Consider the following 57,671-nt stretch of genomic DNA (forward strand, 5'->3'; position numbering starts at 1 on the left):
AGGTTCTGGTTAACAGCCTTCATGTCCAATTTACGAAGCTTGCTCACTACATCAGCGCCGTAAGTGATTCCAGTTGCTTCTTCAGGAGTCAATTTCAGCGTCGTGTTAACAGGAGAATCTACTTTAGCTTTAGCTGATTTCTCTTGTACCTCTTTGCTCAAATGCCAGTTGATGAAATCTTCCGCAACTTGTTTGCTTTTGCTTCCTTTAATTACATTGACCGTATTCATAATCGCGTAACCGCCCTCTTGCGGTGTAATGAATTTGGTATCCGGCACAGCTGCCTTCAAATCCTTAACATACATTTCCATAATCGGTCCTGCGGCAATTTCGCCTTGCGCGTACATGTTCACGAACTCGGAGGTTTGGCTGTAATACTTAACTACGCCTTTGTTCAATTCTTTGATCTTGGCAAAAGCTTGATCCGCATTAAATGTAGTGCTGCCAGCAACGACAGATGCTGCATCCAAAATCATAGGGCCACTTGTGGATGTAATGTTAGGCAGAGTCAGCTTCTTAGTAAGTTCAGGACTCCACAGGTCACTCCAGGATTTGATTTCTTTACCCGCGGCTTTAGGGCTATAGGCTATTCCCAATTGACCGATCGTATAAGCAGGACCATAATCTTCACCAAGCGGTGCTTTGGCTACATCATAAATATCCTTCAGGTTTGGAATACGGCTGCGGTCGATTTTATCAAACAGACCTGCTTCAATACCTTGCTGCGCATAATAATCGGATAAATAAATAAGATCTACGCTTGAGCTGCCTTGCTTCACTTTGTTAAGACGCTCCGCATTGTTGCCCGTCTCCAAAACGATTTGAACATTATGTTCCTTCTCGAAGGGTGCGTATACTTCTTTCTTGAAGAAATCATCGGAGAACCCCCAAGTGGAAATAACCAGCTTCGTTGGTTCGCCCTTCTGAGCCGGTGCCGGTGCAGCGCCGCCCGCTGTATTTCCCTGCTCTTTTGCAGGAGCTCCACAGCCCGTCAAAGCTAATCCTGCCACAGTTAAGGAAAGTAACCCTTGAAACATTCTCTTTTTCATAATCATCGTCCTCCCAATTTTGTATAAATGTATGATTTGAATCGTGAATCACTGTGATTTTTCATTAGTATCCTTCCCAAGTCCCACAATATACACGGAATACCATCTGATACCAACAAAACTTATCATTTCTTATATAACTAAAAAAACAAAGAAGTACCCCTGATAGAATAAAATCTTCTAACAAGAGCACTTCTCATTGTAAACAATGCAAAGAGACATCCGTTTATGTAACATGTGGTTTCCTCTTAAGATAGATCAAAAGAGAAACGCCGACTGGACTATTCGGTTTGTTTAAGAATGATGTTCGTAATGGCCCATTGTGTCGGTGGATCGTAATCCCTTAATACAGCTTCAATGGATAAGCCCATTTCCAGCTCCAGCTTCTCCCGGATTTTCTTTTTGTAAATGGAGGACATATAAAAATCAACCTCATGTTTCAGCGTCGGGGCTTCCCCCTCTAAAGCTGAAGAGCGCGGAGAACGGCGATGTTTGGCATGTATCGTAATGATGTTATGATCCAGTGATGCCTTCAGCAGCGTAGTGCCAAACCCGAATAGCTCCTTGGCAATCTCATTATATAGGTGACACAGCTTTTTCCTGTTTTCACTAGAATCTATTAGGGGCATGGGATCACCTTCTGGAGCATTTTTTGACCCATAATCATATAATCTATTTGTATATAATACATAGAATTCAACAATTTATCAAGCAATCGTTCGTCTTTATATATAAAAAAAGCTGATTTTCATACTGTTTTCATAAAAGAGAGTCTGTTTCCCGAATGGATTGATGGATCGAGGGTAATTTTGCTATGTTTGCTCAACTTCTCAACCTGTTATAATAGAAATTAATGGTACAAAAAAAGGACTCAAATCTGAAATAAGTGCATCCTACTTACCTGCTAAGCTCTTTACGAAGTCATTCGATTTCGGCTACTTAAACTGCTTAGTGCTTGACAAGGCCTTACGAACGGCAATGGCCATGGTAGCGCACAAGATTTTGGTCGAAGTCATTTCCTACGCCAAAAAACTGCATCTATACAGCCTTTTGTCTGTTATATCAGCAGTCTTCGTAAATTCATGCAAATGTGCAGTTCTTTTTTCATTCTTAGCTGAACCGTACCGTTTTACATAAAAATTGCTGTACTTTCGCAGTTCTTTCCTCAACAGCAAATTTTTGATCGAAAATAACTGCATGTTTGCAGGATATGGTACAAGCTGATGATCGGAGGCGGGTCAAGCACTGATTTTGAGGTTGAACTAAAAAAAAGCGAATAGCCTGTGTTTCAGGCTCTCGCTATTAGATAAGCTTATGCTTACGATGCTAGCTTTTCTTAAGAAAAGCTCTGCTTATTCTTACGATCTTAGCTTTTCTCAAGAAAAGCTCTTAGGAGGCTATTCATAAATGATTCTACATAAAGGTGAAACCTTGTTTCGTCAAGGAGAATCCGGTCCACTCTACCATCTGAGAAAAGGTCTGCTGAAAATTATCCGAATTCATGAGGACGGAAATGCTGTTCTCTTGAATATTATTGTACCCGGAGAAATCATCCCCCATCATTCCCTCATTAGTCCAAATCCATATAACGGGACAGCCATCGCGCTTATCACCTGTGAAGTTGAAATGCTTCCCGCTGCAGATTGGTATATCGAAAATGAACGTGATCCTGAGAAATGCCGGGCTATCGCTCTGCAGCTGCAAGAGAAGCTTCGCATGATGCAGCAGCGTATCGACCAGCTTACCGAGACCACTCCACTTGAGAGGCTTCGAAAGCTGCAGCTCTGGTTCCAAGCCTATATCGGTACGGGCAAGCTAACAGATGTGCTAACGCAGGATGAGATAGGTCAGTTCATCGGGCTTCGCCGCGAAACGGTTAACCGGCTGCTGCGAGCCCAATCCGCTTCATCAGGAGACCCTAATAGCTGCTAACGGATTGGGTTCGGTAAGCATACGCCGCCTTGGAGCTGCAAGTTGCGTCTTTTTACAAATTACTGGCGGGACCAAAAAACTCATAATGAATGTTCGTCTTGGTGACGCCCCATTCTATAAGTATTTCATTCACAGCCTTCATAAAGGGTGTCGGCCCGCAAAAATAAAAGCTAGACTCTTTATTGCCCACAACGCTTGTTAACCATGGGAAGTCGATCAAGCCTTCTTTATGAAATGCGTTCGCCTCTCTATCCCGCTCCGTTGGTCTCGCATAGCACCAATGGACGGATAATTGCGGGTGCTGGAGTGCAAGCTCCTCCACATGCTCGCGCATTGCGTGCATATCTCCATGCTGAGCTGCATGGATGAAGGTCAGGGGACGGCTCGGATCCGTTGCTGCCCATGTGTTCAGCATGCTGATCATCGGAGTTAATCCTACCCCTCCGCTTATTAATACAATCGGCTTCGAATCCTGCAGCTCCAAAGTAAAATCACCAGCTGGCGCAGAAATTGCAAGAACGTCTCCTTCTTTAATCTGCTCGTGCAAAAATACCGAAACTTTTCCCGCGGGGCGCCCTTGAAGCGCATCTTCCCTTTTAACCGAAATTCTATAATAAGATTTCCCCGATGCGTCTGAGAGGCTGTATTGGCGAATGTGAGTATGGGAATCTCCTGGGATTTGTATTTTCACACTAATATACTGACCCGGCTCAAAAGCAGCAATCGCCCCACCGTCCTGAGGAACCAAGTAAAAGGAAGTAATAACGTCGCTCTCCTTCACCTTACGCGCCACTCGGAATGACCTGAACTCAGCCCATCCTCCATTCTGCTCTTGAGATTGCTTATACATATCAGCCTCGACACTAATGAATGCATCGGCGATAACAGCGTACGCTTCACTCCAAGCTCGCAGAATTTCATCCGTAGCTGCATCACCCAGTACTTCTTGGATAGCTGCCAGCAAATGCTCCCCTACAATTGGATAATGCTCTGCTCGGACGCCGAGACTTCGGTGCTTATGAGCAATCTGTTTCACTACTGGCAATATAGCTTCCAATTTATCTATATGCAGTGCAGCCGCGTACACCGCGTTAGCTAATGCAGCCTGCTGCTTGCCTTGCTTTTGATTAGCATGATTGAATATATTCAACAGCTCAGGATGATGGGTGAATAAACGTTCATAAAACTTTTTGGTGATAGCCATTCCATGTACTTCTAGAACAGGTACCGTAGATTTTATGGTTAGTATTGTTTTTTCACTTAGCATTGGAATCACTCTCCTATATGTCACTTGCTATAACAGTAAGTATAAACGAGGGCACGACTCCCCCAAGTGATTACGATCACATCAAAAAGCAACGATTTGTGACTAGTCCGCCTAATATTGGTTGAAGCTGCTCCATTATCTGCTTTGGAATTATTGCAAACGTTGTTAGTCCTTCCCCTTGATGTCTTAGCGGATTCAGATGTTGATGATTAAGCGTTCCCGCAGGGTCCTGACAAGTTTATTCGCAAAAAAGCTGCCTCCGTGGTTCGGGATATAGAGGAAGTGATTGTTACGTTATTTCTAATAAAAGCACAAAAACGAAGAAATAGAGGAAACGTTAGTTCCTTTATCACTTCGTTTTTGTGGGTTTGCTGCCTGCATCTTCCTGATAAAGGAAGTTCGCCTTCCGCTATCGTCTCTATATCGATCAAGAATACTGAATAAAGGAACTTTAAGTTCCACTAAACTCATTTTAAGCTCATACCATGGCAACATCGGAGTTTCCTAGCCAAGGCTCAGCCCAGCCTTAAGCACCTTTTAAACAAGAAGAACTCGCCTCTTGTTTGGGGTGCAGCTTCAACCAATTCAACATATCATCCAAAGTGTGCACAGGCACGATCTGCAGTCCCGGCGCTCCCTTTCTTGCATCCTGTTCATTGGTATAGGGTACAAAAAACACATCGCTATCCGTCCTGCTGACGGTATAGGCTTTCTGCTCTAATCCTCCTACAGAACCGACCGACCCGTCCGGCTCTATGGTTCCAGTACCCGCTACCTTATTTCCATAAGTTATGCCGCATGGCGTAAGCTGATCGATCAAAGTAAGAGCAAGCAAAGCCCCATGCGATGGCCCTCCTTCATGAAGCAAAAAGCTACGATAATTAATGGTTGCTGGAATATCATATTGCAGTTTGTTGCTTACATTAACTCCAAAAGCAGCCCTGTTAGGGTCACTAGGATTTGCCTGCGTTTTTGTCTGCACAATCCAAGACTTATCGCCGCGTAATACTTGAACCTCCACTTGATCTCCAGGCTTAACCGATACCATGTACTCAGCCAGCTCCTGAGCGCTTGAAACCTTATGTTTATTGACCGCCTCAATCACATCACCGAGCTGAAGAATACCTTCAACAGGACTGTTTTTTGTAATAGCCATGATGATAACCCCATTCGAGGTGATCCCTTTACCTAACCCGAGCTTCTGAAATGCGATGGCACTTCCCGCAGCATTGGCATCCACCTTCATAATCCGTACTTGTTTATTATATTCTCCCAGTGATATCTGAAGTTTATTCACTTCAATCCCATAATGAGGCAGTAGCTTAGCATACACCCAGTCAATCGGGAAGGCTGGTCTTTCAAAAACGAGAACGCCTGTCATCGATCCATGTGAGCTTGCTCCTGCGGCCTGTGCATATCGGTTCATATTCACCGTCAATCCTGGATAGGTGACCATGTAACCAGTCGGGCAGCATAAAAAAAACAATAAACCTATCATTACAACGAACGTACTAAGGCTGCGCATGGGTATCCTACGATTTTTTCGTTCCATAAACAAAAGATCAACAAAAACCAATAACCAGGCTGCTCCCAAAGCACTCATCCAATATTCTAGCTGCTTCGGCTGAGTAAGAATATAAAACAGTGCTATTACACCTGCCGCAAACACGGCCGCACTTCTTAAGAAAGCCCAACCTGCACGAGAAGCGGAAGGCTTCCGAACTGTATTTAACAAGATTAGCAATGAGGCTAACATCCAGATTAATGGAATAAGTGCAACTACATAAACAGATAAATCCAGAGCATCAATCCAATAAAGCCCTGTACCGAATCGTAGAGGATCGGGCAGCCAGATTAATTCCCCGGCCACGATTAACACAAGAACCAAAGCCATTCCCGAGTAATAAAGTCTCTGCGAAAACCTCAATACGATTCCCCCATTTAATTCATCCTTTTACCGTGTAGTAACCAATCATGAGTCTTTCAAAGTATAAACTTTTTTGGGGATCGATGCTAATCAAAGTCCTCTATTAAACAAGTTATTGTTGTACAAAGTTATTGTTGTACAAAGTTATTGTTGCACAATTACATAATATGTTAAAATGAATTTTTCTATCTCAAACTAGGAGAGATTATATTGAGATTAAATAATAAGACAAAACGACAAATTGTATTCATTGCATTTTGTGCCCCAATTGTAATAAATATTCTGATACTAATGCCTTCATTTGGTTTGGCAGCGAGTGCAGACTGGTTAAGTTTTTTTGGAAACTATTCAGGTGGGATTATTGGCGGGATTGTAGCCTTTATCATTGCTAATGAACAAATAAAAAGTCAAAATGAGAAAACTGAAAGTTATGAAAAAGAAACAAATCGGTCATACATTGTAGCTGAAAAGGTCGAAGCTCCAATTCTTCTTCATAATACGGATAAGGGCCGTAATAAAAGGATTCTATCTACAAAAAAAGCGGACCTCATATATCAACAACTAGAGAACATATTAAGTGTGGATAATAATAGTGAATTAATAAAAAATACAACTATTCCGTTCATAAAAATTAGGCACTATGGAACCCCTGAAATAATCTTAGATTGCAAAATAGAATTTCTTTTGAAACCGAAAAATGATCCCAATGTGAATCGATTTAATTATAACTTTGGTGTTATCGATAAGAATACAACCCTATATATCCCCTTAATAAGAGGCGAGAACCTTGATAACATTGTAAAATTAGACGAACTACTCAAGTTTGAAATTACTTATACATCAATTAAAGGCGAAGACATGAAATATAAACTAGAGGATGATAAAGAAATATATGTGTACCTCGACAAAGAAGGAAAAGAACATAAGGTTTTTACTTTTAAAAATGAATCCGCAGCTAAATGGTATGACATTAACTTTACAGCGGAATAATAAGTAACAAAGGAAGTCTCTGCGGCACGCTACCCTAATAAGTATCTCGAAGTACGTCGATTAAAACTCACACAAACACAAAAAAAGCGAGTGCTCAGCAGCTCGCTTTTTCTGCTTATATAGTAGTAGACTTCACAACTCAATACCAGCTTGTAAAAACTGAAGATGTGCCATAAGCCAAAGGAATCGCAGCTCCTAGCATCAGAAGAGGTCCCCACCATGTGAAAAAAGAGATGCCCACACATAAGCTTATTAGCAAAAGAGCCGGCAGCACCAGAATAGGCATAGCTGCTTGGAGGGCTTGGTGCTTGGCCGTATCTTGTATATCAAACAGCTTAAGAAAGGGTGCGGATAATTCTTCCTTACAGAACTGCTTTCTCCAATAGGCTAGAAGGCAGGCCGCGACTATCCAGATGATAATTTTAAGCGGTCCTGGCAGGAAAAACAAACCGGTACTCATTACGAGTACAAACTGAATAGTAAGCCTCCACTGTGTACCATTACGGAAGAAGGACTTCGTTAAGAAATCAGATAGACCGCTGCTCGCCCCTGTTCCGCGGAACAAGCGTTGAGATCTTCCGAACAATAGAGGATGCTTGCGAGTTGGCTTGATCCTTCTCTTTACAACTCGAATTAACAGGATGGATACAATCCTCATCCGCGAATCGCTTTCCCGGGCGATATCCGCGAAGAAAGCTCCCTTTTGCCGAAACCGTAATTTGCTCAAGAACACGAACAGCACAAGTAAGAGCAGTACGCCTATCCAGCTATAAACAAACCTATCACTTAAGTGAGCGACAGGAGCTTGGTACAAGAAGAAAACACCCGCAAACATAACAATTCGTGCTAACCAAAGAACAATTCCGTACAAATTGAGGGCTAGCAATTGTCTAGCCATTCCCAAGTTTACTTTTAGCAGATAGGTAAAAATAAACAGGCACGCAACTTGCGCCGTACTAAAGCCGAAGGTTCGAACTAATAAAGGAAGGAACACAGCAAATAGCAGTAAAGTAGTAGCTCCTTGAAGAATAAGCGAGTATCTCCAGCCGAGAACCATCAAATGCTTAAACCAGCTTTCGTTCTGCCTAAGAAAAAGCTGATCCCCTTCCTCAACAAAGAATCGGATGGTCCCTGCCCAAGTAAATAGATAGAAGATTAATGTAACCAAAGAGAGGGGTATCCAGCTAAACCATGCAGGCTGAGCTTGCCACCATGAATAGTATTGATAGCCTACGACAAGTATCAAGGGTATTACAAAATATAAAGCTATAATCCAGTCGACTGCTATTCGCAGCGCACGATATTGATAATTCCAATCCGATAGAACTCTACGAATAAAAAGCCTCAAGCTGCTCGTCATTATGCCCCGCCCCCCATCATAGTAAGGAGTGGAAGCAATCGAATAGGGGCGCATCCGGCATTCCGCACTGCTTTTGAATATCCTGCAGCGTACCGTTAGCCACCAGCCTGCCACCCGAGAGAAGCACGAAAGAGGTACAAATGCGTTCAGCTGTATCCAACACGTGTGTACTCATCAGGATGCCCGCACCACGCTTTCGTTCCTCATCCAGCATACCCAAGAAATCCTTTATCGCCTTTGGATCCAGTCCTATAAAGGGCTCGTCCACTATATACACATCCGGCTTGTTAAGAAATCCAAGGATCAGCATAATTTTCTGCTGCATTCCTTTGGAGAATTTCCCCGGCAAATGATGCTTTTCATCCAAAAGCCTAAAACGGCGCAATAAATCATCCGCTCTATCTAGAAAAACGGTTCTATCCAGCTCATACACAGCAGCTGCAAACTCCATATGCTCCCATAGCGTCAGCTCGTCATAAAGAATCGGATGCTCAGGAATATACGCGTAGCTCCTCCGTTCACCAAGGAAGGAAATTTCACCTTTAAAATCCTTCAGCAAACCAAGAATACTTTTGATCGTTGTACTTTTGCCCGCACCATTAGGACCCAACAATCCCACAAGCTCGCCTTGCCGCACGTCGAAATGGATCTTTTTGATGACATCCGATTGTCCCTCGTATCCCGCTTGCTCAATATGTACTTTCAAAACTTCTAATCGTTCCTCTATCACTTATACTCACTTTTCCTTCCTGCATTGGCAATAACGCTAAGCGTCGATCGTGATAGTATGGAATAGAAATGCTCTCCTATCGAATTATAAAACACAATACCAAATAAATCATCTTTTGCTCATTCACAACAAAAAAGGACAGACAAATGATAACTCCATTTGACCTATCCCTTATATACAGTCACTATTTATTAAAATTGTATCCAAACTGCCGTCTTATCATCCGACACTTTAAAGCGTGGGTATTTCTGGCAATTAGAGTCCTCAACCTCTAAAGATATCAACCAATCCGCATACGAGGATAATGATTTCTCCATAACCGATTGGACCAGTCTTTCCAGCCCTCCCGAATCGGTGCTTCCGCGCTCTACTGGATGAAATAAGCCATCCGTCACCATAAGAATTGCCTTCAAGTTTATACGATTGAGAGTTCCGTACTCCACAAAGTCAGCTAGTTCCGGCTCACCGCTCAATACCGAATATCCATCCATGGTATTCATCCGGGATTTATTCTTTATAATAACGGGCTTTACCATTTCCCATAGCTGCTCGCGGTTAGTAATGCCGTTACGAATTCCATCCTCCCAGATTCGCTTGGATTCCTGATCAATATGCGCTACTTGATCCCGCGATATGACGCGAACGGTCTTATCTGCATAAACAGCTGCAATCATACAATCTCCGACTTGGGCAAAATCTATGCTACGCTCGTGGATACGAATCATCGCTAGTGCACTAGTCCACAAAGATATCTTGTCGGCAACGTTTACTCCCGCCTCCACCATTTTATCCCTTAATCGCGTATTAGCCTGAATGACTACTTGCTTCAACGTAGTACCATTAACTTCCTCCGCCCGCAAATCCTCCAGATAATGCTTTATGCATGAGGAAGCCAAGTACCCGCCTGTTTCCTGATTGGGCCCCCGGTAGGGATGTATAGAAGTGGCTCCATCCAATACTCCATAAATGCGCAAACCCTCATTCATGATCAGCGCATCTTCATTCCATTCTCCACTGCCTTTAATGGAGATCGTATCAATATTCATATGTTTAGTTCCTTTCTTACGGCTTTATGGAATAACCATTTTTTGCTCCCACTCCGTTAGGGGGCGGCCGGGCAATAATTCCAATTGCTCCAATACCTCATTCCTCTTTTTCCATCGGATACTATCCATCGGAGATGGGAACTTGGCCCTTAGCAATAAAGCGGCGTCTAGCAGCCTTTTTCTTTGAGGGTCTGTGTTGCCTTCCCTCAATTTTCCAATGGTTTCAATTCTTGAAGGAACAATACCCATATTTCTCCATATATTCATTTGAGTTTGATCTTCCATCATATAGCGAATGAAAGCCTGCTCAGCCTTTTCTTTCGTACTGTCTGACTTAAGGACAACCATCCCGTCAACTTTGGGTACTATCCCTTGCCCTGTCAACGGTGGAAAATCACTCATTCGAAACACAAATTTACCGCCAACATAACGTTCAACAATGGGAAGCTTGTCGGAAGAGGATACGAAAAATCCGACTCTCCCGTTAATAAACTTACTGGCAGCCATATGGTGATTAAGCGGTTCCATCACTTTTCTGCGATGAACCCAGTCTTCCCATAATGCTAAGGCCGGTCCTGCCGTTTCCCATTCCTTTTGATCAGCAGGGTTATAATATAAATTTTCGAAGTACCAGGGCAGCTCGGTATCTATGGCGAGTCCGTTTTTTTCTTCCGCTCCATTCCCCGAATCCTTGATCATACGCTCAGCAGCCTCTATTACCTCATCCCACCCGGCATAAACCCTCGGCTCCATCACTTCACGTTTAGACAAGTCTTCTTTGTAAAAAAGTACCGGCAGGCTCCCGCCTAGCGGGACAGCCCATTCGTGACCTTTATACTGAAACGGTGCGGAAAAGGCAGGCACTATAAGGCTGGAGTCTACCCAATTTTCCAAAGGAACGATCGCCTCGCTATCAGCCAGCTGTGTGATTCCATAAAAGCTGTGTACCTCAGCCAGCTGGGGTCCAGTATTCGCCGATACCGCAGCTACCAATTCATTCAATAGTTGTTCACTGGATCGAAAGGTTCGAATATCCATGCTGATTTGCGGATTTTTCCGCTGAAAGTCGGTAAGAAGCTGACTCCATTCTTTACTGTAAACCCAGATGGTGAGCGTAACGATTTCTATATCTTTGCGGGGGGATGCTTTGTCCTGTGGGTTATACCATAAAAAATAACCTGCCCCTGCGCATACGAAGGTTAATAAGACGGCTATTGCTAGTAGCCACTGCTGTTTCCTCACGATTTAACCTCCATGTTTCCAGCGTCTTACGCCTCATTGTAGCATGGTTCAAGCGCGGAAGCATGGATGGATTACAGCTGCAGCCCTTTTTTGCTTAGCTTGTTGGCAATTAAGAGTGAAATCAAAGTGCTCAGCGACAGCATAGATGCGAGTGCCGCACCAGTCCCATAGTTAGATGTAAATACTTCACTATAAATCGTAACGGAGATCGTTGCCGTTGCACCATAATACAGAACGACGGTGGAGCTTAGCTCATTGATCGTTGTAACCCAGCTAAGGATCGCCCCGGACAACACGCCAGGTGCCATTAAACGACCTGTTGTCTTGAAGAAAGTTTTCATTGGCGGAACGCCAAGACTTATCGAGGCCTCCTCCACGCTACGGTCAAGCTGATGCAGAATCGCCGTACTCGAACGAATAGTGTAGGGCAGCTTGCGCACGACATAAGCAATAACCAGAATAACCCACGTACCCGTTAATACAAACGGAGGATTGTTAAATGCAATAATAAGACTTATCCCAAGTACGGTTCCCGGCATGACGTAGGGTATCATGAGCAATCCATCCAGCATAGCCGTGACTTTCGATTTGCGTCTAACCAAAACATAGGCAATCAACATTCCCATGACAATCATAATAACTATCGAGATCAAGGAAAAGGTGTAAGTGTTAGCGATGGCTTTAGGCACACGGAATAAAATTTCTTTGTAGCTGCCCAGGCTGAACCCCGATTGAAAAACCGGCCCCTTTGTTTTGATAAATGAAGTTACAATGACTGTCGCCTGCGGGATCATGGACACACAAGCCACAAAAAGTGCGGCAGCGGTAAAGAAAAACTTCGGCAGTCGCTTAAGCTGTTTAATTTTCGGCGTTCGCATTCCGCTTGTATTGTAATTTTTTCTGGACACAAAATAACGCTGCAAAAACAAAATTGCGGTGGAGCAGACGATAAGAATGACACTAAGCGTGCTCGCCATGGCCGGGTTTCCGCCCATTTCACTAATAAACTGTTCGTAGGCAAGAATTGGCAGCACCTTAAAGCCTTGCCCAAGCAGCATCGGCGTGCCGAAGTCGGCAAATGCCGCCATAAACACCATCAACGCACCTGCGGAAAGTGTAGGGAAAATAAGCGGCAGTGTTACGGTCCGCAGCCTGTGAAAGCTCGAGCGTCCCAAGCTTTCAGCCGCTTCCTCAAGCGAGGTGTCAATGGTTTTCAAAGCACCTGTCACATATAAAAAGATATGCGGGTAAAACTGCAGCGTAAATACGAATACGATGCCCTTCCACCCATAAACGGAGGAGAAAGGGATTCCAAGGCTGTGTAAAAAGTTGGTCAGAAACCCGTTGTTCCCCAACATTAATATCCACGAATAAGCGCCGATAAACGGCGGGGACAGCAGGGACATAATTACCATGATCTGAATTAGTCCCTTGCATTTGATATCATAACGGGCATTCACATAGGCTAGCGGAACACCGATAAGTATGGCAAAAATGGTAGTAAAAAAGGATACCTTCAAGCTATTCCATAAGGCGCTATAAAAATACTTCAGCTTAATGAAATTGGCATAATTCTCAAGGGAGAACAAGCCTTTGTCATTGAAAAAACTGTTAAACAGCAGCGAAAACAAAGGGTATACAATGAAAGCAAACATAAAAACATACACAACAACCGTGACCCAGGTCCAGAAATCCCAGCCCTTTAACCGAAGCCTTAGACCTGATGCGAAACGTCCAGCATTCGGTGTCATACTAGAAGGATGCACGATACAGGACCTCCTTCCCGCTCTGGTCAAACATGGTTGTTTTGTCCAACTGGAGATTTACGAAGATGGTATCCTTCTCTTTCCTCAAGGAATGCGGCTCGATAGCGTGCTCTTGCACATCGATTAGCATACCTTCTGCTAAACGGATCAAGTAGCTCGCTTTTTCTCCAAGAAATGTAACGCTTTCAATTTGGCCTGCAAGCGTATTATCAGATTGGTTGGCTTGAAGCTTAATTCTCTCCGGACGAAGCGCGAATATCACTTTGCCTTGATAAGTCTTGTTAGTCCGTAAACGAAACTCTCCACCCAATAAGTGGACCGTGGCTTCTTCCCCGTTTGCCATACACTCCCCTTCCAAAAAGTTGGAGGTTCCGATAAAATTGGCAACAAACTGGTTCTGAGGATACGCATAAATATCTTGAGGTGAGGCAATTTGCTGGATTTGCCCTTCGCTCATTACCGCAATCCGATCTGATACAGCCAGAGCCTCTTCTTGATCATGTGTGACATAGATTGTGGTAATATTAAGCTCTTTTTGCAATCTGCGTATATCCGAACGCATCTTGATCCGCAGCTTGGCGTCCAGATTGGACAACGGTTCATCCATCAGCAGCAGGCCGGGACGGATGACTATGGCCCGAGCCAACGCAATTCGCTGCTGTTGGCCGCCACTCATATCGGAGGGGACGCGGTCCCGCAGATGCGTCAGCTCTACAAGCTCAAGCGCTTCCATCGCCCGCTGCTCCATTTCCTTCTTGGGAATGCCGCGTGCTTTTAGCCCGTAGCACACGTTTTCGTACACGGTCATGTGCGGGAAGATGGCGTAGTTTTGAAACACCATGCCAATATTTCGCTCGTGGGTAGGGACGTCGTTGATCTTCTGAGCTCCGAAGTATATACTTCCTTCCTCCTGCCGATAAAACCCGGCAATTGCACGAAGCAGCGTCGTTTTGCCGCATCCGCTCGGTCCCAGCAAGGTGAAAAATTCTCCCTCCTCTATCGTAAAATGAGCATCATTCACTGCCCGGTGACCGCCAAAATATTTGGTTACATGTTCAAAAACAATCTTTTGCATAATCGTTCCTCCAATACGTTGCTTGCTTGAAAAAAAGGGTGCCTTAGCTTGAAGAGGTTGTTCAAAAAGTCCCCTATTGGTCACGAAGTAACTCAGGAAGCATATTCGGCATCGAATCTTGCGTTCACCCTCGAAGTCCGGTGCTCATGTAGGCTTTGCCTACACACTCCGCTCCACCTTCTTCAGGTTCTCGCAACCTTCTCGGTGCTGAACAGCTGACTTTTTGAACTCGCACTTAAAGTAAGGCACCGCTTGGGTTTAGTCGTTCTTTATTCTTGACCGGTTACGATTTTACCAAAGCGCTTGATGATATCGTCTTTTTTGGTTGCTGCAAAATCGAAATCGTAATCAACTAGCTTGATATCTTTGGTTTGTGCCACTCCCTGTACGGTTTCAGCGTCCTTGCGAACAGAACGGCGTTTGAATTCTTTCTGAATTAGAGCTTGAACATCCTTGCCAACCAGGAAGTCGATGAATTGCTTAGCTTGATCCATGTTTTTAGCGCCTTTAATTACTGCTGCTCCATCCGGTACGGCAGAAGTGCCTTCCGAAGGGTAAATGATCCCAACCTTGGCACCGCCCTCAACATAGCGAAGCGCCGCTTCCTCCAAAGTCACGCCCAGAGCAAATTCCTTTTCCGCTACACCCTTATACACAAGACCCGACCCGGAAAGAATTTTACCATCCAAGTTAGTCACAAATTTCTTAACGAAGTCCCAGCCCTTGTCTTCCTTACCATAAGCGGTCAGTATAGTCACTAATTGCGTATAAGAGGATCCGGATTTGGCAGGGTCTGCAAAAGCGATTTTACCTTTCCATTTGGCATCCAGCAGATCATTCCAGCTCTTCGGTTCTTCGCCTTGCTTTACCAAATCCTTGTTGTACATAATAATCATTGGCAGTGCGGCAAACGGAGTCCACACATTATTCTTATCCACATACTGCGGGGACAAGTTATCGAATTCCTTAGTTTTATATGGCTCAAAATATTTCTTGTAGGCTTCCAGGGAATCCGCACCACCTGCCCAGAATACATCACCAAGCGGATTAGCCGCCTCGGCCTGAACACGTTTGAGCAAATCGCCGGTACCACCTGAAATCAATTGCACCTCTATGCCTGTACGGTCTTGAAATTCTTTAACTATCGGATTGTTCACTTCTGCGGCATTCGGTGAATACAGCGTCAGCTTGCCTCCCTTTTTAGGTGCTGGCTGTTGTTGGGAAGCATTAGGACTTGCCGGTGCCTCCGGCTTTTTGTCCGTAGCGGCCGGCTGCCCTCCACAGCCGACTAAAGATACCGATAGCAGAATAGCCGTTAGAATCGTTGAAACGGATTTTCTCATGTTTATACCCCTCTCTAATTGCGTTGTTTATTATACTCGTAATACTACAGCTCATTTGAAGCGCTTTCAATGTGACAGAATTTCATTTTTGTTAAAATTTTTGCACAAAAAAATCCGCTTTACAGCGGAAAAACCTCAATATCATATCGTTTTCGAAACTCCGATGGCGTTTCTCCAGTGTATTTCCGAAACACCTGACTGAAGTAACGGGAATCCTGATATCCTACTTGAATAGCAATTTGGTATATTTTAAGGCGGGGATTTAACAAAAGCTCCTTGGCGTGATTTACCCGAAGATCAGTCAAATAATCCAGGAAGCTTACACCTATCTGTTTCTTGAACAATCTGCTAAAATAGCTTTCGCTCATATTATAGCGATCCGCCATGCCTTGAAGGGTAATATCTTCGCCATATTTCTCCTTAATGTATTGCTCAACCTCCTTAAACCCGCTGTTTTCCTTGCTTTCCAATACACTCTTGTGAATTCGATTCCATTCCCCCGCCTCAGCAAGCACTTTCCGTTCCCCGACTAGCTGGTTCGTAATCCTGGTAAACACTTCGACAAGCTCTTCCGGATTCGTTGGCTTCAGCACAAAGTCCGCCGCCCCTAATTTGACCGCTTTCTGGGCATAGCTAAAATCATCAAATCCTGTTAAAAAAACAACCTTTAGATGCGGGTACAGCTTGACGGCCTGCTCGGCCAGTTCAATACCGTTCATTGCCGGCATCCGGATATCAGTTAACAAAATATCCGGAGCAAGGGATTGGAGCAGATCAAGCGCATTAAGACCATCGCTTGCTTCCCCGATAATTTGGCAATTCACTTCATGCCATGGGATCGTTTGCTTCAGTCCTTCCCGAACAAGCCATTCATCTTCCACTATGAAAAGGTTAAACAAGCCTCTCTCCTCCAGCCTGCGTCACGATGGGAATCTCAACAATTACTGTTGTTCCCTCACCGTAAACGCTCTCAATATCAAAACAGAAATCATGGCCAAAGTATAACTCCAGCCTCTTACGAAGATTTTCAAGGCCTATTCCCGTTTTCTCGCTTGAACTCGTCAAGAAGTGACCGTTTTTAATATGCTTTACCACATCAGGCACCATACCCACACCGTTGTCTCTAATTTCAAACCGAATTCTCGAGTTTGCTCTTGTGCCTTTGATTTGCAGCAGTCCTTTTCCGAGCTTCATTTCTAACCCATGGGTGACCGCATTTTCAACAATAGGCTGAAACAGCAGCTTCAACGTGTACAGCTGCTCAATCCCTTCTTCCATTTCGATCTCGGCATCGAATTTATCCCCATACCGCATTTTTAGAATAAACAGGAAATTACGAATCTGTTGAATGTCCTCACGAATTGGGATGAAAGGATTGCCTTTACGTATGCTAAATCGCAGCAGCTCCCCAAGCGAAATGGCTGTCTTGCTTATGTTATCCAGCTTATGAATCCGTGCCATCCAATTAATAGAGTCGAGTGCGTTATATAGAAAATGTGGATTAAACTGGGCTTGAATCGCTTTTATTTCAGCCTCCTGAACCATCAGCTGCTTCTTATACACCTCATCAATGAGCTGTTTGATTTGCTGCACCATCGCATTAAAGCTGAGCCCTAGCTGCCCAACCTCATCCCTATATTTTGAAGAGAATGCCACATTAAGATTACCGCTTTCAACCTCAAACATAAGCCATCTGAGTTTACGTAAAGGCCGGGTAATGTTCGAAGCCAATATATAGGCCAACCAGCAGGAAATGATGAATCCCAGGCTGATACCGAACAGCGTCAAATTTCGAATGCTCAAGCTGGCTTTGCTAAGTGAAGTAACCGGCACGATGCTGATCAGCTTAAATCCGGTTAATTCAGATGTATCATAAACAACCATTCCATCGGACCCATCGTCAAGAGTTAGCTTAAAGTACCCCTTTATCCCCTTCAATATTTGTTCTAAGTACGGAGCGTCCAGCTTGGTGCCGATCTGGTGCTTGTACGGTGTGCTTGAAATAACGTAACCGTTGCGATCCAGCAGCAGCACCTGTCCACCGTTCTCCAAATGGGCTTTGTTGTACTTGTCCGCTAACGCCGATTCCATAATATCGATGGCAGCATAACCGATCGGTTGATTGGTATCAATTTTCTTCAATAGCCTTCCGCTGCTTAACACAATCCCGAAGTCATCCATCTTCTTCATGTTGTAATGAGTATCCCAGACTACATTTCCTCCGCCGAGCCGCATTCTCCGGAACAGTCCCCAGTTGACATTGAATTCATCATATTGGGATGGCAGCAGATCACTTGTAAAATATCTGTCGCCGTTTTCTCCCATCAGATAAATGGAAATATCCCAGTTTTTAAAACCTAGCAGCGAATCCAGAATATCTTGCATTTTTTTCCGGTCTTGATGTTTTTCTGCAAGTGAACGGTTTTTATCTTTCGATAAGACTTCCTGGATTTCACGGTTGCTGTAGATGTACATGGTAAGCTGTTCGATATCCTTAACAAAATAATTCAAGCTATAGTTAACCTGCGATAAATTTTCCAATATCGTCTGACAGACTTGATTTAACACGACCTCGGACGACTTATAATATGAAAATGTGCCGAGCAGCGATAACGGAATAATAACCAGAGGGAGAAACAAACAAATAAACTTATTTTGCAAATTAATGCCGAAAAAAAATCGCTGTATACTGCGAAGCAAACCGTTCATGCTCGGTACCTCCCCCCTCATACCTCACACATTAAGCCCCGTTGTGAAAAACGTCAAGTGGGAGTATTTCCGGAAGAGCTCGAGAAAAAGAAAACCACAATACGAGGGTTAGTCGTATTGTGGTCCTTAGCTTTAAGGTGTCAGCACGTAAATCGGTGAAATCCAAGCAAACTGATTATTCGTTTGACGAATTTCCGCATGATAAACATCACATTCAGATGCTCCAGCATCAGTATCCGTCCACACCTCCCTAAAGCTGTACTCGTACTCAGGAACAGCGCGATGGAATAAAATCGCCTCCGAATTATGCGCCTTAAGATGAACGCTGCGGCTTCCCTGCAGCAGCTCGCCGATAGTTGCGGATAACTGCTTCCCGTTCAAATTTACTTCAATGATCGTCGAGGTATCGCCATTAATTTCAAGTATCAAAGCAGCTGTATGGGAATGCAGGGTTGTCGGATTTTTAAAGGTCGTGCAGGTCCATGAAACCTTCGTTTCCGTGTGCTCAAGCAGTTCATTATGCAGCTCATTAAGATTCGGGTTGTCCTTCATCTCGGGAGTTGGAGCTAGCACACTGCGTCCTCTAAAGCAGGGTTCAACCGATTCCATTATCCCGCCTTGAATGCTGGCTTCCCCTTCCCAAAAGTAGCCATCCTTGGAGTCACCCCAGCCCATCTCTACGCGTACCTTATATTTTCCGGCAGAAGGATTGGATCGCTTAATCAGTGATTCACCTGTAATCGTCTGCCATGGCTGAAAGTTTTTATAAACAACGATTTTATCAAGACGGTCACAGCCTTTCACATCTAAACGGACTTCCCGATCGCCCGCAGCTTGAATCTCGCTGCCCATATCCGCACCGTTGATTTGAAACCCGCATTGTATTTTATCACCGGTCACAGCGTAAGTACGGCGAGCTTTCATAGCTTCCCATATGGAATCCCGCGTTTTTTCTTTGGCCAGAACCGCCATGCGGCCGTCGCCATATGATCCTGGATACCCTGCATGGTGATCCGTAGAACCTACAAACCCGAAGCGGAGTCCTTTACGGATTCCAGCAAGCACTGTGCTCCGCGAATCCCTCGGACCCATATCATGCAAATACGGGTGTGTGCTGTCATCTGACATTCCGCAGCCGTGTTTAGAGAACACTTCAACAATTGGACTGATTGTGGAGTCGAACGTTTCCCAATTGCCTCCGCGGTATCCAGGCGTATAGCCGACATGATGGGGGACTGCGATAACTTCCCTCGGTTTAAGAGCATTCACTACCTCATAAGGTGAAATGCCTTGAAACAATGGCATATCATCTTCCTTACATAGAATATGATGATCGCCATACTCACTGGAATGTGCCTCATATCCCTGAAACGTGACAAATTCGTGAGGTACGTTTGCTTTATTTACCGTCTCCATTATTTGCTCCCAGCGTGATGCCAGCTTCGCAAAGCCCTTCTCATGAAAGTCAATAAGGAATTCAAGCTCCTTGCTTCTTTCCGGCATGTCATGCCACGAAGCATGGCCAATAATTGAAACGAAATCAAGCTGCCCCCTGGCCGCCTTCAGCGCATTTTCCAAGCTGCCGTATCCATAGCTGATCCCGCAGTGATTGTGAATATCTCCCCAATAAATGTTCATATGCCTATTCTCTCCCCGAATATTTCATTTTTAATGCTTCCGCTTGCTTATTCCATCCCGCTTTTTCCAGCCTTCCAACCCATTGCTCCGGCAGCATATAGCGGAAAGGTCCGCCTGTCTGGATAATTTCCTGCATAGGATCGATTGCACGGCCTGTTTTGTTCAAGTTCTCTGTCACCCAATGTTCCAAACGCTGCTCCATCAATTCGATGATGTCCGGATGCTCTTGGGCCACGTTAACGGTTTGATTCGGATCGCTCTGCAAATCGTAAAGCACGACCTCATCGAATTCGTACATTCCCTCATGATACGTACGGATAAAATACCACCGTTGGTCACGCACGGCTCTCTGACAAGCGTACAAGCCATGCTCCAGTACGATGTATTCCCGCCCTTCCATCTCTTCTCCGCGAAGCGCCGGGAGGAATGACCTACCATCCCAGCCTGATGGCTTTGCCAGCCCCAACAGCTCGGCCACCGAAGCCATCACATCAACGTTGTAGATCAGGTCATCATTCACATGCCCCGGCTTGGTCACACCCGGAACCTTTACAATCAATGGGATATGATGCACCGATTCCGTTGCCATGCCATGTTCGAGATAGATCCCCTGCTCGCCGAAGGATTCTGCATGATCCGCGCTAATGATGAAGCATATTTCATCCTCAATCCCGAGCTCGCGGTATGCCTCTACTATTTCACCTACGCAAGCATCCATGTAAGAAATGCCTCCGTCGAAGCCGTCGATCAGCTTGCGGTAATCGTTCCGATCGGCAATTTCAAGCGGCATCGTTTCCTTCGGAATTTTGCTGTAATCATCGCTCCAGTGAAGGAAGGTCGCCGATCTCGGATGGCTGTCCCGGCGATGACGTTGTATCGTTTCTTCGTCAGGAAAAGCTGGCGCAGGCTCATCGGCAAACTGCTCGGCATACTTTGGCGGATAGGTATATTTGGAATGCGGGTCCCAATATTGGATATGGAGAAAGTAATTCTCCTCCTTACCATTTTGTTTGATCCAAGGAAGGACGGACGCATTGACTTCATGAGCATCCTCATTGCCGCCTTTTAACGTATGCGTGTGAACCTCATTCCATCCGGCAAAATACCACCAAGCATGGTGCCGGTCTCCGAATGAAGAGAAGGTGATCGTCCGGTAGTCCGCCTCGCGTAGATACCGCGTAAAGAAAGGCACTTCCTTACTGTGGAAATCTCCCTCCGGATAATGGAACTGCCCCCCTGGCCCCCAGTGGGTTAAAGCTCCATGGTTCATTCCGAATCGACCCGATACAAAGCTAGCCCGGGAAGGAACACATGGGGATGCCGCACAATAGGTATTATTGAAGCGAACGCCTTGTGACGCGATCTTATCCAGATTGGGTGTCGTGTTCCTGGAATAGCCGTAGCATCCCATATGATCCGGTCTAATAGAATCGATATCCAAATAAATAATTCTCATCTTAATTCCTCCACCCCGTATTTCAACAGTATGATTTACTTTCACAATGAATTTAATTAAAGAAGCAAAGCTCTCCTTAGAGCTTTGTGCCAAACTATAAAAGCGAGTATAAGGAAAAGGAGTCGTCAATCACTTGGGCCGCAGCCCCTAATACAATAACTTCTTTCATATCGGAGGATACAATTGCCGTTTTTCTAGAGAAAACATTCATCTCCCTGGCTGCCACCATTTTCTTGATTTGTTCAAGTAAAAAAGGATGACAGGTACCTAGCCTTCCTCCGATAACGATCATTTCGGGTGCAAAGTGCTGAATCACATTGGATACGCCAACTCCCAGAAAGGTCCCTGTATCCTCCAACGCTTTCTTGGCTAGAATAGAGCCTTTCTCCATAGCGGTGATAATGTCTTCAAGCTCAACAGTGTCTATGTCATTATTGAAGTAATGCAGCTCGCTCCGTCCTTCAAGCTTTAACATCTTTTTCATTCTGTCCACGACCTTCGGGATGGATACCAGCGTCTCCAGACACCCATAATTGCCGCAAGTGCACGGCTCGCCGTAGATATCGACGGTTGTATGGGCTATTTCGCCAGCCTTTCCACTCAACCCGCGATACAGATTGTCGCGGACGATGATGCCGCTTCCGATTCCCAAGTCGGCCAAGATGTATACGAAATCGGTTGAACCTCTGCTTTTGCCGAACCATTTCTCCGCAAGAGCCGCAACGTTCGCATTGTTATCAATGATAACAGGAAAAGGAATAGCCTCTTCAAGCATCGCCCTTAGCGGAATTTTCGTTTCTCCATAAAAATTCGACGGCGATATATATCCCTCTTTGGTCTCGTTCAGCCAGCCTGGAATTCCGACGCCAACGCCAAGCAATTTGGAAGCATCTACATTAGCTTGTTTAAGCAACTGTCCGGGTATTTCCCGTAAGTATTCGATGACGTCGGCAATTTTATGAGCTTTTGTCGTCGGCTTTACTTCAAATTGAATTAAGTTCCCTTCCAAATCAACTAACGCCGATTTTACAACAGTTCTGCCAATTTCCACACCAATGGAATAATAACATTGGGCATTCAAGGTAAGCAGAACCTGACGGCGCCCTCGACTGGAAGGGAGCGTACCCGCTTCTCTGATGATCTGTTCCTTTAGAAGCTCCTCAATAATTCTCGTTATCGTCGGTTGGGGAATGTCCATTGCATCGGATAGTTCCTTACGCGAAATAGGTCCCTTATCCCTGATGAACTTGATCACCTTTTTAATATTCAGTTCTTTCCCTACATGAAACACATTGATCATTGCGGCCACCCTATGGACGATTTTTATTAATCTTACTACAGTCCTTAATCACAAGTCTATATGTACAGACTGCTCCGTACTTCCTATAGTTTTATCCGCAAACAAAACGATCAGAAAAGCTAAGAAACTGAAGCCGATGATTGGGATCAAGATGGGTACAAAATACAAAAGCAAAACAATGAAACTAATTCCCACACTCATCAAAAGCGCCTGCGGCAGCTTTCGTAAACTATAAACCAACGATTGTTTCAAGGTCTTAATAACGCCAAGTCCGCATGAGACCCAGACAGGAAGTACAAAGAGCAAGGTTGACACGTATAATGCACTAAGGAACAGAGACCAAGCGAACAGCGCGGTGTACACCCATTTATTTGCCGCAAAGCTGTGCGCAAACAGGAAATTGGAGGCAACAACCATCAGCAAAAAAAGCATCACGATTCCAAGACAAGTGGCAGGCAGCAGCTGCTTTACAAATGATTTCCAGAAATAGGGGAGGAGACTTTCCCTGTTCCTCTCATTCCGATACATTTGGATGGTTTGGATCAAGCTTGCGCTTGAGGCAAAAACCGTCACCAAGGGTAAACTGAACATAATCCAAACAAAATTTAATAAGGCTAAATTCATTACCCACTCAAAAAAACGATTCGCTTTTTCCGCTTTCACACCGTTTGCCCCCAATTGGCTTTCCAATTATTTTTGCAGCAATTTGTTCGCTTCCTGTGCTGCCTCGTCCAAAGCTTGCTGCGGTGTTAATTTACCGTACAAAGCCTTCACAATAGCCTTGGAAATCGTTGTTCCGACCTTGGAATAGTTTTCAGTCGGTGGTGGTGCGATAGCTTCGTTTAATGATTTGGAGAAAGGCTCTACCAATGGTGTTTTCGAAACAAATTCCTGATATTCTTTCGTTTGCAGTGTCGCCGGTTGAGTTGGCAAGCTGCCCATTCCGATATTCCATGCGGCTGAGTTTTCAGGCTGCAGCAAAAACTGAATAAACTCGTAAGCGCCATCCTTGTTTTTAGATTCGGATGGAACCGTTAAATACCATCCTCCTAAATACGTGGCCGCTTTTTCACGCTTCGGCAATTGAGCTGTTTTTGTGACGAATGGGAATGCTTTCGATTGGGTGATCCAAAGCGGGAAGCCGATAAACATGCCTACCTTACCCGTTGCAAAAGTTTGGGTGATCGTATTCTCATCCATTTGCTGCAATGGCGTTACTTTATGCTTCTGTACAAGGTCAACCCATAGCTGCAAGGCTTCTACGCCCTTGGGCGAGTTGAACGTCGCTTGCTTCATATCCGGAGTAAAGTAATCCCCGCCATTTTGCCATAAAAAAGCAGACCACTGGTTATTAGTAAACAATACTTCCTTCGTTGGCAGCAGCAGCCCCCACTGGTTTTTGCTTGGATCCGTCAGTTTTTTGGCATACTCAACCACTTCTTCCCATGTCTCCGGCGGCTTCGTTAAACCTGCTTGCTTGAACAAATCTTCGTTGTAATACAAAGCTGCCACACCCGCACTAATTGGTACTCCCCACATCTTATCGTCCTTCATAATAACGGGACGTAAGGACTCATAAAACTGATCGGCCTTAATTTTCTTAGGCTTGTCCTTCATTAATTCGTCAATGGTCATAAGTCCTTTGGAGCCTCTCAAGGCTGCTATATCCGGGGGACCTGCTGTAAATAAGTCGGGTGGTGAACCGGCTGCAATCTCAGTAAATATTTTTTCCATGCGCTGATCAGGCGGTACGAAGGTCGGATTCACGGTGTATTTGTCCTGCGATTCATTAAATTTTTTGGCCAGAGACTGTACGATCTCACCATTGGCCCCTGCAAGCGCATATAAGAAGTTGACCGTTTGTTTTGCCGCAGGCTTACCTTTATTTGGGTTAGCTTCATTCTTTGCAGGTGCACTGCCGCCGCTACAAGCTGACAATGCTACGGAACTAGTAAGTAAAACAGCAAGAGACCATTTCATTTTCCTCATTATCTTCACCCCTTTTATTAGTTGCAAATAAATTCCCATTTCGGATTACCCTTTAACTCCTGAGGAGACCGATCCTTCTACGAAAAACCTTTGGAACGCTATGTACACAATAAAGATCGGAATAGAAGACAGTACGGTAGCAGCCATCAGTAACGGCCATTGCAGCAAAAATTCACTTTTAATCAATGCAAGCCCCACTTGTACGGTACGCATTTCGGTGGATGTCGTCATAACAAGCGGCCAGAAGAAATCATTCCATATATACGTGAAATTAAAAATAATGACACTCGCAATCGCAGGCTTGGAAATTGGAATGATGATTCGAATCAAGGTCTGCATCCGGTTGCATCCATCCAGATAAGCTGCCTCTTCAAGCTCCTTCGGTATAGAAAGGAAAAAATTACGGATCAAAAACACTGCGAACGGATATACAAGAAACGGAATTATTAACGCTTTGAAGGTGTTCACCCAACCAAATGTTTTCATTAACAAAAAGCTGGGAACCATTGTCGCCTGGTGAGGAATTAGCATCGTACCGAGAATGATAATGAAAATTATTTTTTTGCCTGGAAAATGCATTCTGGACAACGCATAACCTGCCATTAGAGATGTAATTACAACTCCAATAGTGGAACCAACCGTAACCACCAAAGAATTATAGACGTAGTGCAGGAGCGATGCTTTCTGCAGCGCTTCCGCATAGCTCGAAAGCAATAACGTCTGCGGAATGATACTGATACCGGAAATTAGCGCTTCCTGCTGACTTTTAAATGATGTAGACAGCATCCAGAGAAAAGGAAACAACGTTAATATACCCGACACATAAGCAATGACAGAAGTGAACAACGATTTGAAGCCCTTCCCTTTTTCAACCAAAGCCAACTGTCCTTTCCATTAAAAATCTATCTTCTTATCCATTAACTTAAATTGAAAGAGCGTTACCGCGAACATAAGCAAAAACAGAACAAATCCGATCGCACTAGCGTAGCCCATTTCAAAATGCTGAAAAGCTACCTCATAAAGGTAATGCACCATCACATTCGTACTGCCGAGTGGCCCTCCCGAAGTCATTACGTACACCTGAGCAAAAACTTGAAACGCGTGGATGACCGTCATAATAATAACCAGCATGGAGGCCGGCATAAGCAAAGGCCATGTAATATGTAAAAATTTCGAAAAGCTGCGTGCTCCATCAATTGCTGCTGCCTCATAATAATCATGTGAAATTCCTTGAAGCGCAGCCAAGTATATAACCGCATAGTACCCCATGTTTTTCCATATACTCATAATGATAATGGAATTCAATGCCCATTTCGGATCATCCAGCCACTGAGGGGAGGTTAATCCGGCTGCTTGGAACAATTGCGTCAGCGGACCGATATTGGGATCGAATAAATATCCCCATATCATCGCGGCGGCAACCATAGAGACAACGACAGGAGAATAGAAAAAGCCCCGGATGACAACAATGCCGCGAATTTTTTGATTAAGCAATAAAGCGATTGCAAGTGCGGCAGCAACGGAAAATACCGTTTTCATCAAGGTAAAATAAAACGTATGATAGACAGAGCTCATAAACTCTCTATCCGAAAACATACGTGTATAATTGCCAATACCAATGAATGTTTTATTTGGATCAATCAAATTCCATTCGAAAAAGCTTAAATATATTATGTAATAAAGAGGAAAAGCCATAAAAACGCCAATCCATACTATAACAGGGGATAAAAACATATATCCTGAAACCGTTTCCGTAAGATTGTAGCCTCTCTTCTTAAAATGTGCACGTACCTGATTTCTAATGTTACTCACCCCCATTCATAGTCTATTTAATTTCACTGTAAATATATATAGAGATAATTCAAGGAATTAAAGCCAAAATAACCTTTAATTCCTCTTGGATCAGTATAGCACCCCCTTTATATTATTTCAACATGAAATTATATAGGTTTTATTCTTAAACATGACAAGGGATACAGCTACAGCAAAAAACCAAGAGAGTCGTATGCCCTCCTGATTTTTTCCTAGAGCATGTCTTAACTGTTAGTACCGATTACCAAAACATACCCGTTTGCCCGCGAAGCTTAGCCAATGCCTCCACATAGAAGTAGTCTCCGTAAATAAGCGGCACATCGATGTTTTTCCCCGTTGGAAACGAGCCTGTCGCGTGCATCACGATGGCTTCATTCTGCAAATCCCACACCGTGTAATGATTCGTTACGGATTTGAGTATACGTTCAGCCGATGATCGGTACATAGTCCCATATTCAGTCGGGAGCTGCTCGCTCAAGAGCAGCATGCCCCCGGCTGCAATAACGGCAGCAGATGAATCCCGGGGCGCGCCTTCCAATGCGGGAAGTCTGAAATCCCAAGGAGGAACAAGATCCTCCGGCAAATTAGACAGGAAGAAATGAGCCGCACGCTGACTTCCGTGCAAATATCTGTCTTCCTTCGTGTAGGAGTAGCAAATAGCTAAGCCGTACACAGCCCAAGCGATACCTCTTGCCCAAGCTGATTCCGGACTGAAGCCTTGTCCACCGAGTGCGCCTGTACGCTCGCCGGTCTCAGAATCAAAGCAAACAATATGATGAACAGAACCATCTGGTCTAAGAAATTCACGGAGTACCGTATCCGCATGCTCCATGGCAATATGTCTAAACCGTGGATCACCGGTTACTTCAGAGGCCCAGAAGAGCAGACTAAGATTCATGGTGCAATCGATGATCGCCCAGCCTGTATTCTCCTCAAGTCCTCCCCAATCTTTTCCGTTCCATGCTCTAATAAATTTGCCTTTAATATTGAAGCGCCCAGCCAACCAGCCCGCAACCTTCAGTGCGCGTTTTCTTGACAGCTCATTGCCGGTTACTTTGTAATTGGCCACCGAGCTTAGGCACCACATAAAACCAACGTCATGATGCAGCTTCTCATAATCATCGATCGCCGTATCCAGCTTTAACTCGCATTCTTCAGCAAGCTGCCGCAAGCTCTCATCGCCGTTATCTCGGTATACTAACCACAGTAATCCCGGCCAAAACCCGGACGTCCATTTATTCGGCTCGGTGCTGTCATAGCGACCATCTATGGAGGCATGCGGAAAGCCAGAGCCTATTAGAGGACTCGTCAGCCCGATTTTTCCCGTGACCTTATTCCATGCTTGTTCAATCCATGCTTCACTCATTCCTTTACATCCCCTTTCATAGTAGGAACACCGGGTTCGTCCAACCGAATTGATACTCGAAATGAATACTGCCCTGGAATGAGCGGACCTGTCCGCCATTTAAGAGGGACAGCAAGGATAGACGGAAACACGGACACTGCTTGTTCCGTTAACGATTCCCTGTCCAATTGAAAGCCCACTCCCCAGCCAGAAACTTGAATGACGTTCCCTTTACCGGATGGAATGTTGATTTCTTCTCCCATTTCTAATGCAGCGCAGTTAGCCCCCGACACAATTGGTTCAACTATCCTAATTTGTTCGCATGGCAGACGGACGTCCATGTCATATATTTTTTCTATAAATGAATCATAAAAGGTGTAACGGATCTTGTAAGAAATTCCGCAATCATACTGGATGCAGTCAGCTTCGTATTTCAATTGCCCGTGCACTTCAGCCTCAGGTCGGTCCTCATTCACGGATGAGGCTGCATAAGCCTCATATTCATATAAATTGCTATAAGTTATCCCTTGTCTTACCGCTTCAATCCTCGGTGTTGTAAGCTCTTCCTCCATAGCAGGAAACGCTGGCATATTATAAGGCTCATACCGTTCATATTTCGTCACGCTTCCGATCTGAACCGGCCCGGTTGCCGCATTCCACAAATAACTGAGCGTTCCTCCTGTCGGTGCATTATGAACATGATAGCACGACACCGTGCCCATCCATTGATGAGTCCTCATATGATGGACCCCGAGAGACGCATACTCCCTTACCCCAAAAATAGCTTGTGATGGAATTAGGGCATCCTTCCGCGCCGGTTCTTTCCCATAGGTAAGAGCAACAGCAAACGCGTCTGCCTTGTTGAAGGTGGCGTGGATACAGCTCTGCTTGAATAGCTCCTTATAATGAGGGCCATAACCAAACATGCCTCCACCTGGCCCGATGCTCTCTTTAACATAGGCTGCATTGAGCTCAGCAGCTTTGTAAAATGCCGGATCCTCGTCGCACAGCATCATAAAAGCCATCTGACAGCCATGGGCCGTCTTGCTTCCGAACAAGGTCCATTTGTAGTTCCTGCTGCCGAATGAATTATCCATCGATCCGTCCGGATAAATCATTTCCATATGCTTTCTCAGTGCATGCACAGTCATTTCCTTGACATGCTCATTCCCGGTCAAAATGGCATATTCCGCCATAGCGCCCAAGCTCATATCCATGTTATAGCCAATATCCACTGTACTTGTTACCCGGCTGAATGGTCGCTGGTTCGTTTTTTCCCCCAGAAGAAATCCGTCTCCAGTCATATTAGCAAGCCCGTAGCGTTCGATCAGCAGCCGCGCCTGCTCCGCATAATGTGGAATGGATACAATCACGCTTGCCCACTGGAGAACGACGGCAGATGTCAGATAATAATTGACGTTTGTTTTTCCGCCGTTTCCAAATATACGGGACACCCATAGTGCGGAAGAAGCAATCAAATCTTTTAACGTATCCGCTTCCGTCTGTTCCCCGTTCTTACTCAAAAGATCGTAAGCATGGCATAGCGACAGAAGCTGGAACACCGTTGTTCCTTTCCAATCCCCGGCCAGCTCGTTCAACCAAGCCCCGTCCGGCTGCTGCACGGAACCTATATAGCTGGTCAGTAGCCGTGCAGATTTCAGATAATTAGAATTTCCTGTCGCTGTATACATGTAATACAAAGGGAAAATCGCATCCCCGCACCGTCCGTGAACAGTCCGGCATGCCGGACAACGAATGCCCCCTTGCCAAGCTGTGTCCGCTAGCTCCTGATGATCGATCAATGTATCGCAGCAATGCTGCAATAGCGGGAATAAGTAATTTTCCGTCAACGCAATGCTCCTCTCAACCGAACCCGGTTACGCGGTCTACGCATGAAAGCTGGCATACATCTGAATGAATTGTTCATACGCATCATCTGACAGACACAGCAAATCATTCGTATTCTCCATATGCTGCCGCAAACCTGAGAGCATATCTTCAATCTGCTCACGGTACGGTTCCCCAAACGCTAAGTTGCTTTGCTCCTGCGGATCGTGGACGACGTCATACAGCTCAAGAAACAGCTCATCCTTAAACAGATCCACAATCAATTTAAACTCCCCGCGCAATACACATCTTTGAAAGTTACTTCGAGAGCCATTCCCGTCAAACTGAATATACAAATCACGCTGCTCTATCGGTTCTCCCTGCATCGCCTTCAGCAAAGAAACTCCGGAAAACGCCGCATCTCCCTCAGCTATTCCCAAGTAATCGCATAACGTCGGAAGCACATCCACCGCGCTAACCGGTTCGTCCAGATGCTTCGGTTCCACCCCAAAATGAGAAGGAAATTTGAATAGCAGCGGCGTTTTTACTGACTCTTCATACATACACATTTTCTGGTATAAACAATGCGAACCGAGCATTTCCCCATGATCGCTTGTAAAGACTAGAAGGGTATCGTCATAAATGCCCTGCTGTTTTAATTCGTCTACAATCTGGCCTACACAATGATCCAGCAATGTGACCAAGCCCAGATATACAGGCCAAATACGCTGCCAATCTTCTCTGCTGTACCTTCCACCTATGATGCCAGGCAGATTGTATAGCTGAAGCGGAGACTGGCTTTTCGCCCATTGACCGACATTTTCAGGAAGCTCGGCATCCTTGTACATCGAGTACCACGGCTCCGGAATATCAAGCGGTGGATGCGGGGCAACGAACATCGCATTAACCAGCAACGGCTTGTTCGGATCGCGCTGTCGGATAGCGTCTATCGTCGTGCGGGTGATATAACCGTCGTAAAAATAGTCCAAGCCTTCTTCAAAGCAGCCCGTCTTGGGTATGGAATACCTTTTGCGCCGGGTCACTTTGCCAAAAGCCATTTCCGGAACTCCGCCCTTGAAGGAAGGACCGCCGGGATGCCGCTTTCCGTTCGCCTTCAAATAAGCATCATAATTACCCTCCAGCGTATGCCAATGTGTCTTGCTAGCACTCGCTTGGATGTCATCCATGTAAAAATGCTGTTTTCCGGTATGCCAGCTATCCCATTCATCCTCCATCAGCTGGTACAGGTTCGTTGTCCCAGGACGGACTTTGCCATGCTCAGCCTCCTGCGGCTCCCAAGGGTTGATTAATGAACCGTTGACATTCGGATACGTTCCGGAGAAAAAGCTTCCTCTCGCCGGCACGCACAGCGGCGATGCGCAGTAAGCCCGATCAAATACGACACTTTCCTGCTGTAGACGATAAATATTGGGAGTATACGTTTCATTGACAACATCATATCGAAGCTGATCCGCCATGATGATGACTACATTCGGTTTGCGGGTTCTGGACACAAGCAACACTCTCCTTTAAGGATCTAAATAAATGCCATTGTCGATGATATGTAATTGTCATTCCTTTTACTTCTCTTTTCTACTTAATCGGATGCTTCCGCTAATCCCTTGCAAATTCAGTGTGCCGTTATCTGTTTGGAATAGCGCACCTCCACCATCGAGTTTCGCTTCTGTATTCACCTGCCATATGCCATCCTCCAAATCCGTAACTAATATTCTCGCCGTTCTATCCGATTGAACCGCCGGTATGTCTACCGTCCCGCCTATCCGGCTGCCATCGCTGCTGAATAGGACAATCCAGCCTTGAACCTGTACCCCTGTCATGTTCCCGCAATCTATCCGCACAGCAGCCGGTGCTTCCACTCCATCATGATCTTTGATTTGTATCACATGGAGGAAACGATCCTCAAGCGCTGTTCGCTCAGGCTGAACCTCGATTCGCCATGCGCCCTGCTCCACTGCCTCTGCGTAGTCATTGGAGTAGTTAGTACCGGATACAAGGAACTCTTGTCCCTGTCCTCCGACCTTGCGAATGACTGCTTGTTCCGGCAACAAGGTATCAACAGCAAGCTCTCCCCCATAGCCATCTTCTTTACGTGAAATAAGAGACCTGCCTCCCTGCACGACTGGTTCTTCAATGCTGTGGAGCAACCAAGATTTAACAAAGTCCGCTTCAGAAGAAACGATGTAATCGTAAACGATGAACACAGCAGGAATTCCCGGTTTCTTCAAATTCAAAAAGACGAAGGAACGGGTATGCTTGCTCACTTTGCTTGAATAGGAAGCGGTAATATCCCCTTTTAGATAAGAAAAATCGGGTGCCTCTTCTTCCGGACCCACAGCATGAGCCAGCACCTCTCCCCTTTGAAACTCACCGCTCAGCAGTTGCTCCAGCTGTTTGGGCGGTCTTCCATTATTAGGCCAGCGCTGCCCGCCATCATTGACATTCGGCCACGTGAGGCCGCCGTCAAGAATATACGGATGACGCTCCAGCTCCTTCGGGTCGTAGACAAGCATCGCGTTGTGAGCGACTGTTCGCTTGAAATAGTACTTGTTGTGTGGTGAATGATATTTGCCTGATGAGCCTTTATAAATACCAGAATCAATGGCTAAATAGCCTTTATAGTAAATTTGAAACGTTCCCGCATCCAGATGCTGATGGTTATTATACTGATACATCCCAATTTTCATTTCCGCCACCACTGTGGAGGATTGCTTGTCGATCCCTTCATCCCAGCCCGTACGGGCTACCATGATACCTGCCGGTTCAGCAAAATATCGGGTAAGAGGAAGTTCATGATGCGGTTTACGCACCAGCTCTGGATCATGAAAAAGAAATGCAAAGAATACATAAGCGTCCGGCATATCCGGATGCTCCCTGTACTGTTGATCAAGAAAATAGCCGTTGCGGTAATAATTCCCTGCCATTAAGTACACAAGAGGAAACAATTGGATATACTGATTCTCCTCATATAGCGGGTTATCGGTGTCGCCATCCCTCAGCAGCTTGCCATCTGGGCGGCGGGTATATATCCATTGGTAGCCTATTCTCTCTTGAGTAGGGTCGAATACAGTATCATGTCCCATTCTCGCAAAAAGCCAAGTCGCGAATAATTCTGACTGATACCGGAAGCTTCCGTAATTGTCACCCTGATGATGCCAGCCAGAAGGGTAGAAAAAGTTGCGGGCAGGTACAAACTCAGCAAAAAAGCGGCCTGCGGCCAGTTCGTACATTTCCGGATCTTCATCGTAAATGGCGATACCCGTGCCGATAAGGTCGCGCATAAGCATCAATTCGCTCGTATGTCCGACAAATGCCCCTTCGTGAGAAGGAGGATATCCACATTCCAATAATGAAGCCAATCGTTTGAAATGAGTGATCATATGCTCTCGTTCCTGTTCGTTAAACAGGTCGTAGCACCAGTCATAAACGACAGCCCCCGCCAGCATCAAACGTCCTATCTCACGGGAAATATCCTGATACCTCGCATTGAACTTCTTGGTAATACTTGACAAAGCACAAGCCTTTGCTTTGCGGCCTGCTTCCACCTGCCCATAAAGGGCATAAAGCAATGCATTCGCTTCTAATATAAAAGCAGCATCAGGGGAATCCCAAGCTTCAGCTTCACTGGTTGTGAATTTCGCAAAATAATGAAGCCGGTCCACTAGCCGAGACATATCCGGATGCTTCATTCTTTCTTCGAGCACCACTCTATCTGCTGCTTGCATCAGCAGCCTCGGTCTTTCTGCCGGAGGTCTAACAGGAGGTTTGTCCCACATGTTCGTTTCTCACCCTTCTATGGCTTCGTCTACATACATGCCTTCATTATTCCGGAAAATTTTGGGCGAAACCCCTGTGTACTGTTTGAACACTTTGCGAAAGTGCTTATAATCCGCATACCCTATTTGTTTGGCGATATCGGTAACGCTGAGCTTACCGCTTCTTATCATTTGAATCGCCGCTTCCATTCGCTGCTCAGTCAAAAACTGCACAAACCCTTTGCCAGTTTCCTGCTTGAACAATCTACTCAAATAAGAAGCGTTGTATCCCATCTGTTCAGAAAAATCGACAATAGACAAATCATTCATAAATGACTCACATACCGATTGCCTGATTTTCTCAATCAAATCTTTTCCCTGGGTTGAATTAACCGGTACCGTATTCAATACATCCCCACGTCCTCTAGGGGAAGGTACCATTGCTGTCTTTACCCGCTCCAATGCGGAAACAATTTGCGTCCGGTTCAACGGTTTTAGAATATAATCAAATGCGCCGTAATGTATCGCCTGCTTTGCATATTCAAACTCGCTGTGCGCCGAAACGATCAAGACGGGAATTTTCCAGCCTCTCCTTCTAATTTCCTGCAGCAGCTGCAAGCCATCCATTCCCGGCATGAGAATATCCGTTATGACAAGATCGATCTTATCTTTTTCCAGATAAGTGATGGCCTGTAAGCCGTCTCTGGCTACCGCCGTTACTGTATAATCGGGGCAATCTCGCTTAATTACCTTCTTTAGTCCTTCTAGCATCCAAAATTCGTCATCCACGATCAGCGTATTGTACAGTGTCAGTCCCTCCCTCTATTCTCATTTCTACGCAAGTTCCTTCGTTTACCCGGCTCCATATGCTCATACTGAATCTTTCCCGGTAATACATCTGTAATCTCAGCCTCACATTGACTAGCCCGATATGCTCATTCTGATCAAGGAAATTCGGCTCTTCTTCTTGGAGCTGTGCGTGAATTTCACGAAGCCTGTTCTCATCTATACCAATCCCGTTATCCTCAAAACGAAATACAACATCCCCACCATCATTTCTAACCGTTATGGAGATTTCCCCTATTCCCTCCCTGCCTTGAAAGGCGTGGGTTACGGAATTTTCCACAATGGGCTGACAGATCAATTTCAATATTTGGTTATAAAGCAGCTCAGGATCTACATGTACATGCACGATAAACTTATTCGGAAAACGAACTTGTACTATGCTAAGATAAGCGTTCAGATGATCCATTTCTTCTTCCAACGTAGTTATAGACGAGCCGCTAATACTGTATTTGAACATATGCGACAGCGCCTGACTAACGGAAACGATATCATCAACATCGTAGACCTCCGCGATGCAAACAATAACGTTTAACGTATTGTAAAGAAAATGCGGATTGATTTGAGCTTGCAGCGCCTTCATTTCAGAATCCTTGCGAAGCAATTGATGCCGGTATTCCCGCACCTCGGCCATATAGACTTCATCCTTCATTCGGTCCAGCTCCGCAACCATGCGGTTGAACTGGTTGCTTAGCCGGCCGATCTCATCATGGCTTTTCAATGCTAGAGAGACGTTGAAATTCCCTCTCTCCACTACCCTCATGTTTTGCTCCAAATCCTTTAACGGACGAGTGATCATTCGACTAAGTGCGGTAGACAGAATAAAGATGACGATAATTGCCGCCAAGCCCACGAGAACGATTCCAAGGCGAATGGTTTGCATTTCTGTAGCCAATTCACTAAATGGGACGACACCGACTATTTTCCAGCCTGTTTGAGAGGAAGTGTAGAAGCCAACGAGCATCTTCTGTCCATCGATCTTCATCTGGAAATGTCCCGACTTCTTCCCTTGAAAAAGTTGCAGCCGGTTATCTTCCTCCAACCAGGATAGCGATTGTTCCGTCGGAATAACATACTTTCCGTCTTCGGTCATCATAAAGACATACCCCGTGTTTCCTAGCTGGATCGTTTCGCTCATCTCGCGAATGATCTTTGGAGAAAAGTCGAACAGCAGCGTTCCTTTTGTACGAAACTCGCGATTATCCATCAACCGTGCCGAGAACGTCACGACCTGTTCATCTTTTAAATAAGCTTGAGGATGAACAGGATTCAGGTGAAACAGCTCCTGCTGTTTGATTTGACGGTACCATGCATCCTGCTCGAATGAATAATTGAGTTTGGCTACCTCACCCGCTCCGTTATATACAAGTAATCCAGAATCGGTGATGAGAAAGATACCTTTCAAGTGATTCCGAAAATTACCAATATTATCAAACAAATTTCTAGTGCTGCGGATAGAGTAAACGAGCGCTGGCTCCGTGGGATCCTGTGAATCGCGAAGAATGGTTTGTACATCGGGATCGAAACGCACAATGTTACCGACTCTATCCATTTCCTGTACGAAGGAGTCTAATCGTTCTCCTACCTGTTTGGCTATTTCTACCGTATACTTACTCAGCTCTATTTCAAATGCTTTTGTAGAATCGCGGTAAAAAATTAGCGCAAAAAATAGAATCGGCAAAAGCCCGATCAGGAAAAAGACAATCAACAACTTGCTCTTCATGTTCATGTTGCGAAATAATGCGGTTATGCCATTGTGCGTCTTCATCAATATTTCTTCTCCCAACGTTTAGCCTTTCACAGAGCCGGCAACTCCTTCCACAAAATAACGCTGAAAGGCGATGAAAATAGCGATGATTGGCAGCAGAGAGATACTGGCGGCAGCAGCCATCCCTGTCCAGTCCACACTATGCTCTCCTACAAATTGGTACATTCCGACACCGAGTGTACGCAGCTCAGGCTTACTTAATGTGAATATAAGCGGTAATAAAAACGAATTCCAAGACCACATAAACTGCAAAATGCAGGTCGTCGCCAAAATCGGCTTCGAAAGCGGCATCATAATTTGAGCAAACGTACGGATGAATCCGCTGCCATCCATTTCTGCCGCCTCTTCCAGCTCCTTAGGTATCCCGCTAAAATGAGCGGTGAACAACAGGATGAACAGCACGTGTGCTCCCCCTACTTCCGCCAAAATTACGCCGGCAAGCGTGTTGTTGAGCCCTAATGTGTTGATAAGAAAATAGATTGGGATAATTGTATACCCTTTAGGCATAAATAGGGTAGCAGTAATTACAGTCATAAACAATACTCTACCCGGAAAACGGTAGCGGCCTAAGACATAACCAGTCATAGCGCACACCGCCACAACAATCGCTACAACGAACACAGAAACAATGACCGTATTAACAAAATACGTGGAAAAATTGGCAGTTTCCCAAGCCCGCGCATAGTTAGCAAACTGAAATTTCTCCGGAAGGAAGCTGTAGCCCTTCGATATGTATTCTGAGTTCGTTTTGAATGAAGAGGAAATCATCCACACAAACGGATATATCCATATAATCCCGAAAACAATTAATACCAGATGAACGCTCCAACGTGCAATAGCTTTGGCCTGTCTGGATAAAGTCATAATCTGTTCCCCCTTAGTGTGAAGATTGTTTGCCGCCTGTTTTTTTGACCACGATCCCTAAGATCAAGGAGACGAACAGGATGGCGAAGCCGTATACCACACCCGCAGCTGACGCAAACCCTGCTCTTGGCATCCCTCCGCCCTCGAATGCGTAACGATATATGTACAAGTCGACCATATCCGTGTGAAAGGCCGGGCCTCCATTCGTCATCGATTTCACAAGATCGAAGACATGCAGAGCATTAACCGAGGATAGCAGCAGGATTACACTGCCCACAGGCAGCAGCAGCGGAAACATAACATAGCGGAAGGTCTGCAGCCAGTTCGCGCCGTCTACCTTAGCGGCTTCGAACAGCTCCTTCGGAAGAGATTGCAGGGCTGCCAACCAATATACCATCTTCATTCCGAACGTTTTCCATATTCCTACCAAAATAATAATCATCATGGCAGTATCCATCGAGCCTAGCCAATCAATGGGCTTATCCAGTATGCCAACTGCAATTAGTATTTCATTAATAAGTCCCTTATAAGCGCCAAATATAAACCGCATAACGATCCCGATAACAGCCGTTGTCGTCACAACCGGCAAGAAATAAATCGTCCTGTACACGGTTGCGCCTTTTAGCCAGGATGAGTTCAATAGAATCGCAATCACCAATGCCAGAGGTACCTGAATCAGAACAACGAAAAACATAAAGATGAAGCTGTTCTTGAATGCATTCCAAAAGAACGGATCAGAGATCGTTTCTGCATAGTTTTCAAGACCAGCGAAATTACTCAGCGAACCATATCCACTCCAATTAAAGAAGCTGTACACATAACTCATGATGATCGGATAAATCGTGAAAGCTAGAAAAAGCGCCAACTGCGGTAAAATAAAAATATAGCAATATATTAATTTTTTTCTGCGATTTTTGCTTATTTTCCCGGCATTTGGTTTGGTTCCTTTCATGTGCATCCCCTCCTAGTTATATTCTTATTGTAACCGCTGTCAGCTTGACGTTTAAGGCAGTCTCTCTTTACATAGAGGGGGTTTATTTTTACTTTTATAAAAGATTTTCCTTGCTCCGGGTTCAAGCAATCTCAAATAAAGAGGCAGTCCTGCTGGTAGCGACTGCCTAATAATATAAAGCTATTTGATTTTATATTCCGGATGTGGAACTTTAAACTTCCTATCTACATAACCGCTCGAAGCCGGATCTCCTACATTAAAGGACTCTAGACCCAACTCCTGTTTGGTTTTCGCTTGAAACGCTTTGGCTCTCTCCTCTGTCTCCTCAGGATCGCATACGCTTCTCAGCCTTTTTTCACATTCCATCAGCACGTCCTGAATAGAAGGCGCAGACTCGGGGTTTGCTACCAGATCATTCATCTCTTCAGGATCCTGCTCAAGATCAAACAGCTGCGGTTGAAATCCACCTGTGAAATACACATATTTCCATTTGCCCCAACGAATCATATACATACCGACCGGCATACCGTGTGCATGATACTCACTAAACGCGAAATCTTTGCGGGACTCGTCTGTTTCTCCGCCAGCCAGCTTTAATAGAGACCTGCCCGGTACATCTTCAGGAAGTGGTATGCTGAGAGCCTCACAAACTGTAGGAAAGATGTCTACCAGTGAGACTGGATGATCTACCCGGTTTCCTTGCCTAATATTAGGGCCCTTAACGATTAACGGTACGTTGGAGGTCTCCTCATACATGCTGCACTTAAACCATAGACCATGCCGTCCAAGCTGCTCCCCATGATCACTTGTGTAAATGATCAACGTATCCTCGTACAGCTCTTCTTCCTCCAATGTACGAATAATAGTTCCAATATTATCGTCCAATTCATTCGTGAGCGCATAATAGCCGACATGCATGCGTCGAATCGTTTCTTCATCCACCACGTCGGACCTGAAATAATGCCGAAGCGCATTAAGTGGTTCGTTCAATTCAGTAAACGGTCTGTTCAGAGACTGCGGTATCTCTTTAATAAGTCCATCATAGTAATCCCAATAGTCTTTTTTTACATAGAACGGAAAATGCGGGTGTGAAAAGCCAACATATAAAAACCATGGCTGATCTGGATTCTTCTGCTGCTTCTTCGATCGCTGCTTTAACCACTGAACCGTTTCTTCCAGAGCCAGTTGATCGTTGCTTAGTCCTTCACGGATCCCTATGCGCTGGTATCTTTCCTCCACCAAAGGCTTCGCTTCTCCGCTTTCCCTGAAAAAGGCTCCTACATCAATACGGTTGCGATGTCCTGGACGACTTGCTACAAGACCGTCATACACTCCATCCGGATGGAGATCTAATTTACCGATACTATGCATCGTTTGCCCGTGTTCCGCAAGATGCTGAGACATGCCTTTGATTTGTCCGTCATAAGGGGTCGCATTGTCCCAAGTACCCAGTTCGTTAACATATCGCCCCGTGAAAAAGCTCGCCCTTGCCGGAGTGCATACCGGACAATTGGTGTAGGATTGTGTAAATACGGTCCCTTCCTTGGCCAAGCGATCCAGCGTTGCGGTTCTCGCTACTTGGTGTCCGGTGCAGCCCATCACGTTATTTGAATGTTCATCGGACATGATTACCAGTACATTCATTTACTGAACCCTCTTCCGAAGTGAACTATTTTAACGCCTTGTACAAATCGTCCGTATAATCTTTGGCCGGTTCCCAATTTGGAAATGTAAAATCGTTCAAGCTGACATTGGCACCACTCTTATTCACCTTGTCGATAGCCGTCTGTAAGCCTGCATTTAATTTATTGTTATAGTCTTTGAGAGTCGTCTCGACATTGCCTTTATCCTCCATCAAAAGCATGATCAGCAAGTCCCCAAAGATCGGTTTTACTTTCGACTGCCGCATTTCACCCAACTCTGCAATGACCGTTGCCGTGTTTGGATTCCGTTTTGTCGTGCTCGGCCCAAGTCTCATGGATGAGGCGTGAAGGTTATAAAAGGTATTGAACTCCGGGTATGGGTACAATGATTTATCCTTGTTTAATTCATCGATTGGCGTCATGCTTACGCCGCTTTGAAGGGTGCTCTTAAAAAATTCCTTCGAAGCAAATGCTTCATCAATAAACTTTCCGGCAATTTCCGGATGCTTGGAGTGGGACGAAATCATATACCCCGCGCGGCTTGCAAGCGTATAGCCATAGAAAGGCTCTTTACCATCCTGCTGTGGTACTGGCGACATATCGAATTCAGCTTTCGGTACGTCTCTTTTTACCTGCCACATCCGGTACCTTGCATCAATGAAGAAAGCAGCTTTATTTTCCCCAAAAAAGACAGTAGCCTCGGCAGCCTTAAGTGAGTACGAAGAAGGTAAGATTGATCCATCTTTTTTCATCGTTTGAAGAAGCTTTACAGCATCGATCCATTCCTTAGAATCAAAAATATATTTACCTGTTTTTAAATTAAAGCCTGGTATATCTCCATGGGTAGGAATCGAGCCAGCGGTCAGTCCCATCACAGTTTGGTCAAGAGGAGTCGTTTCTCCGCCTGCGAAAATAAGGCCGTAAACATCACCTTTTCCCTTCTGTGTAACTACCTTGGACATCTCTCTCAATTCATCCCATGTTTTGGGAGGCTTGTTAGGATCTAATCCAGCATCCTTCATGACTGTTTTGTTATAATAAAGCATGGCACGGAGATTTTGTCCTCCAAGCGGCCAGCTATACGTTTTCCCTTCGAACACATTAACTCCATCTTCAAAGGATCCTTGCGTAAACCGTTCTTTAAATCCTTTGGACACATACTCATCCATAGGCTTAGCCCAACCATTCTTAACGATTTGTCGCAAGTCCATGCCTTGTGGAGTTAAGAAAATATCAGGCAGATCATTGCCGGCAATTGCCGCTTGAATAGCTGTGCTGTATTGCGAGCTAGGCATATACTGGACTACTACATTGATTTGACCCTTATTTTTCTCATTAAAATCCTTGACTACCTTCATTCCCGGACTATCGTCACCTTTGAAAAAATCACTGAACCCCGCTACCTTAATGGTGACTTCTTCCTTCTTAGCTGATGATTGGGACTTATCCCCACCGCCGGATGCGCATCCAGACAGAGCTACGGCTAGTATCAAAAGCATCATTACCACGATCGTTGATGTACGTTTCAAGATGGTTCCCCCTTAAGTTTGATTCATTATACCCGCATTATCTATTGTAATCGCTATCAAACTATACAAAAAGAAGGCACTCTTTACATCGAGGGGTCTATTTTTTACGTTTCAATATTTCATGTCCAAATCTTAAGGGGTCTAAATTACCATCTTTATTATGAACTTGTCAACACTGGATGCTTATAAAGCTACAGGCCGGCCCAGCCTCGAGGATTCATATGCTGCAATGGAGATCCTCGCTGAGTTCAAGCCATCCTCTCCTGTAATTGGCACAGGTATACCCATCCTGATACTATGAACAAAGTCTCCAACGATGAGACTATTTAAATTATCGCCCCAGTCGCTCCATTCTGCGCTGTCGGATAAATTGCTGTAAATCTCATTGCTTAGCTTCCTTACATCTACATAGATCGTTCCTTCTGTACCGATAATTTCTAATGTTAAATCCCTTTTCATCGGGAATGCTTTGACCCTGGACCAGCTTGTATCCAGAACTCCGATAACCCCGTTCTCATATTTAAAATGGACCATGCCCGAATCATCAATCGGAATATCGTGGAACAATGTACCGGATTCCGCATACACCTCAACAACTCTCGATTGCAAAATCCAATTGAATAAATCCATCACATGGACAGAATGATCCAGCATAGCTCCACCACCGGATAAATTTGGGTCAACGAACCACTCCCGTCGGGGTAATGCTCCTTTATTGGTGCCTTTCACCGCAATGACAGTACCGATCTCGCCGCTTTCCACCGCTTTCTTGGCTCGAATCACGGCTTGAACATAACGGTTATTAAAAGCCGTCATTAGCTGAACGCCATTCTCTTTGCATGCTGCAACCATATCTTCCATTTCAGCCACAGAGGTGCCTAATGGTTTTTCGCAAAATATATGCTTTTTGGCTTTAGCGGCATCGATGGTTAGAGGAGCGTGACGCACATTCTCCGAGCAAATGAACACAGCCTCGATATCGGTTGCCAACAGCTCCTTATAGCTCTCGAAATAAGGGTATTGCTTATCGAAGGGTTCCACATAGGAACGGTTCTCATCTGCAACCCCGACAATCTCAACTTCCGGATGATTGGCCAGCGCACGCAGAAAGCCTTCTGCGTGCGTGTGGGCAAACCCGATCATGCCTACCTTCAATTTAGCCATGATTCATTCCTCCCCAAGGTACAGGCATTCCTGTTTGTGCCGAACGGATGGCTGCTTCCGCGATTTGAAGCGCCTGATGTACATCTTTAACGGCAACCTGTGAGGCTGCACCGGACCTTATACAATCGATAAAGTGTTCTAGCTGATAATAGTAAGAACTATGGAGCATTGGGCTTTCAGCTGTGATAGTGTTTGCCGATCCTTGCTTTTTTTTCAGCTCATAGCTGCTGGTATTTCTGCTGTCGTAACGAACGACACCCTTGTTTCCAGCTGCTTCTATTCTGCAGCGATACGGTTCAGAGTCTCCCCAGTGGCCCGCCAGATTAACAATTCCACCCGTTTCAAGCCGCAAAGTGACCAGAGCATAATCAATCCCAGATGCCGCTCTGTGCATAGCATACACAGTTCTGATTTCACCCAGAATCCAGCGCATCAAGAAGATGTCATGGATCAATCTTTGCTGGATGATTCCTTTGCTCTTACTCTCATCGGTATACCAATCCTTGTAGCCTCTAGGCTGTGGACCGGAATGCTGAATATGGGTGACTCCTACATCTCCAATCGATCCTTTAGCTATTTTATCCTTCAAATTTTTATAATACGGTGAGAAACGTTCGGCAACGCCTATGAATATCCTTACACCCTTCGCTTCCGCCGCCGACATGATGTCCTCCGCTTCGGCTGATGTAGCAGCCATAGGAGCTTCGCAAATAACATGCTTGCCATGAGCAATAGCCTTTAAAATATACTCTTTTTGCATAAAGGTAGGCAGACACACACAAATAATATCCGGTTCTGTGTTCGCAATCATTTCCTCATAAGATGCATAAGCAATCGATTGGCATAAGCTTGCCAGCTTATTTGCCGCTTCTGCTTGAATGTCACAGACTCCTGTTACTTCAACATTTCCAAGCTCACAAAGGCTTTGCGCATACTGAGTCCCTAGACTGCCACCGCCTAATAAAGCCACTTTCATAGTCATGTTCCCTCCCTTATATCGCCTTACGCTGAAGGCTTTCCGTATTTATGTAAAGTAGACCGCTTTCCCCGTTTCAGCAGATTCGTACACAGCTTCTAATATTTGCGAAACAACTAATGCTTGCTCCGGTTTGACAACAAGCTCTTGGTTGTATAACACACTGTCGAGCCACACCCTCATTTCCAGCTCGATCGATTTGCTCCTGACTTTATCAAAGGACGGAATACCAGTGCCCTCCATAAGAATTTCTTTGTCATACAGCTTTCCGTTCTCTTCGCCATTGATCCACAGACCATCCCTCATATCGGCTCCTCCTTTGGTACCGCATAAGGTAACCTTTGCTGCTCCCTCTTGACGTATATTCAAGGCCCAGCTTGATTCGAGCATGATGGTAGCCCCATTCTCCATAACAATCATTCCAAATGCTGAATCTTCAACCTTGAAGCTTTTCGGATCCCATCCCCCGTTTCTAGCTGCTTCATTATTTTGTGATAACATGTGATAAGCTGTGCCGACAACCATTTTCGGCTTATAGTTGTCCATCATCCACAAGGTCAGATCCAAAGCATGCGTGCCGATATCGATCAACGGACCGCCACCTTGCAAGTCTTTGTCCAGGAATACCCCACGGGTAGGAACGCCCCTCCGGCGTATAGCATGTGCCTTAGCAAAGTAAATAGTGCCCAAATCGCCATTTCGGCATACTTTATGCAATTGCTGGCTGTCCGAACGGAAGCGATTATTGTACCCAATCGTCAATTTCTTCCCTGTACGCTTTGCCGTCTCCAACATGCGTACGGCATCTGCTGCACATATAGCCATCGGTTTTTCGCACATTACATGCTTGCCTGCTTCCAGAGCCGCAATTGTAATTTCGGCATGGCTGTCATTGCTCGTACATACGTGGACAACATCAATAGTCGAATTGGCCAGCAATTGCTTGTAATCCGTGTAAACTGCCGCATCAGCAGCTCCAAATTGCTCAGCTGCCTGTTGAGCTTTATCCGTAAAAGTGTCGCTGAAAGCGCTCAGCTCAACCTCTGAAAATTTAGACAAATGTGGTAAATGCTTATTAACAGCAATACCTCCACACCCGATAATCCCGATCTTCAGTTTTTTCAACATAGCTCTTGTCCCTTCCCTTCAGGTCATTAATTTTTTTTGTAGCGATCAGAAGCGGCCTCATATATTTTGAGCAAATCCTTCACACCCATTTTGTTGATCGAGCTAACGTACTGATCCCAGCTAGCAAACGATTGCCCACCGGCAATAAATTTCAATTGCTGCTCTTCTACAAAGGTAACAATATCGCTTTCCAATGAATTCAACCGATCCTGCTCATCCTTGGAGAACAGAAAGCTTGGCCAAACTTTCTTAGGAGTATTAGGCCCTAGCAGCTTGGCTGCTTCCAACGAGCTCGGAAACGTATTACCTGTTTTGTCATATTTCTGTAGCACCATCTGTGGAATATTCCCGCCCGGCCACGTCGAGAACTGTCCGGCAGCCTGATCCAACGATAATTTGGGATTGCTGCGAATATCTTCCTTGTACTGAATATCGCCGTCGGGTAACTTTTCATAAGTGACACCCTCAATACCCATCCGCACAAATTTACTTCCTTCTTCGCTATAGAAATAATCTACCCAGCGCATTGTTGCTTCGGGGTGTTTATTCTTGTTTGTAATAGCGAAGGTACCTTGGCTTTGCGTAAATGGAACCACATTAGAAAACAACTGGTCTCCATACGGCCCTTTTAACGCCGGAGCCGGTACATAATCGTTCATATACGTATTTCCAGCCTGATTCACGTTGCTGGCATGAAACGCTCCCACCAAGCCTTGAGTTAATTTAGCATTGAACTGAGGCAGCTCCTGTGCAAATGCTTCTCTATCCATTAAACCTTCCTTAAATAAACGCGCTATGAATTCGAGTAATTCTTTGTACTTGGGATCCGTCGCGAAAAAACGAACCTTTCCATTCGAGTCCTCGTCCACATACACACCTTTCCGGTTGCCTGTTGTACCCATTCCCCACGAACCTCTTAAACCGGGCAGCAAATCAAAAGACTTGTCTCCTGTCCATGGAATTTCATCGTTTTTGCCATTTCCGTTCATGTCATTTTCTTTAAAGGCTTTAAGAGTTTTGTAAAATTCATCAACCGTTGTCGGTACCGGTAAGCCTAATTTATCCAGCCATTTCTTATTGATCCACAATTTCTTGTTTATTCTCGGAGCCACCTGTTCATTTAATTGCGGCAGTGAATAGATGTTTCCGTCAGGTGCTGTAATGCTTTTCTTTACATCCGGGTGCTTCTCCATTATGGCTTTAAAGTTCGGCGCGTACTTGTCAATCAAATCGTTAAGCGGAATTAATATACCTTGAGAGCCGTAATTGACCTCATCGGCTGGAGTAAGTGCGGCACGATAAAATGCTTCCGGATAATCGCCGCTTGCAATTCTAACATTTCTTTTTTCTTTATAGCCGGTATCGGGTGCTGCCTCAAATACAACCTTCACATTCGTCTTTTTTTCGTATTCCTTAAAAATCAGCATGTCGTTCCACTCCGCATGCAGCGGAGCCTTGGATCCCATCATTTGTATCGTTATCGGCTCGTTCACAATGGGAAACCCTGTCGCGTTAACGCCGCTTTTAGCTGAAGCATCCTTACTCTTTTGGCTTGTTTCATTAGTTGTAGAACAACCTCCCAGAACGGTTATAGCCATTGTAATTGCTACGGAGGCGGGTACCCAGCTACGTGTAAATCTCATTGTTCATCCCTCTTTCGATAAGTTTATTAATACCCATGATTAGCCCTTAATCGCACCGATCATGATTCCCTTTTCAAAATATTTTTGCAAGAACGGATACAAAATCAGAACAGGCAAGCTGGAAACCACGATAATCGCATACTTGAGTCCCTCAGCTAAATTCTGCTGTTCTATCATCGATTGTGAATCCCCTGACATCATCTCATCCATTTGGTTCTGGATAAGCAGTTCCCGTAAGAACAGCTGCAATGGATACTGCTGACGGTCCGACAAATAAATCAAAGCGTTAAAAAAGGCATTCCAATGGCTCACTGCATAATACAAGATCAACACGGCAATGATGGGCATGGACAAAGGTAAAACGATGCTTACTAAAATTCTTATGTTCGTACTTCCATCCATAAATGCCGATTCCTGAAGCTCTAAAGGAATTGTATTTTGGAAAAAAGTCCGCATAATAATCAAATTAAACACCGAAACTGCGCCAGGCAAAATCATGACCCAAAAAGTATTAATAATGCCCAAGCTTTTAATGACTAGATAAGTAGGGATAATCCCTCCGCTAAAAAACATCGTGAATACGAAAAAGGCCATAATAACATTGCGTCCATAAAAGTCTCTTCGCGATAGTGGATACGCACCTGCAGTGGTCATGACAATATTGACGCAGGTACCCACAACCGTATACAAGATCGTATTTCTGTAGCCAACCATAATATCCGCATTTTGAAATACCCTCTTATAAGCTTCAAACGAAAGCTCTTTGGGCCATAACCACACCTTGCCTTGCAATACAAGCAAGGGATTACTAATTGAAGCGCTTACTACATAGATAAGCGGATAAAGCACAATGATTAAAACCAGCGTTAATATGCATATATTGATCGTGTCGAACCAACGGTCTCCCAAACTTCCCCTAGCTCCTAGTCCCATGAAGCCATTCCTCCTACCACAAACTCGTTTGACTTATACGCTTCGAAATACTGTTAACGACAATTAATAAGGTGAAATTGATAACTGAGTTAAACAGCCCGATGGCTGCCGAGAAACTATACTGGGCACCGACCAACCCATTTTTGTAAACATAAGTTGAAATTACCTCAGAGGATTCCAGATTCAAGTTGTTCTGCATAAGGAACACTTTCTCAAAGCCAACGCTCATTACATGTCCAAAGTTCAGTATTAGCAATATAATGGCAGTCGGCATCAAGCAAGGTATGGTAATATGAATAATTCTTTTCATCTTACTCGCCCCGTCCACAACGGCCGCCTCGTAAAGCTGCGGATCGATCCCTGCCAATGCAGCCAAATAAATAATCGAGGCCCAGCCAGCATTTTGCCATACTTCCGAAAATACATAGATGCTTTTGAACCATGCCGTTTCCGCCATGAAGTAGACCGGATCTCCTCCCAAAGCAATAATGACCAAGTTGATCATCCCGTTTTTCGGAGATAGAAACACCAGTATTAACCCGACCATGACCACGGTAGAAAGAAAATGGGGCGAGTATGTTACCGTTTGCACTAACCTTTTAAATTTATTATTTCGCACTTCATTTATTAATAACGCCAAAATAATCGGGATTGGAAAGGAGACTACAAGCTGGTACAGGCTTAGGCCCAAAGTATTGCGAATCAATCTCCAAGAGTAATAAGAATTAAAAAAACGCTCAAAATGCTTCAAGCCCACCCACGGACTCCCACCAATCCCTTTAACCGCCATAAATTCTTTGAATGCAATTTGCACGCCATACATAGGTAAGTAATGGAAGATGAAGAAGTACGCAATAACGGGTAAAATGAGCACATACAAATCCCAATTCCTACGAATACTTTTTAGCCGTCCGTATATCATCGGTTTACTTATGCCCCCTTTCAAAATAATAAGTGGATAGAATCATTTATACGCCGTCATCGTCCTGGAGTTGGACGCGCAGCTCGTGCAGCTCCTCTTTCAAGGAAAGGATGATATCGGTGTAGCTCGGATCATGGTAGACACTGATCAGCTCATACGGATCCGTATGCAGATCGAACAGCTCCCATTCAGGCGGCTTAGGCTCGTCAATTGCACCCGTAGAGCCCAATGCTTCCCCATAATAGTAGATGAGCTTATAACGCTCGGTGCGGATCCCGTAATGGGAGTATACGTAATGATTACCCAGGTGCATCCAGTAGCGGTAGTACATCGACTTGCGCCAACTCTCAGGCTCAACGCCCTGCAAGAGCAACCGCAGGCTGGCTCCCTGCATATTTGTAGGCACGGGTATCCCTGCATAATCCAGGAATGTCGGGGCGAAGTCAACGTTGAGCGCCATCTGACCGCATACACTGCCCGGCTTGATTTCACGCGGGTAACGGATAATGAACGGCATGCGCAGCGACTCCTCGTACATGAAGCGCTTGTCGAACCAGCCATGGTCGCCAAGGAAAAAACCTTGGTCCGATGTGTAGATGACGATCGTATCATCCGCTATGCATTCCTCTTCTAACCAATCGAGCATCAGCCCCACATTGTCGTCGATGGAAGCGATGCAGCGAAGGTAGTCCTTGATGTAGCGTTGATACTTCCAGCTCTTCAGCTGCTCGGAAGTTAACCCTTCCGGTGGATCCATCTTCAAATCCTTCTTGCTTAAATCCCGGTCTACCCTCATTCGGGCTGCTGCAGCCGCTGCCGCCCGGTTCGAATAATCGTCATTGAACGTTTCCGGCTCAGGAATGTCGATATCCTCATACATATGAGCGTGTTTTTCATCAGGAATCCATGGCCGATGGGGAGCCTTGTTATGGCACATCAGGAAAAACGGTTTATTCTTGTCCCGCTTGTTCAGCCAATCGATTGACAGCTCGGTAGTAATATCGGTGACATAGCCTTCATACACTTTCTCTTCTCCCATTTCGATGAACGTCGGGTTATGGTAATCTCCTTGTCCGGGAAGCACGTTCCAGTAATCGAAGCCCGTCGGATCGGCATTGCCCCCATGACCCAGATGCCATTTGCCAACAATTGCCGTCTGGTAACCGTCGTCCTGCAACAGCTTGGCCACCGTCTGCTGACGTCCGTCCAGCGGATCACCCAGCGTTTTCACTCCATTCAGGTGATTGTATAGTCCTGTGAGAATCGCAGCCCGGCTAGGTGCGCATATGGAGTTGGTACAAAAGCAGCTATCGAACCGCATCCCCTCATTGGCAATACGGTCAATCTGTGGTGTTGAATTGATCCTGCTCCCGTAGCAGCTCAAGGCATGCGCCGCATGGTCGTCACTCATGATGAATACAATATTAGGCCGATTCATTCTTTCTAATCCCTCCTTTGAGCTATGCTTAAGCTGTGTTTTCGCATGTGTCTCCAATGCCCCGTCAAGGGTGAAGCCATACTTCATGGTGAACTATATAATAGCCCTTCGCAGAAGTACATCAGCAGTATAACTAACGATCTGCTTTTTTTTACATCCACATTAAGAGGCCTTATGGCAGCGGTCTTTCCTGTCTGCAATTTCAATATTCGATATGCAGAAGGTTACATTTTATAAAAAAAGAACCGAATATCACGTGGATTCTCGATTCAAATGCCGTGAGTAATTAGCTTTACGGTATAGCATTGGCGTGATGCCTTCCATCTTTTTAAATTTGCGTATAAAATTGGTTTCATCCACATATCCAACCTGCTCCACAATTTGCTTAACCGTATGATTACTGGTTGTCAGCAATTTTTTCGCCTCATTCATTCGCAGTAAATCGATATGCTGCTTTTGCGTATAACCGGTTTGATCCTTTATAAATCGGGACAGGTAGGACGGGGATAAATCAAATTCTCTTGCAATCGATTCCTGGCTTAAGGAATTATCGTTGTAGTGCTCCTTCAAGTAAGCTATAATCTCATCACACAAATCCACATTTTTACTTTCTTTTTGGTCAGCAATATATTGGCTAAGCTGTTTACAAAATTCGCATATTTTCCTTTTTGTCATTTCAAGCGTCTCAAATTCCTGATAAATTAACAGCTCTAAGTCTTTCTGGAAATAATCATTTAACTTGTAATTCATCTCGTCCATCGTATTAAACACCTTATTAATAATTCCGGAGCTTATATACTTCGCCGCTTCGAGCGAAAACGAATGTTTGACGATCTCATCGAATATTTCCTCAACAATTAGTTGAGACTCTTCTGCCTTGCCTTGTTTTATCATCCTCACCAGCTGCTCCTCCAGCTCTGTCGGGTAGCGGTAAGGCTTTTGCTTCTCCCAATCCATATCTTCATAAAATATGATCTGATCATTCCCTTTAATAAATCGATACAATATGGCTTTGTTCGCTTCTGTATAAGTATCGCATACCCTCGACAAATCATTGTAAATACGGCTAACTCCAACCGTCAAAGAAAATTTATAATTTTCTCTAAAAAAGTTTTTTATTTTAACGGCCAGTGCTGTAATATGCTCTTTGTTGTTCTTATCCGCCTTTAGGTTTAAAACAAGTGCGATTCCGCGATCATCGATTAAATCGACCCCGTATCCGTCTCCCACTTCTCCGGACAACTCTTCAGCAATATTAATAATGCTGAACTTAAACAGATTCTGCATCGAGAGACTGTTTTCTGTTCGAAATCGGTTATAATCATCAATGAAAAAGAGTAGGGTGCTAAAAGAGGAATAAGAAAAGGTTAATGCTGAGGCTTCCATCATATTTTGCAAATGCTGTGGCTGAACATCCTGCTTGCCTTTTAACAAAGAAAGTAACAACCGCTCTTTCATCATTCCTCTTTTACTTCCTAATTGGCTCATTAGACCTTCTTTTTCCGTAATGACTTCGTCAAAAGCTTGGGATAAATAAGAAATTTCGTCCATATTGTCCGAAGTTCCCTTCAACACCTTTCGATCTACAATCATTTGAACGATGTTTCGCAAGGACCCGTAATTGTTATTTGCTAAAATATAAGAGATGAAAATACCGATAAGAAAAATAATCACCGCCGAATAAGTGAAAATATGTCTGCTTTGCTGAACCTTTTGTAATATTTGATCGGTGGGAATCACCGTCACATAAGACCATTCATTGTAGTCCGATGAGACTTTAATAACTGAATAGCTCCCGTACCGGTTATGAACCTCAGTCGCTTGCGATGCAAGAGCAGCTTCGTCCAATCCGCTTAAAAATTCCTGAGCTGTTTGCTCCAGCTTGCCTGACCGTAGGGAGATGATCGGATTTTTATGTTTATCCAAAATGTACATATAACCGGAATATTTGCTTATAACATTGCTTAAAATCTGGCTTAACATCTTTTCCTCAATTAAAAACATAACTGCCCCGTAGGGTTTCCCTTGATTAATGGGCAGTGGACAAATATAGGTAACAAATTGTCTATTTGAACCCACGCCATTGATATTGATGGTTTCCGCTGATCTTATAACAGGTGAAGTCATTCGCTCCAGCTGCGCAAAAAATTCGGACTTCCCCCAATTTTCGTATCGGTATATATAGTTAAAGTAAGATTCATAGCTGTAAACACCGCTAGCTGCATATAGCTTTCCCGTGTCACGGTAAGTGTACAACAGTGCCAAATCGTAGATTAAGAAATTACTGGACCGGTATTTGCCCAACTCCGTGATAGCCCGATAAGTTGGATACCCCTCGTCCGCCACCATAAAAGGAGTCATATCCGGGTTGGAGCCGATCTGTAAAGCGATTTTCTCAAGTTCCTTCATTTTTGATTCTACCGTATCCCGGATTTGCGTTAACCCAATTGTAGTCGAACTTTCAACTTCATCTTGGAACGTTTGAATAATGTTACTAAAGACTACAATGCTAACAATCAGCAGCATAATAACGAGCAGCAATACATAAGACAAAAAGTATTTGTAAAAGCGAACAGATCGTCTTCTATCAGCTTGCATTCCAGTCATTATTTTTTTCATAGCCTACCCTACTTTCTCTGAAAAGGGTCTTAGTTTATATTTCGCAAAAACCCTGCTCCAAGTGGGAACAGGGTTTCAAATACAAATCGTTAATTTCCTTATTACCCTAACTGCTGGTGGTAGCTTACCAGCGCTGCCGCACCGTACAGGCCTGCGTTATCGCCAAGCGATGCCATTGTAAATTCCACGTCACGCATTCCCAATTGAGAGCGCTGCTGCGCCATCTCTACAGCTGACTTCAAGAGGAAATCCCCGGCTTTGCTGACGCCGCCACCGAAAATGATTTTTTGCGGATTATATAAATTAATCAGATTAATTAGGCCAATGCCTAAATATGTTCTCGTTTCTTCAACAATTTCCATAGCCAAGGCGTCATTGTTCATAGCTGCAGCAAAGACGTCTCTAGACGTCAAGCTATCTTCATCAACCAATTGCAATTGACTAAAAGACGTCTGGCCTTCACTTGTATATCGAGCCAATTTCTCTTTAGTCCGTTGCACGATGCCAGTCCCAGAAGCGCAAGCCTCGAAGCATCCATAATTGCCGCAGCTGCATAACGGGCCCTGTGGATCTATAATCATGTGACCGACTTCGCCTGCACTCCCTTGCTCGCCCAGTAATAAATGGCCGTCAACAATTACGCCAGCCCCAATCCCCGTGCTGATGGTGATGTATAACATGTTTTTCGTGTGACGACCTTCGCCGTACAACCATTCACCCAAGGCTGCTGCATTCGCATCATTATTTAAGTATACGGGAACGTGAAATTCATCTGCTATAATCTGCTGCAATGGAATATCCACCATTCCGGGCAGGTTCGATGGTGAAAGCACCATCCCTGTAAACGGATTCAGTGGTCCGGGGCTGCCGATGCCGATACCGTTGATGCTGCCTGATGTAGGACCCTCTATAAAACCAATCACTTCGTGAATGCTTTGTTTGATCCTGCTAATGACGGCTTCCGCTCCCTCTTGAGCAAGGGTTAAAGCCTCGGCTTTAAACAAAAGCTCGCCCTTTTGATCAAATAATCCTGCCCTAATCTGTGTTCCACCAAGATCCACTCCAATGGTATACACTTTTATCACCCTCTATCTATCATTTGGCTTAACATTCGGTTTAACATTTATTAGTGAATCAGCTCAATCCGTCATAAGCTCACCGGTTTTTTGAGACGAATCGCTTCGTAAGCAGCCAATGCGATCACCGTTGAATTGTACCCGTCTTCTCCGGTAATAGACACAGGCTTTCCTTCTTTAATACAATGAATAAAATCATCAATCAGCATCTCATCTTTATTATCGCCCCAGTAGCTCCACTCTGCATGACCTGTTGCTTCGCTGAACACCTCATTGATCTGGGCAAAATAATCGATCGAAATCACACCCTCCGTACCGATTATTTCCATTGTTAAGTCACGTTTATAAGGAAAGGCATGTGTCCGCGACCAGCTTGCATCCAAAGCAACGATGGTTCCGTTCTCATATTTGACGTGAACCATCCCTGCATCATCGATATCAATGCCATGAAACAAGCTGCCCGATTCAGCATAAACTTCCACTGCTCGCGAACGGAGAATCCAATTCAACAAATCCATGACATGTACCGTATGATCAATTAATGCGCCTCCGCCAGACAAAGTCCGGTCATTGAACCAGCCGCCAATCATTTCACCCTTATTCGTTGCTTTGACAGCTACTACCCGTCCTATTTCACCACGGTCGATAGCCTCTTTGGCAGCAATAACCATCGGAATGTAGCGGTTTGGAAAAGAAGTCATCAGCTGCACGCCATTCTCCTCACACGCTTCAATCATACGACGCATTTCCTCTCTGGAAAGACCAAGAGGCTTCTCGCATAGCACATGCTTCTTGTGCTGTGCCGCTTCGATGGTCATCTGTGCGTGCTTCGAGTTTTCAGAGCTGATAATAACCACATCCGCATCTCCTGCCAAGAGCTCTCGATAATCCGCAAAATACGGAAGCTGATACTGCTGTATAAACGGTTCAACACGCTCACGGTTTTCATCGGCAATCCCAACCAGCTCCACATCCGGTCGCAACGCTAATGCCTGCAAATAACTGACAGCATGAAGGTGAGCGAAGCTTATCATTCCTACTTTCACTTTATGCATAATCCCCACCTCCACCAACCTCTCCGTTAATAAAGCTATCCGCGCTTGCAGATGACCGTTCCACCGGTTGTCCCGTGCGCAGTGATTGTTCCGCTGCAATGACCACCTTCAGTGTTTCGCAGGCATCCTCGGCAGTCATAAGCGGTTTGCTGCCATCCCTTATGCAGCTTAACAACTGAACAAGCTCATCCCGTTCAGGTTGGCGGAAGGATGGGCTGAATTCAGCCTTTGTCGGCTGCGCTGACCTCATATCCGCTGCTTTATGAATGTACAATCCGTTTGTTTTGCGACTGTCATAACGGATGACACCTTTTGAACCGGCGAACTCGACCGCTGATGTGTATCCCCCCGGATAGCCCCAGTACGCTTCAATGTTGGCAATCGCCCCATTCTCAAATTTAAGCGTCACCAGAACATAATCCAAATACTCGGTCGCTGTACGCATCGCATACACATTGGCAACCTCGCCGACGGTCCAGCGCAGCAGATCGATATCGTGCAGAGCGAGATGGAACAATGCACCGCCCTTTATGCCTTCGAGTGTCTCGCCGTTCAGTCCTCCTGTCCAATGTACACCATCTGTATCCGATTCATACTGAGGGGAGGCCGACGTAGGATACGGACAGTAACGCTTGACATTGATCATGCCAATATTGCCTATCGCACCGGCCTTAATACGTTTTCTCAAGTCGACGTTATGGTAATAAAATCGCTCTGGGTGGCTGAACAACAACTGGCTCCCACTCGCTTCGGCAGTATCCAGCATCTCTTGAACATCCGCCACGTCGACAGCCGCTGGCATCCGAGCTATCACATGACGACCACTGGTTAACGCCTGTAATATATAGGGCTTATGGCTGTCGAATGATAAACCTATACACACCAAAACTGCATTTGAAGGTAACGCTGCTTCCAACGCCTCATACGATCCGAAAGTGGGGCACCCGCATCGTTGAGCCCATTCCGAAGCCACTTCAGGCTGCACATCATAAATACCGACAATTTCCGTCTGTTCCATGCTCAGCAGGTGCTGCATATATCGTTCTCCGGTTTCATTGAGCCCAACCACAGCCACTTTTAACATAATCATCCTCCTTAGAGTTTCGCTTTAGCGAAACTAACTTCGTAAGCATTCACTGAGTTTTGTCTTCGCAAATCTATCTTCGTAAGCATTTTATAAGTTTTGCCTTGGCACTTTAGAAATGCGGTCATACCCTGAAGTTTAAAAATATACTGCTTTCCCGGTTTCTGACGAAACATAGATCGCTTCCAATATTTCCTGCACGATCAGCGCCTGCTCCGGTTTGACTACCGGATCGGTGTCATTTAATATCGCCTCGATCCATAGCCGAGCTTCCAGCTCGGAAGGACTCTCCTTGCTGGTCTTATAGAAGGGGATCCCCGTAAGCTCCAATTGAATATGATTTGTATAGAGGTTACCGTACTTTTCTCCGTTAATGGTTAATCCATCCCACATATCGGCGCCACCTGCGGTTCCGCATAAAGTCACTTTGGCTGTGCCCTCGCGCAGTATGTTTAACGCCCAACTCGACTCCAACATCACGCTAGCGCCATTCTCCATCGTAATCATAGCAAATGCTGAGTCCTCCACAGTGAATTGCTTAGGGTCCCATGATCCGTAAGGATTAGCTGCATTCTCAACTTTCCCTAGCTGATGAAACGCTGTTCCCAGCACAGCCTTAGGCTTATAGTTATCCATCAGCCAGAGCGCCATATCCAATGAATGGGTGCCGATATCGATCAGCGGACCGCCTCCCTGTTTACCTTTATCGAGAAAGGCCCCCCAGGTTGGAACTCCACGACGCCTCAGTGCATGTGCCTTAGCTAAATAAATATGTCCAAGATCGCCGTTACGGCACATCCTGTACAAATATTGTGTATCTGGGCGATAACGGTTGTTGTAGCTAATCGTCAGCTTTTTATTCGAATGCTTCGCTGCTTCCACCATTCTTCGGGCTTCAGCGGTTGTTTTGGCCATCGGCTTCTCGCACATCACATGTTTACCAGCTGCCAATGCTTCAATAGCAATGTCTGCATGGGAATCGTTGCTGGTGCACACATGGACGACATCAATCGTGTCGTCCTCCAGCAGTTCACGGTAATCCTCATATACCTTGGCATCCTTGGAGCCGTAGGTACTGGCTGCCAGCCTTGCTTTATCCAGTCCCCGGTTGGCGAATGCTGCCATTTCCACTTGAGCTAATTTAGCCAGACCCGGCATATGCTTAGCGTTGGCAATTCCACCGCAGCCAATGATGCCGACTCGTAATTCCTTTGCCATGCATGAACCTCCCCTTCCGAGTAAGGACAAGCCCCATCTCTGATCAGTCAGACAATCGCTCCAGTAATGAAGCCGCTTCTTCATCGACGATTACTCGCACCGCCGGATGCAGGCGCAGTGCAGTAACAGGAACTCCCGGAGATATGTCTCCATAAAGCAATTGGTGAAGCGCCTTTGCTTTCACAGCTCCGCTAGCCAGCAGCAAAATCGCCTTCGCTTCGAGAATTGTACCTATCCCCATTGTAATAGCTTGTGTCGGCACAAGGCCTACATCACCGAAGAAACGTGCATTGTCCTCTACCGTTTCCTGTTTCAAGGCAACCAGCCGTGTTCGTGACAAGAAGGGCGTCCCCGGCTCATTAAATCCGATGTGCCCATTACGTCCGACTCCCAGCACCTGAAGATCAATCCCACCTGCACGGCGGATTGCCGTTTCATATCGTACACATTCCTGCTCCACATTCGCTGCTTCTCCATTGGGGATGTCATAGCTCAATGGTAGCAACGGATCGTACACATGCTCTTTCATGAATTGGAAAAAGCTTTGCGGATGATGACGTGGAAGCTCATAATATTCATCTAAATTAAATGTCGTAGCCTTGGACAAGTCGGCTTTATTCCTGCAAAGCTGCCGATACATTCCGATGGGGGTCCCGCCTGTAGCAAGGCCTAGAACGCTATTCGGGCGCTGTGCCAGCTGGCCGTGAACCAGCTCCGCAGCCGCTTGCGACATTTCCTCTTCATTTTTAACGATAGTCAGATGGAGATTACCTTCATGAAGGACTGGATTCTCTTGGTTGAATTGGTTAACTTCATTCGCTGTACTTGTGCTCGTCGTCTTATTCATCATGCCAGTACAAACACAGGAGATATCCAGGCACATTGTCCATTCCACTGTTTGATCTCCACATGATAAGCATCGCAATCTGTTTCCTTCTGATCATCCGACCATTCCCCTTGAAAACAATATTCGCTTTCAGGAACAGCGCGATGAAAGAGGACAGCCTCGGAATTGTACGTCTCTAGGTGAGCGGAACGGCTGCCCGTTAACAGTTCTCCAATCGAATGAGCAAATGTTTGGCCGTTTGCCTCAACCACCAAATTGCTGTTTATATCACCATCTATTTCAAAAATAAGCGCAGCAGTTTGCGGATGCTGGGTGGATGGATTTTTAAACGTGGTGCAAGTCCATTCCGCACCATTGTCCGAAGAAGAGATAAGCTTGTTGCCCAATGCATTA

Annotated in this window: 46 protein-coding genes (2 of these 46 cut by a window edge); 2 read left to right on the plus strand and 44 right to left on the minus strand. The window is 45.1% G+C overall.

The annotated features are described in order from the left end of the window. Together GC093_RS12205 and GC093_RS12210 are read right to left on the minus strand one after the other, a co-directional pair. Positions 1 to 1,049, minus strand: partial view of an ABC transporter substrate-binding protein gene (locus tag GC093_RS12205; protein ID WP_171652151.1) — the 5' portion only. Its footprint begins 43 nt before the window's first position; 1,049 of the gene's 1,092 nt are visible here — the first part of the coding sequence; it begins with the start codon at positions 1,047 to 1,049; its stop codon lies off the left edge, out of view. Between the two features lie 281 nt (positions 1,050 to 1,330). Next, positions 1,331 to 1,678 (minus strand): DUF2294 domain-containing protein, encoded by a 348-nt coding sequence (locus tag GC093_RS12210; RefSeq protein ID WP_171652152.1) that lies wholly within the window; start codon positions 1,676 to 1,678, stop codon positions 1,331 to 1,333. 778 nt (positions 1,679 to 2,456) lie between these two features. On the opposite strand from GC093_RS12210, the gene GC093_RS12215 reads away from it, so the two are divergent. Then, positions 2,457 to 2,981: a Crp/Fnr family transcriptional regulator gene (locus tag GC093_RS12215; RefSeq protein WP_171652153.1), complete on the plus strand. Its 525-nt coding sequence runs from the start codon at positions 2,457 to 2,459 to the stop codon at positions 2,979 to 2,981. A gap of 52 nt (positions 2,982 to 3,033) precedes the next feature. Here GC093_RS12215 and hmpA read toward each other — a convergent pair whose 3' ends face one another. Continuing rightward, positions 3,034 to 4,248 carry an NO-inducible flavohemoprotein gene (gene hmpA, locus GC093_RS12220; protein ID WP_171652154.1) on the minus strand — a complete coding sequence of 405 codons (1,215 nt, stop codon included), beginning with the start codon at positions 4,246 to 4,248 and terminating at the stop codon, positions 3,034 to 3,036. Positions 4,249 to 4,774: 526 nt separating this feature from the next. Continuing rightward, positions 4,775 to 6,175 carry a PDZ domain-containing protein gene (locus tag GC093_RS12225; protein ID WP_171652155.1) on the minus strand — a complete coding sequence of 467 codons (1,401 nt, stop codon included), beginning with the start codon at positions 6,173 to 6,175 and terminating at the stop codon, positions 4,775 to 4,777. Positions 6,176 to 6,385: 210 nt separating this feature from the next. On the opposite strand from GC093_RS12225, the gene GC093_RS12230 reads away from it, so the two are divergent. Continuing rightward, complete coding sequence (locus GC093_RS12230) at positions 6,386 to 7,165, plus strand: hypothetical protein (RefSeq protein ID WP_171652156.1); 780 nt, start codon at positions 6,386 to 6,388, stop codon at positions 7,163 to 7,165. Between the two features lie 139 nt (positions 7,166 to 7,304). Here GC093_RS12230 and GC093_RS12235 read toward each other — a convergent pair whose 3' ends face one another. From GC093_RS12235 to GC093_RS12430, 40 genes are all read right to left on the minus strand, one after another. After that, entirely contained in the window at positions 7,305 to 8,525 is a 1,221-nt protein-coding gene (locus GC093_RS12235; protein ID WP_171652157.1) for an ABC transporter permease, read from the minus strand. Positions 8,526 to 8,541: 16 nt separating this feature from the next. Next, entirely contained in the window at positions 8,542 to 9,231 is a 690-nt protein-coding gene (locus GC093_RS12240) for an ABC transporter ATP-binding protein (RefSeq protein WP_171652158.1), read from the minus strand. 215 nt (positions 9,232 to 9,446) lie between these two features. Next, positions 9,447 to 10,301 (minus strand): protein phosphatase 2C domain-containing protein, encoded by an 855-nt coding sequence (locus tag GC093_RS12245; RefSeq protein ID WP_171652159.1) that lies wholly within the window; start codon positions 10,299 to 10,301, stop codon positions 9,447 to 9,449. A 24-nt stretch (positions 10,302 to 10,325) separates the two neighbouring features. Next, positions 10,326 to 11,543, minus strand: coding sequence for an extracellular solute-binding protein (locus GC093_RS12250; protein WP_171652160.1), 1,218 nt, complete (start codon positions 11,541 to 11,543; stop codon positions 10,326 to 10,328). Positions 11,544 to 11,614: 71 nt separating this feature from the next. Beyond that, positions 11,615 to 13,309, minus strand: coding sequence for an ABC transporter permease (locus GC093_RS12255; protein WP_312886512.1), 1,695 nt, complete (start codon positions 13,307 to 13,309; stop codon positions 11,615 to 11,617). Beyond that, a complete protein-coding gene (locus GC093_RS12260) occupies positions 13,296 to 14,384 on the minus strand; it encodes an ABC transporter ATP-binding protein (RefSeq protein ID WP_171652161.1) in 1,089 nt (362 codons plus the stop codon). The genes GC093_RS12255 and GC093_RS12260 overlap by 14 nt, the downstream gene beginning before the upstream one ends. 269 nt (positions 14,385 to 14,653) lie before the next feature. Then, positions 14,654 to 15,727, minus strand: coding sequence for an ABC transporter substrate-binding protein (locus GC093_RS12265; RefSeq protein WP_216624605.1), 1,074 nt, complete (start codon positions 15,725 to 15,727; stop codon positions 14,654 to 14,656). A gap of 119 nt (positions 15,728 to 15,846) precedes the next feature. Then, positions 15,847 to 16,626: a response regulator transcription factor gene (locus tag GC093_RS12270; RefSeq protein ID WP_171652162.1), complete on the minus strand. Its 780-nt coding sequence runs from the start codon at positions 16,624 to 16,626 to the stop codon at positions 15,847 to 15,849. Continuing rightward, positions 16,619 to 18,436 (minus strand): sensor histidine kinase, encoded by a 1,818-nt coding sequence (locus tag GC093_RS12275; protein ID WP_171652163.1) that lies wholly within the window; start codon positions 18,434 to 18,436, stop codon positions 16,619 to 16,621. The genes GC093_RS12270 and GC093_RS12275 overlap by 8 nt, the downstream gene beginning before the upstream one ends. A 132-nt stretch (positions 18,437 to 18,568) precedes the next feature. Then, complete coding sequence (locus tag GC093_RS12280; RefSeq protein ID WP_171652164.1) at positions 18,569 to 20,074, minus strand: DUF3604 domain-containing protein; 1,506 nt, start codon at positions 20,072 to 20,074, stop codon at positions 18,569 to 18,571. Between the two features lie 4 nt (positions 20,075 to 20,078). Next, a complete protein-coding gene (locus GC093_RS12285; protein WP_171652165.1) occupies positions 20,079 to 21,530 on the minus strand; it encodes a sulfatase family protein in 1,452 nt (483 codons plus the stop codon). A gap of 94 nt (positions 21,531 to 21,624) precedes the next feature. Next, on the minus strand, positions 21,625 to 22,830 hold the full coding sequence (locus GC093_RS12290; RefSeq protein WP_171652166.1) for an ROK family transcriptional regulator: 1,206 nt from the start codon (positions 22,828 to 22,830) through the stop codon (positions 21,625 to 21,627). Between the two features lie 48 nt (positions 22,831 to 22,878). Continuing rightward, positions 22,879 to 23,493: a YesL family protein gene (locus GC093_RS12295; RefSeq protein ID WP_216624606.1), complete on the minus strand. Its 615-nt coding sequence runs from the start codon at positions 23,491 to 23,493 to the stop codon at positions 22,879 to 22,881. A 27-nt stretch (positions 23,494 to 23,520) separates the two neighbouring features. Next, complete coding sequence (locus GC093_RS12300; RefSeq protein ID WP_171652168.1) at positions 23,521 to 24,819, minus strand: ABC transporter substrate-binding protein; 1,299 nt, start codon at positions 24,817 to 24,819, stop codon at positions 23,521 to 23,523. Positions 24,820 to 24,864: 45 nt separating this feature from the next. Further along, a complete protein-coding gene (locus tag GC093_RS12305; protein ID WP_171652169.1) occupies positions 24,865 to 25,701 on the minus strand; it encodes a carbohydrate ABC transporter permease in 837 nt (278 codons plus the stop codon). Between the two features lie 12 nt (positions 25,702 to 25,713). Further along, positions 25,714 to 26,631: a carbohydrate ABC transporter permease gene (locus GC093_RS12310; RefSeq protein WP_171652170.1), complete on the minus strand. Its 918-nt coding sequence runs from the start codon at positions 26,629 to 26,631 to the stop codon at positions 25,714 to 25,716. Between the two features lie 241 nt (positions 26,632 to 26,872). Then, positions 26,873 to 27,997, minus strand: coding sequence for a glycoside hydrolase family 88 protein (locus GC093_RS12315; protein WP_171652171.1), 1,125 nt, complete (start codon positions 27,995 to 27,997; stop codon positions 26,873 to 26,875). Then, positions 27,994 to 29,826 carry an ulvan lysase-like protein gene (locus tag GC093_RS12320; protein WP_171652172.1) on the minus strand — a complete coding sequence of 611 codons (1,833 nt, stop codon included), beginning with the start codon at positions 29,824 to 29,826 and terminating at the stop codon, positions 27,994 to 27,996. The genes GC093_RS12315 and GC093_RS12320 overlap by 4 nt, the downstream gene beginning before the upstream one ends. A gap of 36 nt (positions 29,827 to 29,862) precedes the next feature. Continuing rightward, complete coding sequence (locus tag GC093_RS12325; protein ID WP_312886513.1) at positions 29,863 to 31,317, minus strand: sulfatase family protein; 1,455 nt, start codon at positions 31,315 to 31,317, stop codon at positions 29,863 to 29,865. Between the two features lie 66 nt (positions 31,318 to 31,383). Then, complete coding sequence (hepB, locus tag GC093_RS12330) at positions 31,384 to 33,597, minus strand: heparin/heparin-sulfate lyase HepB (protein WP_171652173.1); 2,214 nt, start codon at positions 33,595 to 33,597, stop codon at positions 31,384 to 31,386. Between the two features lie 9 nt (positions 33,598 to 33,606). Further along, on the minus strand, positions 33,607 to 34,365 hold the full coding sequence (locus GC093_RS12335; protein ID WP_171652174.1) for a response regulator transcription factor: 759 nt from the start codon (positions 34,363 to 34,365) through the stop codon (positions 33,607 to 33,609). Further along, positions 34,358 to 36,205, minus strand: coding sequence for a cache domain-containing sensor histidine kinase (locus GC093_RS12340; protein ID WP_171652175.1), 1,848 nt, complete (start codon positions 36,203 to 36,205; stop codon positions 34,358 to 34,360). The genes GC093_RS12335 and GC093_RS12340 overlap by 8 nt, the downstream gene beginning before the upstream one ends. A gap of 3 nt (positions 36,206 to 36,208) precedes the next feature. Continuing rightward, entirely contained in the window at positions 36,209 to 37,051 is an 843-nt protein-coding gene (locus tag GC093_RS12345) for a carbohydrate ABC transporter permease (protein WP_171652176.1), read from the minus strand. 13 nt (positions 37,052 to 37,064) lie between these two features. After that, entirely contained in the window at positions 37,065 to 38,003 is a 939-nt protein-coding gene (locus GC093_RS12350) for a carbohydrate ABC transporter permease (protein WP_246314113.1), read from the minus strand. Between the two features lie 180 nt (positions 38,004 to 38,183). Beyond that, positions 38,184 to 39,647 carry a sulfatase family protein gene (locus tag GC093_RS12355; protein ID WP_171652178.1) on the minus strand — a complete coding sequence of 488 codons (1,464 nt, stop codon included), beginning with the start codon at positions 39,645 to 39,647 and terminating at the stop codon, positions 38,184 to 38,186. A 25-nt stretch (positions 39,648 to 39,672) separates the two neighbouring features. Next, positions 39,673 to 41,175 carry an ABC transporter substrate-binding protein gene (locus GC093_RS12360; RefSeq protein ID WP_171652179.1) on the minus strand — a complete coding sequence of 501 codons (1,503 nt, stop codon included), beginning with the start codon at positions 41,173 to 41,175 and terminating at the stop codon, positions 39,673 to 39,675. 183 nt (positions 41,176 to 41,358) lie between these two features. Next, positions 41,359 to 42,339, minus strand: coding sequence for a Gfo/Idh/MocA family protein (locus tag GC093_RS12365; protein ID WP_171652180.1), 981 nt, complete (start codon positions 42,337 to 42,339; stop codon positions 41,359 to 41,361). Beyond that, on the minus strand, positions 42,332 to 43,315 hold the full coding sequence (locus GC093_RS12370) for a Gfo/Idh/MocA family protein (RefSeq protein WP_171652181.1): 984 nt from the start codon (positions 43,313 to 43,315) through the stop codon (positions 42,332 to 42,334). Before GC093_RS12370 ends, GC093_RS12365 begins: the two co-directional genes overlap by 8 nt. A gap of 48 nt (positions 43,316 to 43,363) precedes the next feature. Then, the gene (locus GC093_RS12375; RefSeq protein ID WP_171652182.1) at positions 43,364 to 44,443 is read right to left on the minus strand and encodes a Gfo/Idh/MocA family protein; all 1,080 of its coding nucleotides are present in this window, start codon (positions 44,441 to 44,443) and stop codon (positions 43,364 to 43,366) included. A gap of 26 nt (positions 44,444 to 44,469) precedes the next feature. Beyond that, complete coding sequence (locus GC093_RS12380; RefSeq protein ID WP_171652183.1) at positions 44,470 to 46,086, minus strand: extracellular solute-binding protein; 1,617 nt, start codon at positions 46,084 to 46,086, stop codon at positions 44,470 to 44,472. Positions 46,087 to 46,125: 39 nt separating this feature from the next. Beyond that, positions 46,126 to 47,019 (minus strand): carbohydrate ABC transporter permease, encoded by an 894-nt coding sequence (locus GC093_RS12385; protein WP_171652184.1) that lies wholly within the window; start codon positions 47,017 to 47,019, stop codon positions 46,126 to 46,128. 13 nt (positions 47,020 to 47,032) lie between these two features. Then, positions 47,033 to 47,941, minus strand: coding sequence for an ABC transporter permease (locus tag GC093_RS12390; protein ID WP_171652185.1), 909 nt, complete (start codon positions 47,939 to 47,941; stop codon positions 47,033 to 47,035). A gap of 46 nt (positions 47,942 to 47,987) precedes the next feature. Next, positions 47,988 to 49,379 carry a sulfatase family protein gene (locus GC093_RS12395; protein ID WP_171652186.1) on the minus strand — a complete coding sequence of 464 codons (1,392 nt, stop codon included), beginning with the start codon at positions 49,377 to 49,379 and terminating at the stop codon, positions 47,988 to 47,990. 252 nt (positions 49,380 to 49,631) lie between these two features. Next, positions 49,632 to 51,986 carry a helix-turn-helix domain-containing protein gene (locus GC093_RS12400; RefSeq protein ID WP_216624607.1) on the minus strand — a complete coding sequence of 785 codons (2,355 nt, stop codon included), beginning with the start codon at positions 51,984 to 51,986 and terminating at the stop codon, positions 49,632 to 49,634. Between the two features lie 113 nt (positions 51,987 to 52,099). Next, positions 52,100 to 53,074 (minus strand): ROK family protein, encoded by a 975-nt coding sequence (locus GC093_RS12405; protein ID WP_171652188.1) that lies wholly within the window; start codon positions 53,072 to 53,074, stop codon positions 52,100 to 52,102. A 71-nt stretch (positions 53,075 to 53,145) separates the two neighbouring features. Next, positions 53,146 to 54,129 (minus strand): Gfo/Idh/MocA family protein, encoded by a 984-nt coding sequence (locus GC093_RS12410; RefSeq protein ID WP_171652189.1) that lies wholly within the window; start codon positions 54,127 to 54,129, stop codon positions 53,146 to 53,148. Beyond that, positions 54,122 to 55,213 carry a Gfo/Idh/MocA family protein gene (locus GC093_RS12415; RefSeq protein ID WP_171652190.1) on the minus strand — a complete coding sequence of 364 codons (1,092 nt, stop codon included), beginning with the start codon at positions 55,211 to 55,213 and terminating at the stop codon, positions 54,122 to 54,124. The genes GC093_RS12410 and GC093_RS12415 overlap by 8 nt, the downstream gene beginning before the upstream one ends. Positions 55,214 to 55,351: 138 nt before the next feature. Further along, complete coding sequence (locus GC093_RS12420) at positions 55,352 to 56,431, minus strand: Gfo/Idh/MocA family protein (RefSeq protein ID WP_171652191.1); 1,080 nt, start codon at positions 56,429 to 56,431, stop codon at positions 55,352 to 55,354. A 43-nt stretch (positions 56,432 to 56,474) separates the two neighbouring features. Then, complete coding sequence (gene nagB, locus GC093_RS12425; protein ID WP_281365230.1) at positions 56,475 to 57,281, minus strand: glucosamine-6-phosphate deaminase; 807 nt, start codon at positions 57,279 to 57,281, stop codon at positions 56,475 to 56,477. Beyond that, positions 57,278 to 57,671: the end of a DUF3604 domain-containing protein gene (locus tag GC093_RS12430; RefSeq protein WP_171652193.1), read on the minus strand. The gene runs 1,115 nt beyond the window's last position; the window shows 394 of its 1,509 coding nt (coding positions 1,116-1,509); the start codon falls outside the window, past its right edge; it ends in the stop codon at positions 57,278 to 57,280. Before GC093_RS12430 ends, nagB begins: the two co-directional genes overlap by 4 nt.

Origin of the sequence: Paenibacillus foliorum (assembly GCF_013141765.1) — a bacterium.
GTDB lineage: Bacteria > Bacillota > Bacilli > Paenibacillales > NBRC-103111 > Paenibacillus_S > Paenibacillus_S foliorum.

What these genes read in the sequence shown, in the direction of transcription:
- GC093_RS12210 (WP_171652152.1), bottom strand. Translation starts at nt 1,678, where the DNA reads ATGCCCCTAATAGATTCTAGTGAAAACAGGAAAAAGCTGTGTCACCTA.
- GC093_RS12215 (WP_171652153.1), top strand. Translation starts at nt 2,457, where the DNA reads ATGATTCTACATAAAGGTGAAACCTTGTTTCGTCAAGGAGAATCCGGT.
- hmpA (WP_171652154.1), bottom strand. Translation starts at nt 4,248, where the DNA reads ATGCTAAGTGAAAAAACAATACTAACCATAAAATCTACGGTACCTGTT.
- GC093_RS12235 (WP_171652157.1), bottom strand. Translation starts at nt 8,525, where the DNA reads ATGACGAGCAGCTTGAGGCTTTTTATTCGTAGAGTTCTATCGGATTGG.
- GC093_RS12245 (WP_171652159.1), bottom strand. Translation starts at nt 10,301, where the DNA reads ATGAATATTGATACGATCTCCATTAAAGGCAGTGGAGAATGGAATGAA.
- GC093_RS12260 (WP_171652161.1), bottom strand. Translation starts at nt 14,384, where the DNA reads ATGCAAAAGATTGTTTTTGAACATGTAACCAAATATTTTGGCGGTCAC.
- GC093_RS12265 (WP_216624605.1), bottom strand. Translation starts at nt 15,727, where the DNA reads ATGAGAAAATCCGTTTCAACGATTCTAACGGCTATTCTGCTATCGGTA.
- GC093_RS12275 (WP_171652163.1), bottom strand. Translation starts at nt 18,436, where the DNA reads ATGAACGGTTTGCTTCGCAGTATACAGCGATTTTTTTTCGGCATTAAT.
- GC093_RS12280 (WP_171652164.1), bottom strand. Translation starts at nt 20,074, where the DNA reads ATGAACATTTATTGGGGAGATATTCACAATCACTGCGGGATCAGCTAT.
- GC093_RS12285 (WP_171652165.1), bottom strand. Translation starts at nt 21,530, where the DNA reads ATGAGAATTATTTATTTGGATATCGATTCTATTAGACCGGATCATATG.
- GC093_RS12290 (WP_171652166.1), bottom strand. Translation starts at nt 22,830, where the DNA reads ATGATCAATGTGTTTCATGTAGGGAAAGAACTGAATATTAAAAAGGTG.
- GC093_RS12300 (WP_171652168.1), bottom strand. Translation starts at nt 24,819, where the DNA reads ATGAGGAAAATGAAATGGTCTCTTGCTGTTTTACTTACTAGTTCCGTA.
- GC093_RS12315 (WP_171652171.1), bottom strand. Translation starts at nt 27,997, where the DNA reads ATGAGTGAAGCATGGATTGAACAAGCATGGAATAAGGTCACGGGAAAA.
- hepB (WP_171652173.1), bottom strand. Translation starts at nt 33,597, where the DNA reads ATGTGGGACAAACCTCCTGTTAGACCTCCGGCAGAAAGACCGAGGCTG.
- GC093_RS12345 (WP_171652176.1), bottom strand. Translation starts at nt 37,051, where the DNA reads ATGACTTTATCCAGACAGGCCAAAGCTATTGCACGTTGGAGCGTTCAT.
- GC093_RS12350 (WP_246314113.1), bottom strand. Translation starts at nt 38,003, where the DNA reads ATGAAAGGAACCAAACCAAATGCCGGGAAAATAAGCAAAAATCGCAGA.
- GC093_RS12355 (WP_171652178.1), bottom strand. Translation starts at nt 39,647, where the DNA reads ATGAATGTACTGGTAATCATGTCCGATGAACATTCAAATAACGTGATG.
- GC093_RS12365 (WP_171652180.1), bottom strand. Translation starts at nt 42,339, where the DNA reads ATGGCTAAATTGAAGGTAGGCATGATCGGGTTTGCCCACACGCACGCA.
- GC093_RS12370 (WP_171652181.1), bottom strand. Translation starts at nt 43,315, where the DNA reads ATGAAAGTGGCTTTATTAGGCGGTGGCAGTCTAGGGACTCAGTATGCG.
- GC093_RS12375 (WP_171652182.1), bottom strand. Translation starts at nt 44,443, where the DNA reads ATGTTGAAAAAACTGAAGATCGGGATTATCGGGTGTGGAGGTATTGCT.
- GC093_RS12380 (WP_171652183.1), bottom strand. Translation starts at nt 46,086, where the DNA reads ATGAGATTTACACGTAGCTGGGTACCCGCCTCCGTAGCAATTACAATG.
- GC093_RS12385 (WP_171652184.1), bottom strand. Translation starts at nt 47,019, where the DNA reads ATGGGACTAGGAGCTAGGGGAAGTTTGGGAGACCGTTGGTTCGACACG.
- GC093_RS12390 (WP_171652185.1), bottom strand. Translation starts at nt 47,941, where the DNA reads ATGATATACGGACGGCTAAAAAGTATTCGTAGGAATTGGGATTTGTAT.
- GC093_RS12395 (WP_171652186.1), bottom strand. Translation starts at nt 49,379, where the DNA reads ATGAATCGGCCTAATATTGTATTCATCATGAGTGACGACCATGCGGCG.
- GC093_RS12400 (WP_216624607.1), bottom strand. Translation starts at nt 51,986, where the DNA reads ATGACTGGAATGCAAGCTGATAGAAGACGATCTGTTCGCTTTTACAAA.
- GC093_RS12410 (WP_171652189.1), bottom strand. Translation starts at nt 54,129, where the DNA reads ATGCATAAAGTGAAAGTAGGAATGATAAGCTTCGCTCACCTTCATGCT.
- GC093_RS12415 (WP_171652190.1), bottom strand. Translation starts at nt 55,213, where the DNA reads ATGTTAAAAGTGGCTGTGGTTGGGCTCAATGAAACCGGAGAACGATAT.
- GC093_RS12420 (WP_171652191.1), bottom strand. Translation starts at nt 56,431, where the DNA reads ATGGCAAAGGAATTACGAGTCGGCATCATTGGCTGCGGTGGAATTGCC.
- nagB (WP_281365230.1), bottom strand. Translation starts at nt 57,281, where the DNA reads ATGATGAATAAGACGACGAGCACAAGTACAGCGAATGAAGTTAACCAA.